Source organism: Ahrensia marina (assembly GCF_042140245.1).
Lineage (GTDB): Bacteria > Pseudomonadota > Alphaproteobacteria > Rhizobiales > MH13 > MH13.
In genome coordinates this window covers 339,649-396,983 of the sequence record NZ_CP159483.1, presented here as the reverse complement: position 1 = coordinate 396,983, position 57,335 = coordinate 339,649, and the positions used below count along the sequence as shown (strand labels likewise).

52 protein-coding genes and 2 tRNA genes (2 of these 54 only partly in view) are annotated in these 57,335 nt (G+C 57.2%); 24 read left to right on the top strand and 30 right to left on the bottom strand.

What is annotated here, in order from left to right:
- Positions 1–208 carry the 5' portion of a BA14K family protein gene (locus ABWH92_RS01915; RefSeq protein WP_375571649.1) on the bottom strand. The gene continues 122 nt to the left of window position 1, outside the view, so the window shows 208 of its 330 coding nt (coding positions 1–208); the start codon lies at positions 206–208; the stop codon falls past the left edge of the window.
- Between the two features lie 247 nt (positions 209–455).
- Positions 456–788: a BA14K family protein gene (locus tag ABWH92_RS01910; RefSeq protein ID WP_375571647.1), complete on the bottom strand. Its 333-nt coding sequence runs from the start codon at positions 786–788 to the stop codon at positions 456–458.
- A gap of 165 nt (positions 789–953) precedes the next feature.
- Here ABWH92_RS01910 and ABWH92_RS01905 point away from each other — a divergent pair, with 165 nt between their 5' ends.
- A complete protein-coding gene (locus tag ABWH92_RS01905; RefSeq protein WP_375571646.1) occupies positions 954–1,403 on the top strand; it encodes a MarR family winged helix-turn-helix transcriptional regulator in 450 nt (149 codons plus the stop codon).
- 46 nt (positions 1,404–1,449) lie between these two features.
- Positions 1,450–2,724, top strand: a complete 1,275-nt coding sequence (fabF, locus tag ABWH92_RS01900; protein WP_375571644.1) for a beta-ketoacyl-ACP synthase II — start codon at positions 1,450–1,452, stop codon at positions 2,722–2,724.
- Here fabF and ABWH92_RS01895 read toward each other — a convergent pair.
- From ABWH92_RS01895 to ABWH92_RS01885, 3 genes are read right to left on the bottom strand one after another with little or no spacing between them, the layout of a single operon-like run.
- Complete coding sequence (locus ABWH92_RS01895; protein ID WP_375571642.1) at positions 2,721–3,416, bottom strand: ATP-binding cassette domain-containing protein; 696 nt, start codon at positions 3,414–3,416, stop codon at positions 2,721–2,723. The two genes, fabF and ABWH92_RS01895, sit on opposite strands and share 4 nt — an antisense overlap.
- 11 nt (positions 3,417–3,427) lie before the next feature.
- Positions 3,428–4,603 carry an ABC transporter permease DevC gene (gene devC, locus ABWH92_RS01890; protein ID WP_375571640.1) on the bottom strand — a complete coding sequence of 392 codons (1,176 nt, stop codon included), beginning with the start codon at positions 4,601–4,603 and terminating at the stop codon, positions 3,428–3,430.
- On the bottom strand, positions 4,600–5,862 hold the full coding sequence (locus ABWH92_RS01885; protein ID WP_375571639.1) for an HlyD family efflux transporter periplasmic adaptor subunit: 1,263 nt from the start codon (positions 5,860–5,862) through the stop codon (positions 4,600–4,602). Before ABWH92_RS01885 ends, devC begins: the two co-directional genes overlap by 4 nt.
- Positions 5,863–6,088: 226 nt before the next feature.
- Here ABWH92_RS01885 and ABWH92_RS01880 point away from each other — a divergent pair, with 226 nt between their 5' ends.
- On the top strand, positions 6,089–6,805 hold the full coding sequence (locus ABWH92_RS01880; protein ID WP_375571637.1) for a hypothetical protein: 717 nt from the start codon (positions 6,089–6,091) through the stop codon (positions 6,803–6,805).
- Here ABWH92_RS01880 and ABWH92_RS01875 read toward each other — a convergent pair.
- From ABWH92_RS01875 to ABWH92_RS01865, 3 genes are all read right to left on the bottom strand, one after another.
- Positions 6,784–7,827 carry a helix-turn-helix domain-containing protein gene (locus ABWH92_RS01875; protein ID WP_375571636.1) on the bottom strand — a complete coding sequence of 348 codons (1,044 nt, stop codon included), beginning with the start codon at positions 7,825–7,827 and terminating at the stop codon, positions 6,784–6,786. The genes ABWH92_RS01880 and ABWH92_RS01875 overlap by 22 nt on opposite strands.
- A gap of 7 nt (positions 7,828–7,834) precedes the next feature.
- Positions 7,835–8,407: an ActR/PrrA/RegA family redox response regulator transcription factor gene (locus ABWH92_RS01870; protein WP_375571635.1), complete on the bottom strand. Its 573-nt coding sequence runs from the start codon at positions 8,405–8,407 to the stop codon at positions 7,835–7,837.
- A 160-nt stretch (positions 8,408–8,567) separates the two neighbouring features.
- Positions 8,568–9,941: an ActS/PrrB/RegB family redox-sensitive histidine kinase gene (locus ABWH92_RS01865; protein WP_375571633.1), complete on the bottom strand. Its 1,374-nt coding sequence runs from the start codon at positions 9,939–9,941 to the stop codon at positions 8,568–8,570.
- 531 nt (positions 9,942–10,472) lie between these two features.
- On the opposite strand from ABWH92_RS01865, the gene ABWH92_RS01860 reads away from it, so the two are divergent.
- The 3 genes from ABWH92_RS01860 (at position 10,473) to ABWH92_RS01850 (ending at position 13,294) form a co-directional block, all read left to right on the top strand.
- Entirely contained in the window at positions 10,473–11,831 is a 1,359-nt protein-coding gene (locus tag ABWH92_RS01860; RefSeq protein ID WP_375571631.1) for a polyhydroxyalkanoate depolymerase, read from the top strand.
- A gap of 135 nt (positions 11,832–11,966) precedes the next feature.
- Positions 11,967–12,440: a DUF2852 domain-containing protein gene (locus ABWH92_RS01855; protein ID WP_375571629.1), complete on the top strand. Its 474-nt coding sequence runs from the start codon at positions 11,967–11,969 to the stop codon at positions 12,438–12,440.
- A 266-nt stretch (positions 12,441–12,706) separates the two neighbouring features.
- Complete coding sequence (locus tag ABWH92_RS01850; RefSeq protein ID WP_375571627.1) at positions 12,707–13,294, top strand: class IV adenylate cyclase; 588 nt, start codon at positions 12,707–12,709, stop codon at positions 13,292–13,294.
- Positions 13,295–13,370: 76 nt separating this feature from the next.
- Here the strand turns inward: ABWH92_RS01850 and ABWH92_RS01845 are convergent, their stop codons facing one another.
- Positions 13,371–13,826 (bottom strand): VOC family protein, encoded by a 456-nt coding sequence (locus tag ABWH92_RS01845; RefSeq protein WP_375571625.1) that lies wholly within the window; start codon positions 13,824–13,826, stop codon positions 13,371–13,373.
- 65 nt (positions 13,827–13,891) lie between these two features.
- Between ABWH92_RS01845 and ABWH92_RS01840 the strand changes: the two genes are divergently transcribed.
- Positions 13,892–14,662, top strand: coding sequence for a M48 family metallopeptidase (locus ABWH92_RS01840; protein ID WP_375571623.1), 771 nt, complete (start codon positions 13,892–13,894; stop codon positions 14,660–14,662).
- Positions 14,663–14,722: 60 nt separating this feature from the next.
- On the opposite strand, the gene ABWH92_RS01835 is transcribed toward ABWH92_RS01840, so the two are convergent.
- Together ABWH92_RS01835 and ABWH92_RS01830 are read right to left on the bottom strand one after the other, a co-directional pair.
- Complete coding sequence (locus ABWH92_RS01835; RefSeq protein WP_375571621.1) at positions 14,723–15,283, bottom strand: hypothetical protein; 561 nt, start codon at positions 15,281–15,283, stop codon at positions 14,723–14,725.
- 24 nt (positions 15,284–15,307) lie between these two features.
- Entirely contained in the window at positions 15,308–17,506 is a 2,199-nt protein-coding gene (locus ABWH92_RS01830; protein WP_375571619.1) for a transglycosylase domain-containing protein, read from the bottom strand.
- A 255-nt stretch (positions 17,507–17,761) separates the two neighbouring features.
- Here ABWH92_RS01830 and ABWH92_RS01825 point away from each other — a divergent pair, with 255 nt between their 5' ends.
- Complete coding sequence (locus ABWH92_RS01825; RefSeq protein ID WP_375571617.1) at positions 17,762–18,877, top strand: acyltransferase family protein; 1,116 nt, start codon at positions 17,762–17,764, stop codon at positions 18,875–18,877.
- A 62-nt stretch (positions 18,878–18,939) separates the two neighbouring features.
- Positions 18,940–21,843 carry a DNA polymerase I gene (gene polA, locus ABWH92_RS01820; protein WP_375571615.1) on the top strand — a complete coding sequence of 968 codons (2,904 nt, stop codon included), beginning with the start codon at positions 18,940–18,942 and terminating at the stop codon, positions 21,841–21,843.
- A 79-nt stretch (positions 21,844–21,922) separates the two neighbouring features.
- Here polA and ABWH92_RS01815 read toward each other — a convergent pair whose 3' ends face one another.
- Entirely contained in the window at positions 21,923–23,446 is a 1,524-nt protein-coding gene (locus ABWH92_RS01815) for a gamma-glutamyltransferase (RefSeq protein ID WP_375571613.1), read from the bottom strand.
- 27 nt (positions 23,447–23,473) lie between these two features.
- On the bottom strand, positions 23,474–25,087 hold the full coding sequence (locus ABWH92_RS01810) for a phosphoenolpyruvate carboxykinase (protein WP_375571612.1): 1,614 nt from the start codon (positions 25,085–25,087) through the stop codon (positions 23,474–23,476).
- A gap of 609 nt (positions 25,088–25,696) precedes the next feature.
- Between ABWH92_RS01810 and ABWH92_RS01805 the strand changes: the two genes are divergently transcribed.
- The 5 genes from ABWH92_RS01805 to ABWH92_RS01785 all read left to right on the top strand — a co-directional run bounded on the left by ABWH92_RS01805 (position 25,697) and on the right by ABWH92_RS01785 (position 29,632).
- The gene (locus tag ABWH92_RS01805; protein ID WP_375571610.1) at positions 25,697–26,434 is read left to right on the top strand and encodes a response regulator transcription factor; all 738 of its coding nucleotides are present in this window, start codon (positions 25,697–25,699) and stop codon (positions 26,432–26,434) included.
- Positions 26,435–26,488: 54 nt separating this feature from the next.
- Positions 26,489–28,309, top strand: coding sequence for a stimulus-sensing domain-containing protein (locus ABWH92_RS01800; protein ID WP_375571608.1), 1,821 nt, complete (start codon positions 26,489–26,491; stop codon positions 28,307–28,309).
- 24 nt (positions 28,310–28,333) lie between these two features.
- Positions 28,334–28,801 carry an HPr kinase/phosphorylase gene (locus tag ABWH92_RS01795; RefSeq protein ID WP_375571607.1) on the top strand — a complete coding sequence of 156 codons (468 nt, stop codon included), beginning with the start codon at positions 28,334–28,336 and terminating at the stop codon, positions 28,799–28,801.
- A gap of 118 nt (positions 28,802–28,919) precedes the next feature.
- On the top strand, positions 28,920–29,321 hold the full coding sequence (locus ABWH92_RS01790; RefSeq protein WP_375571605.1) for a PTS sugar transporter subunit IIA: 402 nt from the start codon (positions 28,920–28,922) through the stop codon (positions 29,319–29,321).
- On the top strand, positions 29,318–29,632 hold the full coding sequence (locus tag ABWH92_RS01785) for an HPr family phosphocarrier protein (protein WP_375571603.1): 315 nt from the start codon (positions 29,318–29,320) through the stop codon (positions 29,630–29,632). The genes ABWH92_RS01790 and ABWH92_RS01785 overlap by 4 nt, the downstream gene beginning before the upstream one ends.
- Positions 29,633–29,662: 30 nt before the next feature.
- On the opposite strand, the gene ABWH92_RS01780 is transcribed toward ABWH92_RS01785, so the two are convergent.
- The 7 genes from ABWH92_RS01780 to aroA form a co-directional block, all read right to left on the bottom strand.
- Positions 29,663–30,625 carry an ornithine cyclodeaminase family protein gene (locus ABWH92_RS01780; protein ID WP_375571601.1) on the bottom strand — a complete coding sequence of 321 codons (963 nt, stop codon included), beginning with the start codon at positions 30,623–30,625 and terminating at the stop codon, positions 29,663–29,665.
- Between the two features lie 39 nt (positions 30,626–30,664).
- The gene (locus tag ABWH92_RS01775) at positions 30,665–31,027 is read right to left on the bottom strand and encodes a LapA family protein (protein WP_375571600.1); all 363 of its coding nucleotides are present in this window, start codon (positions 31,025–31,027) and stop codon (positions 30,665–30,667) included.
- Positions 31,027–31,320 carry an integration host factor subunit beta gene (locus tag ABWH92_RS01770; protein ID WP_375571598.1) on the bottom strand — a complete coding sequence of 98 codons (294 nt, stop codon included), beginning with the start codon at positions 31,318–31,320 and terminating at the stop codon, positions 31,027–31,029. Before ABWH92_RS01770 ends, ABWH92_RS01775 begins: the two co-directional genes overlap by 1 nt.
- A 52-nt stretch (positions 31,321–31,372) precedes the next feature.
- Positions 31,373–32,341: a S49 family peptidase gene (locus ABWH92_RS01765; RefSeq protein WP_375571596.1), complete on the bottom strand. Its 969-nt coding sequence runs from the start codon at positions 32,339–32,341 to the stop codon at positions 31,373–31,375.
- Between the two features lie 157 nt (positions 32,342–32,498).
- On the bottom strand, positions 32,499–34,229 hold the full coding sequence (rpsA, locus tag ABWH92_RS01760) for a 30S ribosomal protein S1 (RefSeq protein ID WP_375571594.1): 1,731 nt from the start codon (positions 34,227–34,229) through the stop codon (positions 32,499–32,501).
- Between the two features lie 197 nt (positions 34,230–34,426).
- On the bottom strand, positions 34,427–35,065 hold the full coding sequence (gene cmk / locus ABWH92_RS01755) for a (d)CMP kinase (protein ID WP_375571592.1): 639 nt from the start codon (positions 35,063–35,065) through the stop codon (positions 34,427–34,429).
- Complete coding sequence (aroA, locus tag ABWH92_RS01750) at positions 35,058–36,413, bottom strand: 3-phosphoshikimate 1-carboxyvinyltransferase (RefSeq protein WP_375571591.1); 1,356 nt, start codon at positions 36,411–36,413, stop codon at positions 35,058–35,060. Before aroA ends, cmk begins: the two co-directional genes overlap by 8 nt.
- 197 nt (positions 36,414–36,610) lie before the next feature.
- On the opposite strand from aroA, the gene ABWH92_RS01745 reads away from it, so the two are divergent.
- The 4 genes from ABWH92_RS01745 (at position 36,611) to ABWH92_RS01730 (ending at position 40,836) form a co-directional block, all read left to right on the top strand.
- Complete coding sequence (locus ABWH92_RS01745; RefSeq protein WP_375571589.1) at positions 36,611–37,054, top strand: TIGR02300 family protein; 444 nt, start codon at positions 36,611–36,613, stop codon at positions 37,052–37,054.
- Between the two features lie 127 nt (positions 37,055–37,181).
- Positions 37,182–37,257: transfer RNA gene (locus tag ABWH92_RS01740), tRNA-Ala, on the top strand.
- Between the two features lie 264 nt (positions 37,258–37,521).
- Positions 37,522–40,158 carry an EAL domain-containing protein gene (locus ABWH92_RS01735; protein WP_375571587.1) on the top strand — a complete coding sequence of 879 codons (2,637 nt, stop codon included), beginning with the start codon at positions 37,522–37,524 and terminating at the stop codon, positions 40,156–40,158.
- A 36-nt stretch (positions 40,159–40,194) separates the two neighbouring features.
- Positions 40,195–40,836 (top strand): nucleoside/nucleotide kinase family protein, encoded by a 642-nt coding sequence (locus tag ABWH92_RS01730; RefSeq protein WP_375571585.1) that lies wholly within the window; start codon positions 40,195–40,197, stop codon positions 40,834–40,836.
- Here the strand turns inward: ABWH92_RS01730 and ABWH92_RS01725 are convergent.
- The 8 genes from ABWH92_RS01725 to ABWH92_RS01690 form a co-directional block, all read right to left on the bottom strand.
- A complete protein-coding gene (locus tag ABWH92_RS01725) occupies positions 40,833–43,712 on the bottom strand; it encodes an EAL domain-containing protein (protein ID WP_375571583.1) in 2,880 nt (959 codons plus the stop codon). The genes ABWH92_RS01730 and ABWH92_RS01725 overlap by 4 nt on opposite strands.
- A gap of 160 nt (positions 43,713–43,872) precedes the next feature.
- Positions 43,873–44,337 (bottom strand): PTS IIA-like nitrogen regulatory protein PtsN, encoded by a 465-nt coding sequence (ptsN, locus tag ABWH92_RS01720; RefSeq protein WP_375571581.1) that lies wholly within the window; start codon positions 44,335–44,337, stop codon positions 43,873–43,875.
- Positions 44,338–44,433: 96 nt separating this feature from the next.
- Entirely contained in the window at positions 44,434–45,000 is a 567-nt protein-coding gene (gene hpf / locus ABWH92_RS01715; protein WP_375574158.1) for a ribosome hibernation-promoting factor, HPF/YfiA family, read from the bottom strand.
- Positions 45,001–45,171: 171 nt separating this feature from the next.
- A complete protein-coding gene (rpoN, locus tag ABWH92_RS01710; RefSeq protein WP_375571580.1) occupies positions 45,172–46,665 on the bottom strand; it encodes an RNA polymerase factor sigma-54 in 1,494 nt (497 codons plus the stop codon).
- 94 nt (positions 46,666–46,759) lie between these two features.
- Positions 46,760–47,758, bottom strand: coding sequence for an LPS export ABC transporter ATP-binding protein (gene lptB, locus ABWH92_RS01705; RefSeq protein WP_375571578.1), 999 nt, complete (start codon positions 47,756–47,758; stop codon positions 46,760–46,762).
- 6 nt (positions 47,759–47,764) lie between these two features.
- Positions 47,765–48,325, bottom strand: a complete 561-nt coding sequence (locus ABWH92_RS01700; RefSeq protein ID WP_375571576.1) for an LptA/OstA family protein — start codon at positions 48,323–48,325, stop codon at positions 47,765–47,767.
- A gap of 2 nt (positions 48,326–48,327) precedes the next feature.
- Positions 48,328–48,990, bottom strand: a complete 663-nt coding sequence (locus ABWH92_RS01695) for a hypothetical protein (protein ID WP_375571575.1) — start codon at positions 48,988–48,990, stop codon at positions 48,328–48,330.
- Positions 48,962–49,579, bottom strand: coding sequence for a ribonuclease D (locus ABWH92_RS01690; protein ID WP_375571573.1), 618 nt, complete (start codon positions 49,577–49,579; stop codon positions 48,962–48,964). Before ABWH92_RS01690 ends, ABWH92_RS01695 begins: the two co-directional genes overlap by 29 nt.
- Positions 49,580–49,889: 310 nt before the next feature.
- Between ABWH92_RS01690 and ABWH92_RS01685 the strand changes: the two genes are divergently transcribed.
- The 4 genes from ABWH92_RS01685 to ABWH92_RS01670 all read left to right on the top strand — a co-directional run bounded on the left by ABWH92_RS01685 (position 49,890) and on the right by ABWH92_RS01670 (position 54,761).
- Positions 49,890–50,834: a hypothetical protein gene (locus ABWH92_RS01685; RefSeq protein WP_375571571.1), complete on the top strand. Its 945-nt coding sequence runs from the start codon at positions 49,890–49,892 to the stop codon at positions 50,832–50,834.
- Positions 50,831–52,171 carry a lipopolysaccharide biosynthesis protein gene (locus ABWH92_RS01680; protein WP_375571569.1) on the top strand — a complete coding sequence of 447 codons (1,341 nt, stop codon included), beginning with the start codon at positions 50,831–50,833 and terminating at the stop codon, positions 52,169–52,171. The genes ABWH92_RS01685 and ABWH92_RS01680 overlap by 4 nt, the downstream gene beginning before the upstream one ends.
- A gap of 16 nt (positions 52,172–52,187) precedes the next feature.
- Positions 52,188–53,378, top strand: coding sequence for a GNAT family N-acetyltransferase (locus ABWH92_RS01675; RefSeq protein WP_375571567.1), 1,191 nt, complete (start codon positions 52,188–52,190; stop codon positions 53,376–53,378).
- Positions 53,379–53,645: 267 nt separating this feature from the next.
- On the top strand, positions 53,646–54,761 hold the full coding sequence (locus ABWH92_RS01670; protein WP_375571565.1) for a GNAT family N-acetyltransferase: 1,116 nt from the start codon (positions 53,646–53,648) through the stop codon (positions 54,759–54,761).
- A gap of 46 nt (positions 54,762–54,807) precedes the next feature.
- On the opposite strand, the gene ABWH92_RS01665 is transcribed toward ABWH92_RS01670, so the two are convergent.
- Positions 54,808–54,894, bottom strand: a tRNA-Leu gene (locus ABWH92_RS01665).
- 169 nt (positions 54,895–55,063) lie between these two features.
- On the opposite strand from ABWH92_RS01665, the gene ABWH92_RS01660 reads away from it, so the two are divergent.
- Complete coding sequence (locus tag ABWH92_RS01660) at positions 55,064–56,053, top strand: complex I NDUFA9 subunit family protein (RefSeq protein ID WP_375571563.1); 990 nt, start codon at positions 55,064–55,066, stop codon at positions 56,051–56,053.
- A gap of 86 nt (positions 56,054–56,139) precedes the next feature.
- Here the strand turns inward: ABWH92_RS01660 and ABWH92_RS01655 are convergent, their stop codons facing one another.
- The gene (locus tag ABWH92_RS01655; protein WP_375571561.1) at positions 56,140–56,946 is read right to left on the bottom strand and encodes an undecaprenyl-diphosphate phosphatase; all 807 of its coding nucleotides are present in this window, start codon (positions 56,944–56,946) and stop codon (positions 56,140–56,142) included.
- A 210-nt stretch (positions 56,947–57,156) separates the two neighbouring features.
- Between ABWH92_RS01655 and ABWH92_RS01650 the strand changes: the two genes are divergently transcribed.
- Positions 57,157–57,335, top strand: partial view of a glutathione S-transferase family protein gene (locus ABWH92_RS01650; RefSeq protein ID WP_375571559.1) — the 5' portion only. It continues 508 nt past the right edge of the window; 179 of the gene's 687 nt are visible here — the first part of the coding sequence; it begins with the start codon at positions 57,157–57,159; its stop codon lies off the right edge, out of view.

Below are 57,335 nucleotides of genomic sequence, written 5' to 3'. Positions count from 1 at the left end.
GCACGACAACTGGCTGCTGATGATAGACAACGCGTGGCTGATGGGCCTGTGTAAGTGCCGAGCCGACAATCGTGCCAGCAACAAATCCGATGCCACCGGCAACATATTCATTGGCCTGAGCGGTGTTTGTTGTGGTGGCTGTTGCACCGGCAACGGTGGCAATAGAAACAGCAGCAGCAACGAGAGCTTTTTTGGGAGCGAAGGTCATTGGGTTATCCTCTTGTTTTCTCACCCGGCCGGTTGGGGTTGGTTGGTCTTGGTGGCCGCGTTTCGATGATTGGAGAATGCCCGGTTGCTCGCCTATCAGCTGTGCTGACCGTCACACTTGGTGCATTTGCGAGAAAAACCCTTTTGACGTGCCAAGCGAGCATGACCGGACGCGCACTACCGGACCCACAAAGAAAAACCCCGCCGGTGATGTCATCGGCGGGGTTTTGGGAGGGATTGGGGGAAGCTTACTGGCAGAAGCGATACTGACCAGAAACGTGCAACCAATAACCTGTCTGCGGGTTGAACGAACGGTAGCGCTGCGAGCAGGAAGCATACCAGGCTGGTGTCCAAGCGGCTGGGCGACCGTGCACAACAACAGGCTGTTGGTGAACAACCACGGTCTGTGGCTGGTGTGCTTGGGTCAGCGCTGAGCCGAGAATGGTGCCTGCAACAAAACCGATACCGCCGGCGACATACTCGTTGGCTTGTGCGGTGTTGGTGGTGGCAGCTGTTGTGCCAGCAAGGGTGGCGATGGAAAGAGCGGCAGCGATAAGAGCTTTTTTGGGAGCGAAGGTCATTGGGTTATCCTTTGGTTTGTGAAACCAGGGCCTTGGGGTTGGAAGCGTTGTGCCCGTGTTTCGATGATTGGAGGATGCCAGCACTGGAGCCAGGCAACTGTGCCCGGCGTCACACAATCGCTGATCGCCTAATCCAGGCCAGAATGGCTTTACAAATCTTTTTTCATGTATATGCACACAAACATGGATGAGATCGATCCCAATCTCTTTCGCAGCCAATGTGTGCTGACCAAGTCGCGCCGCGCGGCACGCTCGGTGTCGCGCCACTTCGCGCAATTGATCAAACCGCATGGCGTGACCCCATCGCAGGCATCTCTGCTTTTTGCGCTTTATGGCAGTGAGACGACCTCCGTTTCAGAGCTGGCTGATGGCATGGGCATTGAACGCTCTGCACTCACCCGCAATCTGCGCCTTCTGGAAAAGGCCGGTCATGTGGAAGCGCAAGTTGGTGGACGTGGCGGCGCCAAGGCCTACCGGCTGTCGCAGACCGGGCACGCGACGCTGATGGAAATGGTTCCGCTCTGGCATGAGGCGCAAGATGCCCTGCGCGAGAAACTCGGCGAGGGCCAGTGGAAACAGATGCAGGCCACGCTGGCCTTGCTTGCCGATCTTTAGCCCTTTTTTTGACCAATTATGTGCATATGCACGAAAGGAAAACGCAATGATGGAAGATGTCAGAGACCCGATTGTCGTTACCGGGATGGGCCTGGTCACACCGCTTGGATGCGGGCGTGATGCGGTTTGGCAACGCCTGTGCGAAGGACGCTCCGGCATTTCTGCGGTCGATCGATTCGAGACCTCTGACTTGGCAACGCGCATAGCAGGCACGGTGCCGAGCATCGAGACCGATGAAGCCGGTCTTGATCCCGATGCGGTGGTGACCTCCAAGGACCGCAAGAAGATTGACCTGTTTACGCTCTATGCTCTGGCTGCTGCTCAAGAAGCACTCGACCAGGCCGGTTGGCGCCCACAAGACCAAGTGCAGAAAGACCGCACAGCCACATTGATTGGCACCGGTATTGGTGGCTTTCCGGTGGTCACGCAGGCGGTGCGCACGCTGGATGAGCGTGGTCCACGGCGTTTGTCACCGTTCGTGGTGCCACAGTTTTTGGGCAACCTTGCCGCTGGCAACGTGTCGATCCGGTATGGCTTTCGCGGACCCATCGGCGCACCAATCACGGCGTGCGCGGCGGGGCTGCAAGGCATTGGTGATGGTATGCGCCTCATCGAAACTGGCGAGGCTGATGTCGTGCTGGCTGGCGGTACCGAAGCCTGCGTTGATCGCCTCGCGCTTGCCGGGTTCAACGCCGCCCGGGCGCTATCAACCGAGAACGATGCGCCAGAGACAGCATCGCGTCCCTATGATCGTTCGCGGTCAGGGTTTGTGCTCTCTGAAGGGGCTGGGTTGATGGTGTTGGAACGTGAATCTCACGCCCTGGCCCGTGGTGCCACACCCCTGGTGGTGCTGGAAGGCTATGGCACGAGCGCCGATGCCTATCATCTAACCGCTGGACCGGAAGATGGCTCCGGCGCTGCACTGGCTATTGAAAGGGCCCTGCAGGCAGCCAAATCCGGCACCAACTCCATCGATTATATCAATGGCCATGCCACATCGACGCCTGTGGGCGATGCTGGCGAAGTCGCAGCCTTGCGATCCATCTTCGGCGATACGCTGCCCAAAATTCCTATCTCTTCGACCAAATCAGCCACGGGCCATTTGCTCGGCGCGGCGGGTGCTGTGGAGGCAATCTTCACCGCCCTGGCAGTGATAAAGGGCACCATTCCTGCGACGCTGAATTTTTCTCAAGCTGATGAAGGCGCGGAGGATCTGGATTTCGTGCCTGATCTCGGGCGCAGCGCCGACCTTTCCCGCGCCTTGTGTAACGCGTTTGGCTTTGGCGGCGTCAATGCAGCTTTGGTGGTCTCTGCGGTCTAAACCGGAGCAGTGTCTGAGACTATGCGGCCATCCTCGAGCGTCACGATCCGATCAGCCAGATCAAGAATGCGGTTGTCATGGGTTACCATCAGTGTGGTGGTGCCCCGCTGCTGGCCGAGCGCCTGAAGCATCTCCACCACTGTCTGACCGCTTTGTTTGTCCAGCGCTGCCGTTGGCTCGTCGGCGAACACAATCTGAGGGCCGGACACCAAGGCTCGGGCGATGGCGACCCGTTGCTTTTGCCCACCGGACAGATTGCCTGGCAAATAGGTGCGCCGGTCGGCAAGCCCAACAAGGTCAAGCATGTGGTCGGCAGCACGTCGCTGCACCTCATTATCGCCCTTGCCGTGGACCTGAAGGCCCATCAGGACATTTTGTTGTGCGGTTAAACTGTCGTGCAGATTGTGCGCCTGAAAGATGAAACCGAGCTTGCGGCGCAGCATCACTTGTCGTTGCTCACTGGCACCATTAAGCTCTTCGCCGAGCAGGGTGACCGAGCCCTCCTGCACATCGCGCAAACAGCCCATCAATGTCAGCACCGTGGTTTTGCCCGAACCTGATGGCCCCATGAGAATTGTCAGCGAGCCACGCTTCACCGAAAGCGAAACATCAAACACCGCTTGTTTGCGCGCATCACCACTGCCGAACCAATGGTTGAGGTCACGCACAACAATGGGCAACTCATGGACCATCACGTCGCGCCTTAAAACAGGTCAGCGGGGTCAGCCGCTGCCAGCCGACGCGTCGCAATGGCGCCGGACAGGGTGCAGGCAAAGATCGTTCCGATGAGCACGCCAAGAGCGCGCGGCATGTCCATTTCAATCGGCAAGCCGGTTGCGGCAGACATGCCAACATAGATGCCCAAGGAGATGAGGACGCCGGGGATGAAACCCAGCACTGCCATGATCACGGCCTCTTCAAACACCAATTCCAAAAAGAACCGTTGCCGATAGCCCATGGCCTTGAACGTTGCGTATTCACGCAAATGATCAGCAACGTCGGTGGAGAGCACTTGATAGACAATCACCACGCCAACAATCGCGCCCATCACAACGCCGAACCCAAAAATAAGACCGGTTGGGCGTTCAGTCGTTTGATAGGAGACATCCGAGGCAATGGCCTCGCTAAGCGGGCGTACGATCACGGCATCACTGGCGATGACGGTTTCGATGCTGTCAGCAAGTTCAGCAAGGTTGTGGCCTGGCTCAGCCCGCACCAGAATATGCGACGGCGTGCCTGCGCTACGTTGAGGAAAAAGGCGCAAGAAGGTCTGATCGGACACGAGCAGATTGCCATCGGCAGAAAAGCCAGCCCCGATGGAAAAGGTGCCGATCACATCAACAGCAACTCCGCTCAGTTCGGCTTCGAGCGGATTGGCAAAGGTTGGCAGCTCCGCCTCTTCAAAGCTGACACCGCGGCTCAATCGATCAAGAAGAGCGGTGTTGGGGAGCCGCAAAGCTGCCAAGTCGTCGGCATAGCTTGTACGAACCAAGTTTCGCGCTTCCGGCGGCACACCGTAGACCTGCAAAGCGGTTGTCCCGCCATCCTCGCGCACCCAGTCTCTTATACCAAGATAAAGCGGCGCCGCTTCAGCAACACCTGGCACGGAAAGCGCCTGAAACATGCGCTGCCGAGCCAGCGGCGAACCATCGGCCAGCGTGTTAGCATCGCTGGAGGAGATCAAAATATCGGCCTGGATTGGCTGATAGGAGAGATTGATAGTCTGGTTCAAGCCGCCCGAGATACCAAGCTGAACAAAAACAAGAACATTAGCAAACGCCACGCCTGCAAGCGCAACCGTCAAGCGGCTCTTGCTGTGGGTGAGTTGCAGCCAACCGATTGGAATGCGCCCCAAGAGACGGGAAAGAAGGGCGGTCATGTCCCGCTGCCATCCTCAGTTTCAACGCGTGCCACAACTTCTAGACCGCTCAGGGCAGCCGCGCGCTCCGTCGACGGTGCATCGAGGGCTACTGTCACAGTGATCACCCGTGCATCGGTGTTCGCAGCCGGATCATCGGCCACAAGCGTCTGCCGGCCGACCTCCAACCCAATGCGCGTCACATCGCCAGTCAATGGTTCACTGCCCAGTGCTTCGGTTGAAAGCTGCACGCTCTGGCCGGGTGCAACGCGTCCGATGTCGGCCTGATAAACCTCTAGCTCCGCGACCATGTGCGCGGTATCGGCCAAGGTGGCCACGCCCTCGTCTCCGGGGCGCTCGCCAAGGCGGGTGTTGATAGAGAGGATCACCCCGTTGGTGGGCGCCACGATACGCGCTTGCCGCAAGTCGCCCTCGGCTCGTGCAAGATCGGCCTCAGCAGCTCGAAGATTTTGCTCCGCCAGTCGAATGTCGGCTTGCGCAACACCGCCGCCATTTTCAAACCGCGAAAGTGTGGCCGTCATCCTCTCCAGCTCCCGCTCTGCTGTGGCGACGGATGCTTGCTCGCTATCAAGCGTTGCCTGCGAACTGATGCCACGCTCAAACAGCTGTTGCGTGCGTTCAAGGGTGGCTTCTGCAAGGTCCAGCGCCGATTGCGCCCGGTCGCGATTTGCGAGCGCTTCTAAACGGCTTGCCTCAACGGAGTCTTGGGTCTGCTCCAGTGCCGCTTGGCGTACGTCAACCGCGACCCGCGCACTGGCAAGCGCCGATGTCAGCTGATCTTCATTGTCGAGCGTTGCAACCAGGTCACCGACCGATACCATCTGACCTTCTTCAACCAGGATGGAAGCCACACGCGCATCGCCGGCCCCGAAAGGGGGCGCAAGCGTGATAATATCGCCCTCGGGCAACAATCGACCCAGCGCGACCACATCATTGGGGCTGACATCAACCGCACCTTGCTCAAGCCGTTCCAGAAGAACCGGAGAGACGGCAATCGGATCTGATGTTCCGCCACCAATTTCGAGCCCCGTCCAAGCAAAAATCGCGCGCACCGTAGGCGGCTGGAAATAAAGGGCTGCGGTGCCAGACGCGGCGATGATGAGCATCAAAACCGGCACGCGCCACAAGTGGCGTATCCAGGCAAGTGGATGGCGACGGCCTGGTGCTGCTTCGGCCTTGCCGCTGTCTTCCAGCGGAAGCGGTACAACCTTTGGTGCTTCAGGGGATGTTTCGCGATGTGTTGGATCGGGTGCAGACATGCACACGGCCTCCAGCCAGGAGAAAAGCAGGGTCTAGAATGCATGCTCTACGCCCTGTGCGCGAGGCTGAATGTGAAACTTTGGTTAGGTTTCCAAGGTTCGCAATCGCGATGAAGAACGTGCGCAATCACGTTTTCGGGCGCGCGTCGGCACGCGTTGATGCGTCTTCATGGCCCGCACCAGCCGGTAACCCGGTTTCAAACCATCCTATAAGGAGCACCACACCATGCGCCCATGGTTGTTCAAATCCATTTATCCCGCCCTGCTTGTTGTTATGGCTCTACTCATGGTGAGCCAACTGGTTCATGCTCAGACCATCAATGATCACGATGGGCAGACCCAAGTTCTGTACCGGTCACCAACCCATGAGCTTGGCATCCACAGGCTGCACGCCCATCAATTGGAAGCGCGCGCACGTCATCGCGCGGAGATGCTAGCTTTAGAGCGCGCTGCTGAAGAGCTGCGCATACGCGCTTATGATGCAGCGATCCACTCGCCCGGCGAGGCGAGCCTTACATGGCCGGAGGACACGCTTGGGGTTGTTCATATCAATCGTCCGCGTGAGATGACGTTGCTTCAATTGCGCGGATTGGCAGGCGCAGGCACAGCGCTTTTGCGCCTCAACGATGGCTGTGTCTCAGTTCCGTTGCGTTTCGTCGCAGGTGATTTTGGCGGGCAACAGATCAACGCTCGACGGGCACCGCCTGTCCGCATTGCCATTCGAAGCCAACAGGTGGTTGAGATGCTCTTGAACGGTGATGACGTCGTCAGCGGTGATTACACGGTGAGCAGCGCGACAAGCAGTGGCCGCGATAAAGCTGATGCCGAGTTGGTCTTGTTGGACGGGCTTACCATTGACCATGGATTCGTGATCAATCCAGGCCGGTCAGTCATCGACGATATCTTTGGCGTTCAAGGTCTCTATATTCCCTGCGAGCTTTGACACGCGTTGCGAAACTGTGACGGCGTCTGTCCGCTGACGCGCCGAAACTCCGTGTTGAAATTCGATTTGCTGACAAACCCGCTGGAAAGCATGATCTCGGTCACCGGTAGATCGGTGTCGCGCAGCATTGCTTGAGCGTTGCGAATGCGGAAGCCGTTGATCATGCGAGAAAAGTTTTCGCTGGTACAGCGGTTCACCGCGTTGGACACATCGCGTGCTGAAACGCCCAGGCGCCGGGCGACGCGGGCCAAAGAGAGATCACTGTCGGTGTAGAGGCGCTTGTCTTCAAGCAGTGTGCAGAGCGATTGAAAGAGCTGCCGGTCATCGTCGCTTGGCTCCAGCTTTGCTGCGGTGTCACCTGGTCTGTGCGGTGTTGGGCGATTGATGAGCAACGGGATGCCGACCAATGCGACAATGATCACGAAAGCTGACAACACCCCTGCCGCGCCGTTGAGAAACTGAACGAAGAGGGTTTCGGTGGCAAATATCATTGTGGCCACAATGGCAAAGTCTCCGGCAATCATAAGCGCCAACAGAACCGATGTTGCGAAAATGCCGATGCGCAGTCGCGAAACATAGGCTGGGGCAAGGATTGCAAATGCCTCGGCATCTAGACGCGAAAGACGTGTCAGCTTCACCAGATAGACACTGGTCACTATGAGCAAAATGATGTCGGCCGACAGCGGTAGGGGAAACAGCATTGCCAGTTGAGCTGCCAACACCAGCGCACCATTGCGCACGAGTGCAGCATCTTCAGCTTTGACAGTGTCATGGGTCAGGGACGAAAAGCCCAGATAGGCCAGAGGCGCTATCATTAAAGCTACATGCGGTTGAAACAACCCAGCCCAGTTCACGCCGTAGGAAAGACGCAAACCAAGAAGCAGGCCGACGATCCCAATCATCACAAGAAAGCCGCATAGATATGCCCGCGTGGACAGCGGCAAGCGGACATTGAACCCCAAAATCCCAGCAGCAAGTCCTGCCAGGACGCTGACCAGCCAGACAATGGGGATCGTGATCAAAGGAAAGCTAGCGCGGGGCGCGTTTGGCCAAGATGCGTTGCAATGTACGGCGGTGCATGTTGAGGCGACGCGCCGTCTCCGACACATTGCGGTCGCACATCTCATAAACCCGCTGAATGTGTTCCCAACGCACACGATCAGCCGACATAGGGTTCTCGGGAAGACCCATATCGCCATCTTCGGTTTGCAACAGGGCTTTTTCCACCATGTCGGCGTCAGCAGGCTTGGCGAGGTAGTCCGTCGCGCCCATCTTCACAGCGCTCACCGCCGTGGCGATGTTGCCATAACCTGTAAGAACAACCGCGCGCGCTTCTGGGCGTGCTTCGCGCAACGCTGAAACAACATCCAACCCGTTGCCATCTTCCAAGCGCATATCAACAACAGCAAAGGCTGGTGCTGATTTACGCACTTCCATCAAGCCTTCGGCAACTGATCCGGCCAAGCGAACCTCAAAGCCCCGTGTTTCCATCGCCCGTCCAAGCCGGGTGAGGAAAGGTTTGTCATCATCGACAAGCAACAGCGTTCGCTCGGTGGCAAGGCCATCATCTAGCGGTGCGGTTGTCTCGGTTGAAAGGTCCATCAAACTTGCTTCTCGGGTCACGGAATTGGCCTATTGCTACCATAATGCCGCTGAAGCTACGTGCCAAATGGTTCACCAGTTCAGCGTACCCTAGATATAGGCAACCTTGGCATAAGGAAAAGGGATTGCTTATTGGTCCCTATGGACAATGCTTTGATGGTTAAGCGCTCTCCTCCACGGAGAGCTTGGGCGTAAGGTCAATCTGCTCTCGAGCAAAGCTGACAATGACACTTGCGCCTTTCAGTGTTCCGATGCCGTTGCCGACCTTCACCTCAGCCCCGCTGCGTTCCAGCAGCGTTTTGGCGATGAAGAAGCCTAACCCCAGCCCACCGCCAAGCCCTCCGGTCACATCGTCACCACGTAAGGACCCCGTAAGGCTGCCCAGCGCTGGAAGGTCTTCCGCTGAAGTGTCTCCACGCCCGCGCCGGCGGGAAACGTAAGGCTCGCCCAACCGCGCCATAACAACGGCTGGAAAACCTGGGCCATCATCTTCGATCCTGATGGTCACAGCGTTGGCGTCCCACGTGCCTTTGACGCAAACCTCTTGGCTGGCAAAATCGATGGCGTTCTCAATCAGATTGCCAATCCCATAGCTGAGCGCCGGGTTGGCACGCATCATGGGGGAGGGGCCATCACCTTGCGTTGTCACGGTGATCGGAACGGAGAAGTCGCGGTGCGGTGCGACCAGATCGTCAAGGATCGCATCCAGGGTTTTGGTGGAGATCACGGTATCTGGGTTGACGCCCAGCGAGGAGAGCTTGCCCAAAATCGTGCGACAGCGTTCAGCCTGTGCTTGGATCAGTGCGATGTCTTCGCCAAGCGGCGTTGCCGGATCGATTTCGCGGCTGATCTCTTTGGCCACCACGGTAATCGTGCCAAGTGGTGTGCCCAACTCGTGCGCCGCTGCCGCTGCCATTCCATCCAACTCTGAAAGGTGCTGTTCGCGCTCCAAGGCAAGTTCCGCCGCCGCCAAGGCATTGGCGAGGTTCCGGCTCTCATGGGCAACGTTCCAGGCATAGGTACAGATGAAGCCGATAGCGACGAGCAGCGCCGCCCATACACCGAGCCTATAAACCAGCGGGAAGGCAGGTGGCTGTCCGGCTGCCCAGGGCAGCGGCATGTGCCAAAGGGCAAGCGCGGAGATGAGCAGCGACACCAAAAGACCCAATGCCACGGTTGTCGGAAGGCGCAGGATCGTCGCTGAGATCAGGACGGGTGCCAAAAGAAGCACGGCAAACGGATTGCCAAGACCGCCAGTGAGATAAAGCAGCGAGGCGAGCTGGACCTGATCGAAGGCCAGAATAAACGCTGCGCGCCGGTCGCTGATGCGCGTTGAACGTGGATAGCCCCACCAAAGATAAAGGTTGAGCAGCGCCGACAGTCCGATCACGCCCAGACACGCCACAATCGGCAAAGGGTAGCCAAACCCGAAAGCCACCGCGCAAACCGCCACAAGTTGTCCCGCAATGGCCAGCCAGCGCAGGCGGACCAGCGTATCAAGTCTGACCCGTTGGGCGGATACATTTGTTAGCATATGCGAAAGCCTTGTGTGCACCGCAGCATTGTGTCAAGCTGCGTTTGAAGAACCCTTACGCGTAAAGTTGCAGGAGAAACCACCTTCTCTTGATCCACCCTTTTAGGGCACACTGCTTACGCATCGTGCCTCTTCACCAAGGATCCCCCCGCTTCAGGCTCATACAACTTCAATCATCTTTGCGCGCCGCCGCGCAAGCAGGCGGCCTGTCGCATCGGTTTGGACTGTTTGCGACTTTCAACAGGTAAGGTTTGTAGGTCTTTCGAGGGGTTTTGGGGAAAGGATTGAGACGAAGGTCGCATGGCGGGTAAGCCGTCAAGTGCCAGGTAATGATGCGCGCTGTGGCTGGAAACGTATGCAGTGCGCGTCATCGAGTGGATTAAGGTGTCATAAAGATTAACGGCGCAAGCTGATGACAGTTTGATCTTGGGACATGTTGAGCCTGAATGCGCACCCGGTGCGTGAACACGACAAGGTTTGGGTTGGGCTTATGGCCTGGCTGACAACAGTGAGTAAGATTGGGGACGCAAAGTGGCTGCTTACACGATGTATGAATGGACGCACGCGGCGCTCGCGCCAGCACGTGCAACCGCTGACCTAACCAAACTGGCATTTTCCAACCCTCTCAACCCGTTGGCGGCAACGCCCTTTGGCAAGCAAATGGCGGCGGGCGCCGAAGTGTTTGAGCGCATGACGCGCCGCTACGGCAAACCGGCCTTTGGCATTGAAAACACGCTTGTTGGTGGCACGCGCTGCGCCATCACCGAAGAGTTTTTGTGGGAGCGCCCCTTTTGCAAACTGCTGCATTTTAAGCGCCATTTGCCTGCTGAGCGCTCCTACAACGATCCCAAAGTTTTGCTCGTTGCGCCCATGTCCGGCCACTATGCGACGCTGCTTCGCGGCACGGTGGAAGCCTTCCTGCCACGCCACGATGTTTACATCACCGATTGGGTGGATGCCCGCGACGTGCCATTGGCCGCCGGCAACTTCGACCTCGACGATTACATCGATTATGTGCGCTCCATGTTGCAGCGCTTAGGTCCAGAGACCCATGTGGTGGCCGTTTGCCAGCCAGGCGTTCCTGTGCTTTCCGCCGTTTCGCTGATGGAAGAGGATGACGATCCGGCGATCCCAACCTCAATGACGCTGATGGGCGCCCCTATCGATTCGCGCATCGCCCCAACTGAGGTGAACGCGTTTGCCAATGGCAAGGAACTCGGCTGGTTCCGTCGCAACCTCATCAAAAATGTGCCGTTTCCCAACGCCGGGTTTATGCGCCCCGTCTATCCAGGCTTTCTCCAGCTTTCCGGCTTCATGGGCATGAACCTCAATCGGCACATTGATGCCCACAAAGAGTTCTTCAATCACCTGGTCGACGGCGATGGTGACGGCGCTGAAAAGCATCGCGAGTTCTACGACGAGTATCTGGCCGTTATGGACCTCACCGCAGAGTTCTATCTGCAAACCATCGACACGGTGTTCTTGAAACACTCGCTGCCGCTGGGCACGATGATGCATCGTGATCGTTTGGTCGATCCTTCGAAGATTACGCGGTGCGCGTTGCTCACCGTTGAGGGCGAGAAGGACGACATCACCGGGCGCGGTCAAACCAAAGCAGCGCTCGACCTCTGTTCTGGTTTGGATGACGATTTGAAAGCCCATTATGAGCAGCCGCGCGTTGGCCATTATGGCGTGTTCAATGGCTCGCGATTCCGCTCTGAAATTCAGCCGCGCATGACGGATTTCATGCTCTCAGCAGAGTGGCGCCGCAATGGCTCCAAAGGTCGTAAGCCTGCCAAATCCAAGCCGTCGATGCCCGCTTCTCCAGTGCCTGCGCCTGCCAACGACACCGCGCCACCGGTGGATGCTTTTGGTCGTGCCAAGGCTTAGCTTAACCAAGTAAAGCCTTGAAAGAATTAGAGAAAGGCGCCGTTTTGGCGTCTTTTTTTGTATCTCATCTTGAAAGCTGATTGAGGCCCCACCACGTCTTGTTCACAGCAACACGAGAGAAGGATAGACACACACATGATGACCCAATCAGCCCATTACACCGGCCGCCGCCAAAGCTGGCTTCGCCCGGCTTGGACACCGGCAACCATCGGTTTGATGGTGCTCGGTTTCATCATTGCGTGGCCGCTGGGGCTTGCCATGCTCGCCTACATCATTTGGGGCGATCGCCTGGACGACGTGAAACATGATTTTCGCCGCAGCTTTGGTCGCTTCAAACGGGAGATGGATATGAAAGGTTTCAACACCGCCGATCGTGGCACAGGCAACGTTGCCTTCGATGAGTTTCGTAAGGCCGAGATCGAGCGGCTGGAAGCCGAACGCCGTAAGCTTGACGAGATGGTCGACGAGTTTGACGCGCACCTGCGCAACCTGCGCCGCGCCAAAGACCAGGCCGAGTTCGACGAGTTCTTGAAGTCGCGCCACAATCACAATGGTGACCATCCGGTCAGTGACAATGGGACTGGCCCGAACCCTGCTCCGGCAACCTAGGGTCTAAAGCTTAGAGCGAACCCCAACCCGCTCAAGGTTCCAAGAAGCCGCTTCAGAAATGGAGCGGCTTTTTTGTGCTTGGTTGGAGGCTTTCCGGTTTCATAGTAGCGTGACAGTCAAAACGCTCACTTCGGGTCTGCCGGGAACGGGAGACTTGGTTGCCTCCTCAAGGCCTCACTCTTTAAAGTTTCGCTCCTTTGGAGAAGTCTGCTGGTTGCAACTTGCGCACACCGGCATGAGTGGGGTCGCTTTGCGTAGGAGTGCATATGTCTCAGGAAGCCAAAAGTCTTGAAACCAAGGGTATGCTCGCAGACCCGGGTGATCATTTTCGCGGTCGATTTGAAGTCGAACGAAAGTTCAACGTGCCAGACATTGAAATGGTGCGCCACAAGCTCAAGGCGGAGAGCGCGGTACCTTTCGCTGTTGGAAATGAGGAAACGGATGTTTTTTTGGATCTGCCGGATGGACGGCTTGAGAACAACAGTCAGTTCCAAATCCTGAGGCATATGCGGCCATCTGAACGGGTTCTCTGGATTTCCAAAGGCCCCGAAAAGGACGCGTGTGTAGCGATGGACCTCGCCGACTTCGACAAGGCACTCTCCGTTCTCAAGTCACTTGGGTTCATCGAGACTTCGCAGCTAAGTAAGAAGCGCGATATCTACTTTTATGGCGGCCTGCATCTGACTTTAGACAAAGTCGAAGGCCTTGGCTCATTCGTCGAGATTGCTGCAATGACGGACGACCGAGCCAAGCTTGCCAATCTTGGGCTTCGCATCCAGAGCGTGATTTGCGAACTTGAGCTGGATGACTTTCCAGAAGAGCACAGGTCGTATCGCCAAATGCTATTCGGTTAATTGGTTGAACCAACCTGGGCCGAAGTGGGATTTGGCCAGGTGCAAAGAACACCTATGGTGACCTCCACTCTACCTATCACTCAAAGCTTTTCGCGAACACCATCTCATCATTCTTAAAGCTCTTGAACTCCAAGGCGTTGCCCGCCGGGTCTTTGATGAAGAACGTGCCCTGCTCGCCCGGCTTTCCTTCAAAACGTACATAGGGCTCGATGATGTAGTCGGTGCCCTGCGCGGTCAGTTTGGTGTGCAGCGCGTCCCAATCATCCCAGTCCATCAGCACGCCGAAGTGGCGTACCGGCACAGCTTTGCCGTCAACACCGTTTTGCGCCGCTTCACCCACCTCTTCAGGCGCCAGATGAGCCACGATCTGATGGCCAAACAGGTTGAAATCCACCCAATCCTCAGTGGACCGCCCTTCTGGGCAGCCAAGCAATTCGCCATAGAAGCCGCGCGCAGCGGTAAGATCATCAACGGGGAACGCCAGGTGAAACCTGGGGCGTTTGGGCGTATCAGTCGTCATGGTAGCAGTCATGATGGGATGTCCCTTTCGATTCGTTTGCTCTGTCGTGATGCAAGCTGGAGTGCTGTTCAAGCCTTATGTTCAAACCACTGCTGACCACGCTCGAAGCTGGGCGTACGCGCATATCATCTGTGCTGCCGAGCTTGGAGATGCCAACCACGGTGGAGGTGCGCGGCGAGCCACGCCCTTTGCGTGTGCGCGTGCATGCCAAAGCGCGGCGCATGATCTTACGGTTTGATGTGCGCACGGGTGAGGGCAAGCTGACCGTGCCGCGCGGAACGCCACCCAGCGCCGCGCTCACCTTTTTATCGCAGAGCCGTGGGTGGATTGATCGCCACGCGCCAGAGCTTCCCAGCGCCGGAGAGGCACCTCATCTGGAGGTTTTGCCCTTTCATGGAGAGGATTTGCGCATAGTCCCGACTGGCAGACTACGCGGTACAGTCTCCCGTGGTTCGGAATGCGAGCTTCTGGTGCCAGGTGCGCCACATCGCATCATGCCAAGGCTTGCGCAGTTTCTAAAAACTGAAGCAGAACAAACGCTTACACCGCTTGTGATGGAGCTTTCAGGTCAATTGGGCAAGCGCCCATCGGCCATTCGTTATCGCGATCCGCGTTCGCAATGGGGCTCATGTTCGTCGTCGCGGGTCATCACGCTCTCCTGGCGTGTCATGATGGCTTCACCGCAGGCTCAACACTATTTGGTGGCCCATGAGGTGGCGCATCTTGTGGAGATGAACCATTCCCAGCGCTTCTGGAAGGTGGTTGCGAGCCTCGATCCGGATTGGCGAGCGGGCCAAAAGGCGCTCAAAGCCGCTGAAAAACGTTTGATGGCAATCCGCTTCGGATAGAGGTTTGGTTTTCTCGCGTTTTCGGACGCAAAACCGCTGCCCACTTTTGCTGCAAACGCTTTATGAAGGCGGTGGTTGCGCGCGCGAGCCAGCGCGCGCACCGACAATGATGACCGCAATCACGCTCATCAGCAGCGCAAAAACCACGCAAAACACGAACACACCCGTCGAGAACCAATCCTGCCGGTCAACATAAGCAACATCGCGCGACACCCGCACAGTAACACTCTGCCCGATAGGGTAAGCTTCGCGCAGCGCAGTTTGCGCATCCAAGCGATTGGCAAAGGGGCCCTCTGGTGGCTCCACACCGTAAAGGGCAAGCAAGCGGCCGGAGCGCTCATGCACCAGGCGCACGCGCACATCCACCACATCGCCGCGCTCATAACCTCGTGGCGGCCCGTCGCGCGGTTGAACAATGTCGGCCACCTGCACCAAAGCCTCTGAGCGCTGGGCAAACAGCGTCCAGATCGGTGGCGCGGCCAGAAACCAGGCGGCGAGCGCAATACTCAGCGGTACGAAAATGCCGACAAGGATGAAAAACACCGTGCCGGGCTTGGCGCCTGCGCGGACGAGCAGGAAACCAAGAAGGCCGACAATGGCAAGAAGAATGAGCCCAAACATGGGGCAAGGCTTAAGCGGTACGTGCTAGAAAATCGACCCCAGAAAACGCGTCAGTGGGTTCGACCCGCCACCAGGTGGTTGCGTCGGCAACACGATGGCAGATGGATCATCGCGGCGTGCGGGCATACCTTGGCCAACCCCAACGCCCGGTATCGGTTGATTGCCGATGATCGCCGCAGGGTTGAGCTGTGCAAGGCTCGCCGCATCGGTGCCGGGCAGCATTGCAATCGGCACGCCGACATGGGCGTCGGTCATGTAGGCCTGCCACACCTCGGCGGGCAGTCCACCGCCGGTCACCCCATCCATCGGTGAGTTGTCATCATGGCCGAGCCAAACGCCCGTTGTGAGATTGGCCGTGTAGCCGACAAACCAGGCATCGCGCAGCCCCTGTGTGGTCCCGGTTTTGCCTGCGCCCGTCCAGCCTTCCAGCGCCGCGCGGCGACCGGTGCCAATGATCAGCGTGCGCGAGAGCATCGCGTTCATCGCGCGACCATGAGAGGGGTCGATCACGCGCCCAAAGCCTGATGCATCGCGCGCGTAAAGCACGTTGCCGGCTTCATCGCGCACCCGAAGGACCACATGCGGTGCCACTGCATAGCCGCCATTGGCAAAGGGCGCGTAGGCTGCCGTCAGCTCCAAAGGCGAGACTTCTGATGTGCCAAGTGCGATGGACGCGTTGCGCTCCATTTCCGATTGGATGCCAAGGCGCTGCGCGGTGTTGATCACCCGCTGGGGGCCCACCTCATGGGCAAGCTGAGCGGCAATTGTGTTGAGCGATAGCGCCAGTGCGTCGGCCAGTGTTACCGGCCCGCGATACTCGCGTGAATAGTTTTCCGGCGACCAATCACCAAACTGAACCGGCACATCGTTGCGCATGGTGGCGGGGGCGAGCCCCTGTTCTAGCGCCGCCAGATAAACAAACGGCTTGAAGGCAGAGCCAGGCTGGCGGAACGCATCGGTGGCCCGGTTGAACTGGCTTTGTTGATAGTCGCGTCCGCCGACCAGCGCGCGCACCGCGCCCGTACCGTCGAGCGAAACGATCGCGCCTTGCAAATCGCCATCGTTTTGATCGGCCAAGGCGGTACGCAAAGCAAGCTCAGCACGCGCCTGAAGGTAGGGATCAATGCTGGTCTCAACGGTGATGTCGCCTTCGATAAGCGGCAAAATCCGGTCCAGCTCGTCCATCACATAGTCAGCTACATAATTGGCAGCACCGCGTCGCGCACGGTCCATTGTGGCGGCCGGATTGTTGCGTGCGAGCGTCATTTCTTCTTGGGTGATGAAGCCCTCTTCCACCATCGCTTGCAGCACTGTGGCCGCGCGCGCTTCAGCCCCTTCAGGGTTGCGGGTTGGAGCCCAGCGAGACGGCGCACGCAAAAGGCCAGCGAGAATGGCGGATTCAGCCAAAGTCACCTGGCTGGCTGGCTTGCCGAAATAGCGCTGTGCCGCCGCATCCACACCATAGGCACCCGCACCGAGATAAACCCGGTTCAGGTAGAGCTCCATGATTTCATCTTTGGAGTAGGTCGCCTCCAGCCACACCGCGAGAATGAGTTCCTGGATTTTCCGGCTGATCGTACGATCGGCGGTCAAAAACAGGTTTTTGGCCAGTTGCTGGGTCAGCGTTGAGCCGCCCTGCACGAACCGCCCTGCTTGAGCGTTCACCACCATCGCGCGGGTTAGGCCAATTGGATCAAGCCCGAAATGGCTGCGGAACCGGCGGTCCTCGATCGCAATCACAGCATTGGGCAAATAGGCCGGCAGCTGCTCCAAACGGATTTGTTCACCACCGGTGTCACCACGGTTGGCCAGAAGCTGGCCATCATTGGCGATAATGCGCACATTGGGCGGACGCTCCGGCACACGCCACTCAGAGGCAGGCGGCAGTTGCATAGCATGATAGGCGATGACACCGGCAAGGCCGATAACGCCCCAGATCGAGAGCACAAAGCCCCAGTAGAGCGAGCGGCCAAGAAACCGGCTGAACCAGCCGCGCCCTGATCCGCCACCACGACCCCCCTGCCCACCTCGCCTTCTGCGCTTGGCCTTGGTACGGCGCTGCGCGGGTGGACGGCGGGTCGGCTCGCTTTGCGGACCGCGACTTGTGCGTGGCCCAGAACGTGGCTCACTGCCGGAGGGTCCACGCGCAGGTCCATCAAAGCTCGGCTCAATGCGCTGATGGCCGGCAGGTGGTCTACGAGTTGGGCGTCGCGTGCGCGCCATGGAGGCCTCAATTGGTTAATGCAGCGGGCGTCAAAGAGGAAACGGATTGCCTCACCAAGAAGCGCCTTTGGCGTTAAGACCACGTAAAGACTTGGAAATGGAGATCGCGTCACTTTGACGTTACGGAGGGCTTAACCCTAACCGGTACAATTCGTCGAAAACGCGGCTCAAACTTGGTAGTATCTAGCGGGGAATACGTACGGGCAGACACATTTTCGACCCAAAGAACCTGGGTCCAAGCGAAAGACACGCGCAATGCGACTGACCGGTGCAACCGCCAACGCTCAACCTTCAGCAGTGCAACCTGCTCTTTTCACAACGCCTGAAGGGCGCGTGGACTGGGTGGATGTCGCCAAAGGCGTCTGCATTCTCTTTGTCGTGATGATGCATTCCACGTTGGGTGTGGAAGAGCTGACCGGCCAACACAGCTGGATGGGCACCATCGTGACATGGGCGCAGCCTTTCCGCATGCCCGATTTCTTCTTCATTGCTGGTCTGTTCCTTGTGCGCACGATTGATGCGCCTTGGCAGCGTTATCTCGACCGCAAGATCGTTCACTTTGCTTACTTCTACCTGCTCTGGATGGTCATCCAGTGCGCGATAAAGTGTGGCCTGTTCGCTGGCACACCTGAAACCATTCTGCCCAACATGATCGAAGCGATCTACCAGCCATACGGTACGCTGTGGTTCATCTACATGTTGCCGATCTTTTTCCTGGTGGTGCGCCTGACCAAAGACTTGCCGGTCTGGCTGATGCTTGGCATTGGCGCAGCGCTTGAGATTGCGCCCATCGGTACCGGCTATCTGCTCATCGATGAGTTCGCCGCACGCTTTGTCTACTTCTATGCAGGTTACGCGCTGGCTGGCTACGCCTTTGCTTTGGCCGACCGTGCAACATCTCGCCCGCTATTGGGCATCGCTGCCTTGCTCGCCTGGGGCGTGATCAACGCTTTTGCCGTGTTCACCGATGTGCAGGTCTTTGGCGGGACTTACTCTATCGCTCAGTTGCCTTTCTTGTCATTGGCGCTTGGTGCGATGGGCGCATTGGCGGTGATCGTGACGGCAGCCCTCATCACCCGCACACTGGTGGGCCGCAGCTTCTCTTACATGGGTGCTCGCTCCATCGTGGTCTATTTGGCCTTCTTCTTCCCCATGGTCGTGGTGCGTGAACTTGGCGTGCGCCTGGGCCTCTTCCCTGACACGGGAATGCTCGCCCTGGTGACCACACTGGCCGCGGTGATCGCGCCACTTATCCTCTACTGGATCATTCAGAAGATCGGCTTTGGCCGCTTCCTGTTCGAGCGTCCGGCTTGGGCGCATATTGATCGCCCGGTGCGCGCAAAACGCGTGACCATTGCCCCGGCTGAATAACGGTTCAAAGACTGATTTCTGATCTGGCTTGGATGGCGCGTTCCTCTTAAGGTCGCGCCACCATGACCGACACGAAAAACCGCCCGCTCAGCTCCGACGACCATCTCATGTTGGTCGATGGCTCCACTTACATTTTCCGCGCTTACCACGCGCTGCCACCGCTTACCCGCAAGTCCGACGGCTTGCCGGTGGGCGCGGTGTCGGGTTTCTGCAACATGCTGTGGAAGCTGTTGGCGGAACCCGATCCGGAGCTACTGGGCTCGCCGCCGACGCATTTTGCGGTGATCTTCGACCATTCCTCCTACTCGTTCCGCAACGATATCTATCCTGACTACAAGGCCCACCGGCCTGAGCCGCCGGAAGATCTGCGTCCACAATTCCCGATTATCCGAGACGCCACCCGTGCCTTCAACGTCGCGTGCATTGAGCAGGAAGGCTATGAAGCCGACGATCTGATCGCCACCTACACCACCCAGGCGGTGGAGGCCGGCGCGCATGTGTCGATCATTTCCTCCGACAAGGATCTGATGCAGCTGCTCACCATGCCCAATGTGGTGCTGGTGGACACCATGAAGGACAAGCGCACCGGCCCCGACGGAGTGGTGGAGAAGTTTGGCGTGCCGCCGGAAAAGATGATCGACCTTCAGTCGCTTGCCGGTGACTCAGTCGACAACGTGCCCGGTGTGCCCGGCATCGGCGTAAAGACTGCTGCCCAACTGCTGGAAGAGTTTGGCGATCTGGAAACACTGCTCGCCCAGGCCGAGACCATCAAGCAAAACAAGCGGCGTGAAAACCTGATCGAGTTTGCCGACCAGGCCCGTGTCTCCAAAAAGCTCGTCACACTGAAGCCTGATGTGCCGGTGAAAGAGCCGCTAGAAACCACTCTGGTCCGCGACCTGGATGGCGAGCAACTGATTGGCTTCCTGAAAGCTATGGAGTTCACCACGCTCACCCGTCGCGTGGCGACCAAGACCGAAACATCCACTGACGACGTGCAAAGCGCTTCGGTGTCCACCCATGGGTTTGAGGGCGCCAAAGTCGAAGAACGCGTCAAAGCCGAAGGTGAGATGACGCCCGCTGCGCTGGCTGAGAAACGCGCCAATGAGGCCGCCTCCGTCACGATCGATCCATCGAAGTACGAAGCGGTGTTCGATCCAGCCAAGCTGGAGGCCTTGTTCGATGAGGCGCGATGGTCCGGCATTTTGGCCTTTGACACCGAGACCACCTCGCTTGACCCGATGCGCGCGGAGCTTGTCGGCTTCTCCTTCGCGCTGGAGCCTGGCCGCGCCTATTATGTGCCGCTGATCCACACCTCTGGCGATGATCTACTGGGCGCAGGCCATGATGACCGGCAAATGCCTGCTGATAAAGCGCTGGCGCTTCTGAAAGCTGTTCTGGAAGATCCCGCGATCCTGAAGATCGGCCAGAACATGAAGTACGACATCTCGATCATGGCGAACCACGACATTGCCGTCGCGCCGTTCGATGACACAATGCTGCTTTCCTATGTGGCGGGCGCTGGTACCGGTGGTCACGGCATGGATGAGCTGTCGTCCAAATGGCTGGGCCACACGCCGATCCCTTACAAGGAGGTCGCAGGCTCCGGCAAGTCGATGATCACCTTCGACAAGGTGCCCATCGACAAGGCCACCGAGTACGCCGCCGAGGATGCCGACATCACACTGTTGCTGTGGCGAGCACTGAAACCCCAGCTTATTCCCCACAAAGCCACCACCGTTTACGAGACGCTGGAACGCCCACTGGTGCCTGTGCTGGCGCGCATGGAGCGCAATGGCATCAAGGTTGATCGACAGATGCTGTCGCGCCTGTCAGGTGACTTTGCGCAGGGCATGGCCGGGCTAGAAGCTGAGATCGCCGAGCTTGCCGGCGAAGACTTCAATGTCGGTTCGCCCAAGCAGTTGGGCGATATTCTCTTCGGCAAGATGGGCTTGCCAGGGGGCAAGAAAACTAAGACGGGTGCTTGGGCAACACCCGCTTCGGCGCTTGAGGACTTGGCCGCTGAAGGCCATGAGTTGCCTCGCAAGGTGCTCGACTGGCGCCAACTGCAAAAGCTTCGCTCCACCTACACCGAGGCGTTAGCGCAGGCGATCAACCCCGATACGGGCCGCGTGCACACAAGCTTTGCTTTGGCTGCAACCACGACGGGGCGACTTTCTTCCTCCGATCCGAACCTGCAGAACATTCCAGTGCGCACCGAAGCGGGCCGGAAAATCCGCAAGGCGTTTATCGCTGAAGATGGCTGCAAACTTGTCTCTGCCGACTACAGCCAGATCGAGCTGCGCGTGCTTGCCCATGTGGCGGATATCGACCAGTTGAAGCAGGCCTTTGCTGACGGGCTCGACATCCACGCTATGACGGCATCAGAAATGTTCAATGTGCCGATTGAGGGCATGGACCCCATCGTCCGCCGTCAGGCCAAGGCGATCAATTTCGGCATCATTTACGGGATTTCCGCGTTCGGTCTCGCCAACCAGCTGGGCATCGGGCGCTCCGAGGCGGGTGATTACATCAAGACCTATTTTGAGCGCTTCCCTGGCATCAAACAGTATATGGATGACACAAAGGCGTTCTGCCGCGACCATGGCTATGTGGAGACCATCTTTGGTCGCCGGGCGCACTATCCCGATATCAAGGCGAGCAACCCTGCGATGCGCGCTTTCAATGAGCGCGCGGCGATTAACGCGCCGATCCAAGGGTCAGCGGCAGACATCATTCGCCGCGCGATGATCCGCATGGAACCGGCGCTGGCTGAGGCAAAGCTGAACGCCAAGATGCTGCTTCAGGTGCACGATGAACTCATCTTTGAGGTGCCTGAAAGCGAGGTGGACGCCACTTTGCCGGTCATCGAAAAGGTGATGATCGATGCATCCAACCCGGCTCTAAAACTATCCGTGCCGCTGGAAGTGGACGCCCGCGCTGCCGACAATTGGGATGACGCGCATTAGGTGGCTCGCGTCCTGGAATGACGCCAAGGACTCGTAACGTCATCCGAGGGCGCGTCCCGAGGGTCTAGGCTGGGCGCCACTAAACGCGCACAAAAACCCCATCCCGGCGTTCATCGCCAGCGCCTTCCAGCGACACCCGCCCATCGGCATTTACGCGTTGTTCCACGCCATGAGTGCCACCAAAGAACATGGACGATTCATCCCAAATGCGGTGATCCTCAAAGGCGCGTTGCAGTGGTTCCGGATCGTCTCCCGGCTCACCATCCAAATGGCCCTCTTCCACATGCGAGCGCGGGGCGCGGATAGCTTCTTCCAGCGGCTCGCCATGCACGCCCCAACGCAAAAGGACCTGTGCCATCGCTGATCGGATACGGTTAGAACCACCGGAGCCCAGCGCCAGCAAGCCACCCTTGTCATCGGCAACCAAGGTTGGCGCCATCATGGACGAAAGACGCTGGTCTGGCTCCCAGGACCCCGGACCATCAGCGAGCAGGTCATCCTCGCCAAGCATGTTGTTGAGCATGAACCCGCAGCCAGGCACGATGGCACCGTTGCCCTCGCCATTGGACACGGTGATCGCCACGGCGCGGCCGTCCTTGTCGACCACTGAGACATGAGTCGTGCCGCGAGATGCCACCGATGCGGCCTCACCCACCATCATCCGATCATCAAAGCCCACGGGTTTACCAAGCTTGCGCCAGCGCGTGTCGACGGAATCCAGGGCTCTGGCAAAGGCCAGCGGGTCGTAGCGATCACCGGCGTCATAGGTGGCCAAGACAGCGGCGATCAGGCCACCGCCTGCGGACGGTGCTGGATTGGTATAGAGTCTTCTTGTTTGGCCTGCTGCGCTCCGGTCTTCACCGCCCGACCGCTTCGTGGGCAACTCCTGGACTGGCATCATCCTTATCAGCGGTTCACGCCAAATGGCCTCGTAGGTCGAAACATCCCTGGCGCTCAAATGCCCGCCGCTGGCCGCATCCGCCATCAGATGCGCGATCTCGCCTTGGGTGGCGAGGCGCACGCCCTCACGGGCAACGGCGTCCAAAGCATCGGCAAGCGCAGGATTGCGGAACACATCACCCGCGCTGAGCAACGCCCCATCTCGTGTGTGCAACGCTTTGGCGTCTGCGGATGCAGTTAGGATCGGCGCGACGATAGTGGCGAGCTTCGCCTGATATGCCGTGACTGTCACACCTTCTTTGGCGGACGTGATAGCGAACTCAGCGAGCCGTACCATAGGCAGCGTGCCATAGCGTTCATGCAGCGCGAACAAGCCTGGCAAAAACCCAGGCGTCGCCACGGAGCCTGGCCCGATGTGAAAGGTCTGCGTGACACCGCCAAAATCAGCATCCACCTCGCGCAAGCCATCATAGCGTTTGCCGCTGGCTTGCTTTGGCGTTTGCACGAAGAAGTCGAGACAGGTTGGCTTGCTGCCATCCGACACCATAGCGAAGCCGCCGCCAGCCGGTGAGGCGAGCACTGGCTCGCACACGCACGCCGTGAGCATCGCGGCGATGGAAGCATCCACCGCCGTGCCACCATCAGCCAAAACTTCCGCGCCTGCCTGGGCTGTCAGTCTATGCCCAGCGGCGATGCCACCCATCAACGTCATAAATGGCGGTATAGCGGTTTATTCAGCGGCCTCAAGAAATCCCGGCGCAGCGTCCAGCACCGATTGTCCGACATGAGGCGCAAAGGCTTCGAAGTTAGCCGCGAACATGGCTGCCAGTTTTGTGGCCTGGGCATCATAAGCGTCCTTGTCGGCCCACGTTTCGCGTGGATGCAGGAGTGACCTATCCACGCCCGGCACTTCCGTTGGGACCAACAGTCCGAAGTGGGGGTCAGCTTCGAAGCTTGCGTTCTTAAGGTGTCCATCAAGCGCGGCATGCAAAAGCGCCCGTGTCTCTTTGATCGGCATGCGTTTGCCGGTCCCATAGGCGCCGCCGGTCCAGCCGGTGTTGACCAGCCAGCAATCCACCGCGTGCTCGCCGATCAGCTTGCGCAACAGATCACCATAGACACTTGGATGGCGCGGCATGAACGGCGCACCAAAACAAGTGGAAAACGTTGCTTCGGGCTCAGTCACACCCATTTCGGTGCCCGCCACCTTGGCAGTGTAACCGGAGAGGAAATGATACATCGCCTGTTCAGGCGTCATTTTGGCCAGCGGCGGCAACACGCCAAAGGCATCGGCGGTGAGCATAATGATGTTGGTGGGCTGCCCTGCGCGGCCAGACAGCAGCGCGTTGGGAATGTAGTCGATGGGGTAGGCGCAGCGCGTGTTCTGGGTGCGCGATCCATCGTCAAAGTCTGGAACACGGGTGTCCAGATCAAGAACGACGTTCTCCAGCACCGTGCCGAAGCGCTTGGTGGTCGCGTAGATCTCCGGCTCGGCCTCTTGAGACAGGTTGATCGTCTTGGCGTAGCAGCCGCCTTCAAAATTGAAGACGCCATCAGCACCCCAGCCATGCTCATCATCGCCGATCAGTGTGCGCTCTGGATCGGCGGAGAGCGTGGTTTTGCCTGTTCCCGAAAGCCCGAAGAAAATGGCAACGCGGCCCTCGTCGTCCACATTCGCAGAGCAGTGCATCGGCATCACATCTTCTGCGGGCAGAAGGAAGTTAAGCATGGAGAAGACGGACTTCTTCATCTCGCCGGCATAATGCGTGCCGCCGATCAGCACGATCTTACGTGTGAAATCACAGGCGATCACGGTTTCTGACCTGCATCCATGACGCGCCGGATCAGCCTTGAAAGACGGCAGATCGATGATCGTCATTTCCGGCACGAAACGGGCGAGCAACTCGCGCTCGGGTCGCAAAAGCATGGTGCGGATGAAAAGCGAGTGCCACGCTTTCTCAGTGATCACGCGAGTCGGCAATTGATAGCGCGGATCAGTGCCACCGTGCAGATCTTGGACAAAGAGATCGCGCCCTCTGGCGTGCGCCAAAAAATCTGCGTGCAGCGCATCAAAGGCTTCGGGCGTCATCGCGCCATTACCGTCCCACCAGACGGTATCCTCGGTGGTCGCATCACGAACGATGAACTTATCTTTCGGCGAACGTCCTGTGTGTTGACCGGTATCAGCCCGCAAGGCGCCACCAGCAACCAGTTGTGCTTCATCTCTGGCGATGGCCTGTTCGTAAAGCGCGGGCGGTGTGAGGTTCCAATACACCTCACCCAGGTCTTTCAACCCGGCGGTGTTAAGTCCAACATCTGCGTTCCAATGCCCGTGTTGTGCCACGTCAAGCGTTCCTTAGGTTTGCGCTAGGGCGCCGAAAATCTCCCATTTTTCGGCTTTCCCACCCCCGGATTGAAACCATGCTGCGGTGCACGCCAACCGGCAGGTGGCGGACGCCTTAAGGGGTGAGATCACAGTGAACAACAGCGGCGCAGCGCGAATTGATCAACATCATGAACATTCCAAGACAAAAGCGTTTCCGATGCCCAAACGTTCGGCACGGACGACCAGGAGGCACCTGAAATGCTAGTAGGATCAGCGCAAAATCTTGGACGGCTGGAAGGGTTGCTAGAAGCCCTCTTGGGTGATCGTAGACAGCGCTTGCGAACAGGATCGCACGCGCTTGCCATAATTTACGCGCAATCAAAATGACAACCGACAGTCAAGCATCCGGGCTGGGGCTTAGCCGGTGTGCGTTTGCCAGGAAAGCGATCGCGCGCGACCCGACGCCGATACCATTGCGGGCGGCGCCGATGATCAGCCGCGTTTTCACCATGTCGAAAGCGCACAAGACCAATTGTGGCAAATCATGCTACAGCCGAACCATGAAAGAGCTTCGCTTTGCAAACCGATCGTATGTCGCTTGCCCGACAGTCCCCCAAAGGAGCAACCATGCCGACCATTGCGCTGGTTGATGATGACCGCAACATCCTAACCTCCGTGGCCATTGCACTGGAGGCTGAAGGCTATCGCGTGGAGACCTATACCGATGGGGCTTCAGCGCTGGATGGCATGCAAATGGCCCCGCCAGACCTGGCTATCTTCGATATCAAGATGCCACGTATGGATGGCATGGAGCTGCTGCGTCGGTTCCGTCAGATTTCTGATCTGCCCGTTATCTTTCTCACCTCCAAAGACGATGAGATCGATGAACTTTTCGGCCTGAAAATGGGCGCCGATGATTTCATCAAGAAGCCGTTTTCACAGCGTGTTTTGGTGGAGCGCGTTCGCGCTCTGTTGCGCCGTGTGCAAGCGCGCGCTGGTGGTGGCAATGGCACAGCAGGCGCGGCTGCCCCTGAGGTCAAATCAGATGGCGAAGAAACCGGCCAAGTCCTCAAGCGCGGTGACTTGGTGATGGATGAAGATCGGCACGCCTGCAATTGGAAAGACAAGCCGGTTACGCTCACTGTCACCGAGTTCTTGATCCTGCAGTCTTTGGCCCATCGCCCAGGCATCGTGAAAAGCCGCAATGCGCTGATGGATGCGGCTTATGATGATCAGGTGTATGTTGATGATCGCACCATCGATAGCCACATCAAGCGCCTGCGTAAGAAATTCAAGCAAGTCGATGACAGCTTCGATATGATCGAAACGCTTTATGGCGTCGGCTACAAATTCAAAGAAAGCTAAGCGCTCAGCGAGTTTGGCATGGGGCTTGGCGTTGGGTGAGCAAGTTAGGGCTGGATGGTAGACCGCAGCGACGACCACATAAGGTTCGCTGATAGCGAGGTGAGATCGGACACAGCGTCCGATCTGCGTACCAGCCCGCTGGGCCGATTTTGGCGTGCCTGGCGGGTGCGTCGCGCGCGCCGTCGTGGCTTCACACGCTTTACCGTTTTCTCTTCGCTCACCCGCCGCATTGTCATCTTGAACCTGGTTGGTCTGGTGGCGTTGGTCAGCGGCATTCTTTACCTCAATCAGTTCCGCGAGGGCTTGATTGATGCCCGGGTGCAAAGTCTTCTGGTGCAAGGGCAGATCATTGCAGGCGCAATTGTCGCGTCCGCCAATGTCGACAACGACAACACCATCGTTATTGATCCAGAACGTTTGCTGGAATTGCAGGCGGGCGAAAGCTTGTCGGTGTTTGACGATCCCCTGGAGAGTCTGGAGTTCCCGGTAAACCCAGAACGCGTGGCACCCATTCTCAGGCGTTTGATCACGCCTACGGGCACCCGCGCACGCATCTATGATCCTGAAGGCAGCCTGATTATTGACAGTCAGGCTCTCTATGCGCGCGGCGCTATTTTGCGGTTTGATTTGCCGACTGCCACCGGCAATGAGCCTGGATGGTGGGACAAGATCTGGCAGCGCGGCCAGTTGTTTCTGCGGCGTTTCGATATGCCACGATATGAAGAAATTGGCGGTGCCAACGGTATGGTCTTGCCCGAAGTGCGTTCGGCTATGGCGGGCGAACCGGCAAGCATTGTGCGCGTTAACGACCGTGGCGAGCTGGTGGTTTCTGTTTCTGTGCCGATCCAGCGCTTCCGTGCCAATCTCGGCGCGTTGCTGCTCTCCACCCAGGGCGGTGACATCGATGCAATCATCTTCAACGAACGCATGTCGATCCTACGAGTGTTCTTGGTAGCCGCAGGTGTGATGGTGGTTCTCTCGCTCTTGCTGGCCAGCACCATCGCAGGACCCGTGCGCAAGCTGTCGGATGCTGCTGATAGGGTGCGTTATTCGGTCAAAGCGCGTGAAACACTGCCAAGTTTTCAAGGTAGGCGTGATGAAATCGGTCACTTGGCCACCACGCTGCGCCGGATGACCGATGCGCTTTACAACCGTATGGATGCCATTGAGAGCTTTGCCGCTGACGTCAGTCATGAGCTGAAAAACCCGCTCACATCGCTGCGCAGTGCGGTCGAAACCTTGCCACGCGTGACGCGAGAAGAAAGCCGCCAACGCCTGCTTGAGGTGATTGAACATGATGTGATGCGCCTCGATCGTCTGATCTCCGATATCTCCGACGCATCGCGTTTGGACGCTGAGCTTGCCCGCGAGGATGCAGCCCCCATTGACCTGAAACCGCTGATGGAGGCGGTGGTGGGCGTTCAGCGCGAGCTGGGCGCAAAAGAGGGTGTCTCGGTGAAGCTGGCTTTCGTACAGTCCGGTGATCAAGGTTTCATGCTCAATGGCCATGAATCACGCCTCGGCCAGGTCTTCACGAACTTGCTCGACAATGCGCGCTCGTTCTCACCAGAGGGCGGAACCATCCAGGTGCGCGTGCGCCGGGATGAGGATATGCTGGTTATCGAGATTGAGGATGAGGGCCCAGGCCTGCGCCCCGATATGCTGGAACGTGTTTTTGAGCGTTTCTACACCGACCGTGCTGAGCAATCCGGCTATGGCAACAATTCCGGGCTCGGCTTGTCAATCTCGCGGCAGATCATCGAAGTGCATGAGGGCACTATCGAGGCAAGCAATCGACCTGGGCCAGACGAGGATACACCTGGCGGTGCCCGCTTCACTGTAGAGCTGCCTGCCAGCACCGACAACTCTGCCTAAGCTACTGAACCGAGGTTATCCGGCATGAGCGCCAATCCGATCCATGCCAACGCCTTGGTGCTGGATGGTGTTGGTGTTGTGATCCGTGGCACCTCAGGGTCTGGCAAGTCTCGTCTCACCTATGCCCTCTTGGAGGCCGCGGGTTGCCGGCCCTCAAACGAAGCGGGGGCCAGAACAACGGCCGATACGGCGCTGATTGGTGATGACTACATCACGCTTGACGCCGATGAGCAGCTTCTAGCCTCGCCGGCACCCAATCTGCCGGGGCGTATCGAGGTGCGTGGCATCGGCATCCTTGGCCTGCCTTGGCGCGAAAAGGTGCCGCTGGCCCTTCTCGTTGATCTGGTGCCGGTGAGCGATATTGAACGCCTTCCAGATGCCCGCACAACGACCCTTGTAAACCAAACACTCGGTCACGTTGCGGTGCCGATCGGTGACCTCGCACACCAGATGCTTCTGGTGCGTACGGCGGCTACCTTGCTGCGCAGTTAGCAGGGGCGCACAATGCACCGAAATCCCTCCCAATGCCCCTTGCCATCGCCACAAAACGGGTGAAGGATGCGCGGCACCTTAGGGGCGAGATGCTCCTCACCGATGCTTTAAGGGCCTCATGATCGGTCTTCTCCTTGTTACCCACGGCAACCTGGCGCTGGAGTTCAAATCCGCGCTTGAGCATGTCGTTGGACCGCAAACTCAGCTTGAAACCATCTGCATTGGCGCAGACGATGATATGGAAGCGCGCCGTAGCGATATCGTTCAAGCCGCTGCACGTGCTGACACGGGTGATGGTGTGATCGTGCTGACCGATATGTTCGGCGGTACACCGTCTAACCTCGCCATCTCCATCATGGATGACTCCAAGGTGGAGGTGTTGGCTGGGGTTAATCTGCCCATGTTGGTTAAGCTTGCAAGCATTCGCGGTGACATGGCGATGGCTGATGCCGTGGCCCATGCCAGCGAGGCAGGCCGCAAGTACATTTCTGTCGCCAGCCAGATTTTGGACGCCGGATGAGCGAAACAGCAGCCGCCCAAACCGCAACGTCTGCTGGCTCTGCGAGCCCACGTAATGTGCTGATCCGCAACAAACGAGGCCTGCATGCGCGCGCCTCGGCAAAGTTTGTCCAATTGGCTGAAAGCTTTGATGCTGAGATCACCGTGACCAAGGGCGAACAATCGGTGGGTGGAACCTCGATCATGGGGCTCATGATGTTGGCCGCCGCGCCTGGCTGCGAGATCACAGTCGATGCGACGGGCCCACAGGCTGACGAGGCACTCGATGCTGTCTGCGCGCTGGTCGATGATGGGTTTGGCGAAGAAGACTAAGATCTCGACGCCGTTCAAGCACCTGAGCTGCTAAGCACGCGCAAAAACATGGGCGGCAACCGCCAGATCTTCAGCTGCTGTGCCGACCGATTTAAACAGCGTGATTTGGTCATAGAACCTGCGGCCCGCCCGCTCTCCGCGACAAAGATCGAACAAATCGCCAGCCACATCGTCAGCGCTGAACCGTCCCTCAGCCATCGGGATCACAAGGTCGCCAGCCTCGCTCAACGCGCCATCGCGGGTGTCACAAAAAACACGAGCCTTCGAAACGGCGTGGCTGTCGCTTTCGCGCATGGTCGGTTTGAATGCGCCCACCAGATCAACATGCTGTCCCGCCGAAAGCCACTGACCTTGCACCAGCGGCGCCTCGCTCATCGTCGCGCAGGAAATGATGTCCGCGCCGCGTATGGCCCCTTCCAGGTCATCGGTCACAGACACGCGCGCAGGCAGATCAGACAGTCGCGATGCCACCTTCTCCGCGCGCTCCATTGCCCGGTTCCAGATCAGCACATGGTCGATGGGGCGCACCGCGCTATGGGCACGGACGAGATAGGGCGACAGAGCACCAGCGCCCACCATCAAGAGCTTGGAGGAATCCGCCCGCGACAGATAGGCCGAGGCCAGTGCGGAGGCAGCTGCCGTACGCCATAAGGTCAACGCTTGACCATCGAGCAGCGCCAACGGCACACCACTTTCGCCTGACAAAAGCAGATAAGCGCCGACCACACTTGGCAAGCTGCGCAGCTTGTTGTCAGGCACAACAGAAACGATTTTAACGCCTGTGTAGCCTTTGGCAGAACTGCCTTGGCTGGCGAAGTCGGTCCAAGCGGGCATGATGAGCAGCGTTGAATCAGGCGCATCACCAGGGCGTTCAATTGTGTGGTGGTGGCGCATAGGAGCGACTGGCGGATGGCGAAAGGTCTCGCGCAGAGTTTCCACCAGATCGCGAAAATCTGCGACTTCGGCAATGTCAGCGGCTGTGATGATCCGCATGGTCAGCCGCCTCTTACGTCACTGAGGTTGAAGGCAGGTCTAGCGAAGCGAGGCGGGGCTCGGCAAAGCACGCGCGCCAGACAGCTTGTTCAACTGCTCTTTTTGCACGTCGCGCTCGCGCGCGAGCTTTGTGGCTTCCATCTTCTTTTGCCGCGCTTCCTTGCGATAGGCCCCTTGGGTGAACCAGGTCGCGATACCGCCAATCAGAACGCCTAAGATGAGAGCGCCAAAAAGCGCCACGAACAGTGGCACCGAAACAGCAAACCACGGCGCATCGGTCGCGACAGGATCAAGCGAAATCTGAACAACCTGCCGATTGGCAACGCCGAAAACGATCAGCACCACCGCGAGCGGTAGAACAATCAAAACGGTCCAAAGGCGGTGGGCAACTTTACCCAGCATCAAGCGCCCTCATCGCCGGGGTTGAGGCGCTGGCGCATTTCCTTGCCGGTCTTGAAAAACGGAACGGCTTTGGCATCGACTTGCACCTGCTCGCCAGTGCGCGGATTGCGACCGACACGGGCGGGACGATTTTTGACCGAAAAAGCACCGAAGCCACGCAACTCTACCCTGTCACCACGCGCCAAGGCATCTGATATGGTGTCGAGAATAGCGGCAACAACATTTTCAATATCGCGCTGATAGAGGTGAGGATTGCGTTCCGTTATCCGCTGGATAAGCTCCGATTTGATCATTCCGTACCTCTAGAGATGCCCTGTAAGTCCCGGTAGACCCGGATTTTTGCCGTTAACGACCGTGCCAAAGCGACAGGATGCCGTCAAGCAGCATTGCATCGCGTAGCGCCTCGCGCATGCCATCGGCATCCAGTGTGACCTGTCCGCCTTGGCCGAACGCAAGCCGTGCTATGGCTGTTGGTCCTGCCAGTGACATCGGGCGTTCCGGCCGACGGTTCAGCACATCCATCTCTGTATCAAGACTGTGGGTTTCCGTCAGATAGGCCATCGCAGCATCCTCGCCGCCGATGGCATCGACCAGACCCATTTCAACGCCGCGTGACCCTGTGAAAACCGTGCCTTCAAAACCGCGGATCACGGCACCGTCAAGGCCGCGACGCTCTTCGATTTGATCAACAAACCAATCATAGTTTGAAGCAATCAGTTGCTCCAACTCGGCCAACGCTTCCTCGCTAGGAGGTGAAAAGATTGACGGTTGGGCTTTCAGCTCGCCGGAGCGCACTTCGTACATATCGACGCCCACGGTATCGAGCAGCTCAGAAACATCGGGAAACTGTGCCAAAACGCCGATAGAGCCAACAATCGATCCGTTGCGCGCAACGATATGTTCGCTGGCGCTTGCCGCCAGATAAGCCGCCGAAGTTCCAATGCCTTCAATAACCGCCACCAAAGGCTTGGTTTCACCAAGGGCGCGTAGCTGCGTGTAGACCGTCTCGCCCGCGACAGCGACACCGCCAGGTGAGTTGATCTCAAGGATGACGGCCTTCACATCATCGTCTTCTTCAAGGTCCTCCAAAAGAGCAATGAAGGGATCATCAAAGTCGATAAAACCGTCTAGCTCGACGCGCGCCACATGCTCTCCACGACCAACCAAGCGATCAGCTACGCCGGTGAACTGGGCCAGCAGACCAACGATCACGCCAACAAACAAAAGCACCGCCAGCGCACGCCAAACACTGCGTGAGCGGCGAAGCTTGCGGCGTTCCACGAGCGACTGTGCGTTCATACTGTCCATGCTCATCGAAGGCGGGCTCCGTTTGCTACGTCGACTGGGTTGAGAGAAGTATTAGGCGTTGGCTAGCAGCTTGCCGTGACAGCAACAAGGCCGCAGGACGCCGCAACCAAAAAAGCCGGACCCAAGGGCCCGGCTTTGCAATCTATGCGAGAGAAGCAGACCCTTAAGAGTCTTTTTTCTCGTCGTCGTCGCTCTGGCCGCTCTGGAGCGCAGCGCCGAGAATGTCGCCGAGTGATGCACCGGAGTCTGACGACCCGTACTGTGCCACGGCTTCTTTCTCTTCGGCGATCTCCAGCGCTTTGACCGAAACAGACACCTTGTGCGTCTTGCGATCAAACTGGGTGACGCGCGCATCGAAGCGATCGCCAACCGAGAAGCGCTCAGGGCGCTGATCATCACGGTCGCGGGCAAGGTCAGAACGGCGCACGAAAGCAGTCAGATCGGTATCAACGATCTTCACTTCCACGCCATTGTCCTGAACCACCGTCACCTCACAGGTCACCACAGCGCCGCGGCGCACGGTGTCTGAAGCCGCATCGAACGGATCATCACCGAGCTGCTTGATGCCAAGCGAGATGCGTTCTTTGTCGGTGTCGACGTCCAGAACCTGGGCACGGATCATCTGGCCGCGCTCATACTCTTCAATCACGTCTTCACCCGGACGGTTCCAGTCGAGATCCGACAGGTGAACCATGCCGTCAATGTCGCCTTCCAGGCCAACAAACAGACCGAACTCGGTTTTGTTCTTCACTTCGCCTTCAACAACCGAACCGGCTGGGAACATATCTGCGAAGTGATCCCATGGGTTGGAAAGGGTCTGTTTCAGACCAAGCGAAATGCGGCGCTTGTTGGGGTCCACTTCCAGGATCATCACATCCACTTCCTGGCTGGTGGAGACCAACTTGGAGGGGTGCACGTTTTTCTTGGTCCAGGACATTTCTGAAACGTGGATCAGGCCTTCAATGCCTGGTTCCAACTCAACGAATGCACCGTAGTCGGTGACGTTGGTGACGCGGCCGGTCATACGCGCGCCGGCAGGGTATTTGGCTTCAATACCATCCCATGGATCAGCTTCCAGCTGCTTCATGCCCAGCGAGATGCGGTGAGTCTCGTGGTTGATGCGCACGATCTGGACTTTGACAGTCTGACCGATGGAAAGAACCTCCGAAGGATGGTTCACGCGGCGCCATGCAATATCGGTGACGTGCAAGAGACCATCGATGCCGCCAAGGTCGACAAAAGCGCCGTACTCGGTGATGTTCTTTACGATGCCGTCGATCACCTGACCCTCGGCAAGGTTTTGCACCAGCTCCTGGCGCTGTTCGGCACGGCTCTCTTCGAGCACCACGCGGCGCGAGACAACGATGTTGCCGCGACGCTTGTCCATTTTCAGAATCTGGAACGGCTGCGGTGTGTTCATCAGCGGCTGGATGTCACGAACTGGGCGGATATCAACCTGCGAACGAGGCAGGAAGGCTACGGCGCCATCCAGATCAACGGTGTAACCACCCTTGACCACATTGAAGATTTGGCCAGTAACTTTCTCATTGGCGTTGAACGCCACTTCCAGCTTGTCCCAGCTCTCTTCGCGGCGGGCTTTGTCGCGCGAGAGAACAGCTTCACCCATCGCGTTCTCAACACGCTCCAGGTAAACTTCCACTTCATCGCCGACGGAAATGCCGCCTTCTTTGGCGCCTGCGCCAAATTCTTTCAAAGGCACGCGGCCTTCGGTTTTCAGGCCCACATCGATAACGGCGAGATCTTTCTCAATGCCGATCACTGTGCCTTTGACAACGGAACCCTCAAGGACGTCGTTGCCATCAAAGCTCTCCTCAAGAAGAGCTGCAAAATCTTCGCTCTCGAACGCGGCTGCGCTCGTGTCTGTCATAGCCATGTATGTCTTTTCTTTCCTGCGCCCGGTCAGCCCAGTGGCCGACAATGGTTGGTGTTGGTCAAAGCCATCAACGCTTGCCAAAGCCCATAGTAGGAAGGGCAGCTGCACGATGCGTGCTGGAAGAGCGAAAGGCTTCAACCGGCAGGGGCGCGGTGTGTGCAGGGCGTAACGTGTTAGGCCAGTTCTGTTCGATTGGCTTAGGCGTGCAGCTTAGATGCCACAAAAGCCCGCGCGGCCTCGAACGCCGCGTCTATACCCAAGTTTGTGGTATCGAGCAACAGGGCATCGTTAGCCTGCGCTAGTGGGGCGTTGCTGCGACCGGCATCGCGGGCATCGCGCTTGGCAAGATCGGCGCTGATCGCTTCCAACGAAGCTGAAGGGTCTTTCTGGACCGCTTGGGCGTGTCGCCGCTTGGCGCGTGCTTCCAAACTTGCGGTGATGAAAAGCTTGGCCTGTGCACCAGGGCAAACCACTGTGCCGATGTCTCGGCCATCCAGCACAGCACCGGGCTCGACGTTTGCAAAGCTGCGCTGAGCTTCCAACAAGGCAGCACGCAGGGGTGGGTGCACAGCCACTTTTGAGGCCGCTTCACCCACATGGTGTTGGGCGAGTACGTCAGGGTCGAGCGCAGTGAGATCAAGCTTTTTGGCAACTGCCTCGCAAGCAGATGGGTCATCCAGATCGCCGCCGCTCTGCAGCATCGCCAATCCAACCGCGCGATAGAGCAACCCGGTATCCAGATGCTGGAGTTTGAAATGCTGCGCCAACAGTTTGGAAATCGTGCCTTTGCCGGACGCGGCAGGTCCATCCACGGCGATCACAACCGCATCAGGCATGGTTGGAGAGCCTGGTGAAAGAGGCGCCGAGGCCGCTCATTAGCCCTCCGAAAGCTGGGAAGCTGGTCGCAATGACACGACCATCATCCACTGTCACAGGTTGTTGTGAGGCAAGACCCATCACCAAGAAGGCCATAGCGATACGGTGATCCAAATGGGTGATCACTGTGCCGCCGCCAGGCACAGCCCCTGGTGTACCGGTTACGGTGAGCCAGTCTTCGCCGTTCTCACTATGCACGCCATTGGTGGTCAGCCCATCGACGACTGCGGCCAATCGATCAGACTCCTTCACTCGAAGCTCGTGAAGCCCTGGCATGTGCGTCTCACCCTCAGCGAACGAGGCAGCAACCGCCAGCACCGGATATTCATCAATCATGGACGGCGCACGCTCTGCTGGAACCGTGATACCTTTCAGCTGTGACGATCTTGCGGTGATATCGGCCAGCTCTTCTCCGCCTTCAGTGCGGCGGTTGGTGATGGTGAGGTCCGCACCCATCTCCTGCAGCGTCGCGATGAGACCTGTGCGTGTTGGGTTCAGCATCACATCTTTGATCACCACCTCAGCATTGGGTGCGATCAAAGCTGCCACCAGAGGAAAGGCAGCGGATGAGGGGTCAGCCGGGATGGTCACGTCCTGCGCTTGCAGAACTTTGCCGCCCTCAACAGTGATGGTCCGTGATCCATCCTCATTCTCAACCACTGTGAGATCGCCGCCAAAGCCTTTGATCATGCGTTCTGAATGATCGCGCGTGGGGATCGGCTCAATGACCGTGGTTGTGCCTTGGGTGGAAAGCGCTGCCAACAGCACCGCCGATTTCACCTGAGCCGAGGGCATTGGCACCGTGTAGGTAACGGGTAGGGGTGTATCGTTGCCACGGATGGTCAGCGGCAAAAGCCCGCCATCGCGGGCCAAAACCTGCGCGCCCATCTCCTCCAACGGATCAAGCACACGCTTCATTGGGCGTTTGCGTAAAGACCCATCGCCGGTGAAGGTGGAAGCGAACGGGTAGGTTGCGGCCATACCCATAATGAGCCGCACCCCCGTACCGGCATTGCCGCAATCAATCACTTCACTTGGCTCAAGCAGGGCGCCAACGCCGACGCCGTCAACGTGCCAAGTGCCATCCTCATCCCGCGCGATCTTGGCGCCGTACTGACGCATGGCATCAGCGGTTGCCAATACATCCTCGCCTTCAAGCAATCCAAAGATGCGCGTGGTGCCGCGCGCCAAGGTGCCTAGAATTAGGGCTCGATGGGACATCGACTTGTCACCGGGTACACGTACGGTGCCGCTGAGCGTTTTGGTGTGGTGAGAACGAAGGGGTTGGGGGCCGCTGGATGCGTCCATGAAAAGGCCTCGACTGTGCCGGGTTGGAGGTAGGCGCGAGGCCTTATGACAAGCCTAACCGGTCGGTGCAATTGCCCAGCGACAATTGACCATCCACTTTTCGGCTTTGACTTGACGCGTAAACCGTGTCTATCACGCCGTTTCCAAAGCGTGGGGCGCGGCGCCCCGATTGCACGAACATACGATGAGGTTCTGGCGTGGCCAAACAACAGCTGGGCACAAAGCGCATCTGCCCCGAAACGGGCAAGAAGTTCTATGATCTTGGACGTGATCCGGTGGTTTCGCCTTACACCGGCATTTCCTATCCGGTTTCTGCCTTCGATTTGACGGTAAAGAAAACGACCAAACCGGACGAGGAACCCCAAGAAACGGACAAGGACGAGGCGGAGACCGCTGAGGTTGAAGCCGAGGACACCGGTGACGTTGAAGTGGTGTCACTGGAAGACGCTGAACCAAAAGGTTCGTTGGACGATGATGATGAGGATGACGACAACGCCGACGTTATCCCCGACATCGACACAACCGATATTGACGGCGATGATGCCGTGAATGCTGATGATGACACGTTCCTGGAAGATGATGACGAGGACTCAGATCCTGCCGTTGCCGTCGTCGCCGGACGTGACGACGACGACACATAGGGCCTAACGATGATGGCCGGGTGGTTCAACGGTTCGTGAAGCGGTTGACCGTCCGAAAAGCCTGACGTAAAGACGCCGAACGCCCGCGCGCCAATCGTTTTATCGAACATGCCGCGCGGACCCTAATGGGGCCATAGCTCAGCTGGGAGAGCGCTTCGCTGGCAGCGAAGAGGTCAGGGGTTCGATTTCCCTTGGCTCCACCAAGGTTTTTCACAAAAGCTGATATGGAAACGTTGGCGCTAGCAAGCGCTGAGAGGGCCGTTTCATCTTACGCCCGATACGTTAAGCAATACAACTAAAAGTGTTAGTAGAGCAAATTACATTCTTTGCTTGCGCTAAATCTTAGCCAGCGCAAGAAGATACGCTTTCTTAGCCTTTTCTTGTTGCTATTGGGCCAATAGGCGGCGTTTTCTCAAGTCCTGCAGGTCTTTTGAGCAATGCTGCCTTTTGATGTCAAAGGTGGTCCAGTGGCACACATACATCTCCGACCGGGTTTGATCGCAGCATGCCTCGCGCTGGCTGTGGTTATTGGGGTTGGTTACTTTGCTGATCACCAAAACCAAGCGCTTTATCGCGAGCAGGCTAGGGCGGAAGTGTCCGAGCATCTGGGGGCTGTGCGTGCTGCGCTTGAAAGCAACATCATCAGCAACATTCAGCTGGTCCGTGGACTTGTCGCCGTGATCGCATCGGATCCTGACATTGACCAAGCTAAGTTTGAACGGATCGCCTCAGAACTGATTGGCGAGCACTCCCAGTTGCGCAGCATTGCCGCAGCCCCTGATCTGGTGATCAGGATGATCTACCCGATGATTGGAAATGAACAGGCCCTTGGCCTTGATTACTTGCGTCACCCCACCCAACGCGAAGCAGCGTTGGCGTCCATGCAAGCCAGGCATATGGTTTTGGCTGGGCCGATCGACCTTGTCCAAGGCGGGCAGGGTTTTATTGGTCGTTTCCCAGTTTTTGTTGAAGGTGGGCCGGCTGGTGATCGGGCCTGGGGCTTGATCTCTGCGGTCATTGATGTTGACCAGCTTTACACCGACAGTGGTCTCATGCGCGACGACTTACCGATCCAGTTGGTCCTGATGGGGCGCGACGCGGACCTCTCCGATGATACGGTTTTCTTCGGCGATGGCATGGTCCTCAAACAAGAGCCTGTAGAGGCGGAAGTGTCGCTGCCAAATGGCGGTTGGCGCATCGCAGCGATCCCGCGCGATGGGTGGCCAGAAATCCCGTCTAACGCTCTTCAGTTCCGTGCCGCCCTTGCCGCTGCAATGCTGATGGTGATGCTGCCAATTGTTTTTGCAGGCTATCTCTACGATCAGCACCGCGCCCATATCCGCAAACTGGCGGTCCGCGAAGGAGAGATGCGGATCCTCTCCCGCCGTCTCAAACTAGCACTTGAGACGTCGAAAATCGGTGTCTGGGAGCTGAACATCGATACAGGTCACCTGAAGTGGGACCAGCGCATGCGCGAGCTTTACGGCATACCTGACGATGTGACCCCGGACGCCGTGGAGCATTGGAAGGACAAGCTGCACCCAGATGACCGCGACCAAGCTGTTGAAGAGTTCGACGAAGCGATCGCGGCCGGAGGTATGTACAATTCGGTTTTTCGCGTCATGCAGGCCGATGGCACAACGCGTTGGATACGCACCATTGGCGCCTCCCATCTCGATCCATCTGGTCACACGCTCGTTTTGGGCGTCAACTGGGATGTGTCCGATGATGTGCAGCTTAAGACGCGGTTGATTGAGGCCAACCAAAGCGCAGAAACCCGAAACCGAGAGCTCGAAGACGCGCGTCAACAGATGGAGCACAACTCGCTCCATGACAGTTTGACCGGGTTACCCAACCGTCGTTTTCTCGATGAAAGAGTGCTCAAAGACGATGCCGAGACAGCTCCATCAGCTTTGATCCACATAGATCTGGATCGGTTCAAGCATATCAATGATACGCTTGGGCACGCTGCCGGGGATGCCATGCTCACTCACGCGGCCAACGTGCTGCGAGAGAACTGCCGCGAAAATGATTTGGTGGCCAGGGTTGGGGGCGATGAGTTCATCATCGCGGTTATGACATCCACCAAAAATGACGCTTTGTCGGCCTTGGCCGGGCGCATCGTTGAGCAGATGCGCCAGCCAGTACCCTATGAGAACCACAAATGTCGGTTCGGCGCGAGCGTCGGCATCGCCGTCAACACCAGCGACGATGCGGTGCCGGCCAAGCAACTGTTGATCAACGCCGACATTGCTCTCTATAGAGCCAAGAACCAGGGTCGCAATCGCTTTGAGTTTTTCGATGCAACGTTGAAAGCCGAAATCCTCTCCAACAAGAAGTTGGCCGATGAGATTTTGAGCGGCTTGGAGCGCAGCGAGTTCCTGCCTTACTTCCAACCGCAGTTTGATGCGCAAACACTTGATATTATTGGTGTGGAAGCCCTTGCTCGTTGGCAGCATCCCAAGCGTGGCTTGCTGGCCCCAGACTCGTTCTTGTGCACTGCAGAGGAGCTAAATGTTGTTCCGCTTATTGATCGCGCGATCTTAGAGCAAACCCTTTGGCAGTCAGCCCGTTGGGAAGCCAATGGCATCACCATACCCAAAAAATCGGTCAATGTGTCTGCAGGCCAATTGCAAGACCCAGAACTGATTGATCGACTTGATGGCCTTCCGATCAAGACAGGCGAATTGTCGTTCGAGCTGTTGGAATTGATCTTTCTTGATGACCAAGACGAGATCGTCGCCAGCAACATTGAGCGCCTGACCGCTATGGGTATCGATATCGAAATCGACGATTTCGGCACTGGCTACGCATCAATCATCAGCCTTCTGCAGCTCAAGCCAGCACGATTGAAGATCGAGCGTCGACTGATCGCGCCCATCACATCATCGACGAGCCAACGGCAGCTTGTGGCCTCCATCATCGAGATTGGAAAGTCGCTGGGTATCAAAGTCGTCGCCGAAGGTGTGGAGACAAGGGATCACGTATCGATCCTGAGCGAGCTAGGCTGCGACACCTTGCAGGGCTATGCGCTCGGCAAGCCGATGCCCTCAGATGTATTCATCGATTTTGTGCGTGAGAACCGTTGGCGCGCCGCGGCATAGGTTGAGATCACAGCTGGTTGATGTCAGACATCAAACATGACTGCACATATAACGCATCTTGACGATCTGCTGACCGCTCTAACAACAACCGAAGCCGAACCCAGGCGCCTGGTTGCCATTGTTGGACCTCCAGGCAGTGGAAAATCGACGATCAGCGAAGCGTTGTACGAACGACTCAACCAGGCCCAATCAGGTTCCTGTGCCATCGTTCCGATGGATGGTTTTCACTTCGATGATGATGTTCTGCGCGACCGCGGTCGATTGGCACGCAAAGGAGCCCCGGACACATTTGACGTTGGCGGACTGATCGCCTTGCACAAGCGTCTTGCAGCCAATGAAGAGCCAGAGATCGCCGTGCCTCTGTTTGATCGTACGCGTGAGCTTTCGCGAGCAGGCGCCAGAGTCATTGATCGCTCGGTGCAGACAATCTTGGTCGAAGGCAACTATTTGCTGCTGAACCAGGCACCTTGGGACCAACTGCTGCCATTCTATGATTTAGCCATCCAGATTGATGTGGATGAAGACGAGCTTAAGTCACGCCTTGAAGAACGCTGGCGCATCCACGGGTTTTCGGCTGAAGAGGGGCAACGCCGCGTCGCTGAAAACGATTTACCCAATGCTCGCTTTGTGGTTGCCCAATCGCGACCAGCTGACCTCGTTTACAAGGCCGCCGATTAGGCCGAACGCCGCAACAGCGCATCCATAACAGCATCTCGATGCTGGCGCTGACGTTCCTGGGGATTTAGCTGCCGCAGCATACCCAATGCTTCGATTCGAGCTGCTTCCACCGCCGCTTGGTTGGCTGGCTGTGCTTTGCTGAAGTACCAGCCCTGCACGCAATGACAACCAAGCTGGCGAACAAGCTTAAGCTCATCCTCGGTCTCTACGCCTTCAGCGGTGACTTTCAAATCCATGCCTTTACCAAGGCTTACAATACCGCGCAGCAATTTGCGCTTCTCCACGCATTGGTTGGCGCCCGAAACGAAGGTTCGGTCGATTTTCAGCGTGTCAAAAGGCAATTGATTGAGGTAGCCAAGCGAGGAGTAGCCGGTGCCAAAGTCATCCAGTGCCAGCTGAATGCCGCGCTCGTTCAAGCGGGTCAAAATGCCATTCAGACGATCGATGCTCTCGGCGGCAAACACGCTCTCGGTCAACTCAATGCACAGCAGGCTTGGGTCCAGCTTGGATTTTTCCAGTGCGCTATCGACAACCTGTTCAAGATCACCGTGCCACACCTGCGCTGCAGATACATTCACCGATACGGAGCGGGCGGGCTGTCCCTCATCAATCCATGACTGCGCTTCTTGGCAGGCTGAGTGCAGGACAAAGGATCCGAGATCAGCAATCAGGTGAGAGCTTTCCGCGATCGCGATGAACTCGCTTGGCGGCACAAAACCACCATCCGGCTTGGGCAGCCTTAGCAGCGCTTCAAAGCCGCCCACTTTGCCGTTCTGGACATCGGTTATGGGCTGATAATGCACTTCAAAACGGGCCTCATCGAGCGCTGAGCGCACCTCAGAAGCCATAGTTAGGCGGGCGCTGAGCGCTTCGCTGTAATGCTCATTGTAGTAGGTCGCGCGCCCACGTCCGCGTTCTTTGGAGGCGTAAAGCGCAAGATCGGCAAAACGCAACAACTCATCAGGGTCACCGGAGTGATCCGGCATCAGGGCAACACCAACACTTGCGTTGGTTTGCACTGTTCCCAGCGACAAAGCAGCCGGTTGCGCCAAAGCTTCTATGATGCGCGCGCAAAGACTGTCTAGCGTTTGTTGGCTGATATCGCCTTCGACAATGACGGCAAACTCATCGCCGCCCAAGCGGGCAACGAAACTGTCCTTGCGCACTACATTGGAGAGGCGTTGGCCAACAATACCAAGAAGTTGGTCACCGGCTTCATGTCCAAGCGTGTCATTAACCTCTTTGAAGTGATCAAGGTCGAGGAGAACAAGTGCCGCCTTGTCCTTGTGCCGACGTGAGGCATCACTGACTCGCTTCAACTCACGGGTGAACAAGGTGCGATTGGCCAGACCAGTCAAGTTGTCAAAGTAAGCCAGTTGCTCCAGCTCGCGGGCTGCCGCCCGTTCTTTGGAGACATCCTGCATGGTCCCGAACAGCGCAATGGCGTTGCCATCCGCGTCGCACTCAAGGGTGGAGCGCAGATAAAGATCAATCACGCTGCCATCGCCGCATTGAACACGGAACGTGTCGCTCTGGCGTTGCCCCGTGGAGACCACACGCTCACTAAGCGCTACCAGTCGTTCGCGGCTGCCATCAATGTAGCACCGACGCACGCTCTCCATTGTCGGTTGGAAGTCTGCGGGATCGAACCGCATCAATTCAAATGCGCGCTCATCCCATTCCACAGTGCCGGTGTCCAAACAACAACGCCATGTGGCGAGCTTGCCCAAACGCTGGGCCTCTACTAGGTCACGCGACTTGCCTTCAATCACGGCATAGCTTTGCATCAACGCGCGATCTGCCTCGGCTTCGGCAGTGTCATCCTTGATAACCCCAACAACCCCGACAACCTCGCCACTGGGCCCGAACTCAGCTTCCATGTGGACAAGCATGTCGATGATTTCGCCGTTGGGCTTGCGATATTTCGAGCGCGCTACGGTTGGCTCGCCTGTTTCCCAGGTTCGTTTGAAGGCAGTGTGCTGAAGATTGTCTTCAATCGATGTGCCCTCGTCGATCACATCGCCTTGCTGGATCATCGAGAGCGGCACAAAGCCTTCTTTGCGCTCCATATCGTACATGTCGAGCAACTCTTGCGACAACCACAAGGGGTCAGCCTCGGGGTTGATCGCGCGCCAATGACCCATCTTAGCGATCTTGAACGACCGCGACAGCAGGGCAGCACGCTCGTCCAACGCAGCACCCATATTGGCAACAGCTTTCGCCGCGTCGCGGGCTAAAGGCCGGAAAATCATGAAGGCCGCGAATGCAACCAAAGCCAACGAAATCAAAACCCACATGCCATGTGTACGCATGGCATTGGACATTTTTGCGTCGGCTGCCTGAGCGTAGAGGTCAACAGCCCGATCAAGTCGTGTCAGCAGGCCATTTTCAGCGTTCATTCGCTGGAACGTGACAGCTTCGTACAGCCCGTCTGGGTCCTCCACGAAAGCTGAATAGGTCCGGATGAAACCCCTCATCATTCCATCCAAGCCGCTGCCAGAGGGAGAATAATGATGCTGAAGAGCAGGGGTCAGGCTCGCAGGTGCAGTTCGGCCATCGGCGCCATTGGTCAGGTACATGTGCGCCTGTTCCATACGCTCGATGGCTGAGCGCATCTCGCGCAAGGCACGGTCACGACGATAATCAAGCGTTTCATTGCGAACACGCTCGGTCAGCAATGCAACTCTTTGAGAAAGAATGCGTTGCGTACCGGCAGTACTGATAATCTCACCGGTTTGGCGATTGACATCGAGAATTTGATGCGTCTGTTGGGCGCCAATGACAATTGAACTTCCAATAAGGCACATAGCCAACAAGTATCGCAGCGTATAGCGCCAACGCAGTTTGCTTTCGATATGTGTGCGATCTTCAGTCATACAGTCGCCCTGACCAAGCCTTTGAGGCTTTCAGAGATACTATGACCTGTTCATCTAAGAAAAAGTGAAGCGTCCTAAGACACTAAGGCACTAGAGAAGCTTTTTTATTAGCAGGGTAAATAAAACATTGCGCTCTGAGAGACTTCAAAGTGTCAAACCGCTAAGCAGCGTCAGACTGCGCATCACCAGTGAGCACGGCATAAATGCCGGTCGCGTGGTCGGTTGAACGGATCTTCTCCGCCAGAACCTCATCGCGCAGCACACGTGCTATGCGCGCCAAGGCTTTAAGATGGTCCGCACCAGACCCCTCAGGTGCAAGCAAAAGAAACAGCAGATCGACCGGTTGCTCGTCGAGCGCCTCAAAATCCAGAGGGTTGTGAGCGCGCGCAAAGAGACCAACCACACGGTCAAGCTCGGGCAGTTTGCCGTGCGGAATGGCCACACCATGCCCAACGCCGGTGGAGCCCAGGCGCTCTCGTTCCAAAAGGGTTGTGAAGATGTCGCGCTCGGGCAGGCCCGTCAGCTCGGCCGCCTTGGCGGCCAGCATCTGAAGGGCCTGTTTTTTCGACGTTGCTTTGAGCGAGGCGATCACACCGTCCGGTGCAACCAGGTCGCTTAGGTCCATACCCATAGTGGCTCCATCCACGCCAACCCAACCGATCACAGGATCGCTGAAGGGTACACGGCGCGTGAGAAAAACGTTTCAGGGCGTCGCGTTACCCTACGCGGCGGGATCAATCCAGCCTATATTTCCATCACTACGCCGATAAACCACGTTGATGTGGCCGGTTGCCGCGTTCTTGAACATCACCACTGGTGCGCCGGAGAAATCAAGATCAAGGACCGCACTTGCCACGGTTAATGTCTTCAATTGCGCCTCGGTTTCCGCAACGACTGTCGGGGCAAAGTCGTCTGCCGGCTCCTCATCTTCATCTGGGCTGGCGAAGGTTACATAGTTGGCTGCGGCAAATGCTTCGCGTTCGGATTTGTCTTGATGATGATCTTTGAGGCGCCGCTTGTAACGCCGTAGACGCTTTTCCAAGCGCGCCGAAGCTTGGTCTGCGCTCTGGTGTGGATCGACCGACAGGCCCGTGGATTGCAGGACGGCACCCGAATCAAGATGGATGGAACAATCGGTACGAAAACCAGAGCCTTCACGCTCCATCGTGACATGGCCTGAATAGCCGCCAGAAAAATACTTCGCTACGGCATCGGAAAGCTTGTCTTCCACGTGCCCGCGCAGGGCCGTGCCGATATCCATATTTTTTCCGGTGATTCGCAGGCTCATGGCCATTCTCCTTCTTCGAAAGGCTCGCTTAGCGCGCCTTTTCGTGGGTGTTTGTGGAAACAGGCTGACACGCGATGCGTGCTTCGCCAAGTCCCCATAAGGTGTGCTGGCGCCAGGGTACAATCTGGGCCACCAGATGTGTTGAGGGACATCAAAGGAAGACAGGCCCGGTTACGCAGGCATTGCAGCCCGTTTTTCTCGCCGCCGTTGCACTGAAGAGGCAATGCGCATCGACTCGCGATACTTCGCCACAGTGCGCCGGGCGATATCAATGCCATCGTCTTTCAGCGCTTGAACAAGTTGATCATCGGAGAGGATCTTTTTGGGGTCCTCTGCATCGATCAATTTTTTGATCCGCTGACGCACCGCTTCGGCAGCGTGGGCATCGCCACCATCGGCCGATTGAATGGCGGCAGTGAAAAAGTATTTCAGCTCAAACACCCCACGTGGCGTGGCAATGTATTTGTTGGAGGTCACCCGGCTGACCGTCGACTCATGCATCTCAATCTCGTCGGCCACTTGGCGCAGCGTCAGGGGTTTGAGATGATCGACACCGTGAGCGAAAAAGCCATCTTGTTGGCGCACAATCTCCTTGCCGACCTTGATCATCGTGCGCGCGCGCTGATCAAGGCTTTTGACAAGCCAACTTGCCGATTGCAGCTGTTCTGAGAGGTAGCTTTTTTCATCAACCGACAATGTCGCACGGTCGATCTGGGCATAGTAGGTTCGGTTCACCAGAACGCGCGGCATGGTTTCAGGGTTGAGTTCAATACCCCAGGTGCCACCCTGTTCCTCGCGCACAAAGATATCGGGGATCACGGTTTCAACGGGTGCGCTCGAAAAGCCTCTGCCAGGTTTGGGATCCAGTGCCCGGATTTCTCCCAACATCTCGGTAAGATCATCCATGTCCACGCCACATCGGCGTTTAAGCCCGGCAAAGTCACGCTTGGCGGCAAGCTCTAGATGATCAATTAGTGCCTGCATCGCTGGGTCAAAGCGGTTCTTGTCGCGCAATTGAAGCGCCAAGCACTCAGAAAGGGAACGCGCGCCTACCCCAATGGGATCGAAGGTTTGGATCGTGGTCAGGACAGTTTCAACGCGCTCAAGGCCTGCTCCCAGACGTTCAGCGAAATCCTCAAGCGCGCCCTGTACATAGCCATTCTCATCAATGGCATCGATGAGCATGGTCGCGATCAATCGATCATCTGACGCGGTGATGGCCATCGTCATCTGTTCGCTGAGATGTTCGTGCAGCGATATCTCGCGGGTTACAAAGGCATCAAAATCGGGCCGCTCGTCCAAACCGGCCCCGTTGATACTACCAAGGCCTGCTGTTGCTGGACCGGTGGGCGTATCTTCAGGAAAAACGTTTTCCGGCGCGGTATCCAGATTGTCCGCGACCGATTGCGTGCTGGTCTCCAACTGATCCGATGTCCAGTCCGGGCGTTCATCATCGCTGGAGGGCGAAGGGCCATCATCGCTTTGTACGATGTCCAGGCTATTGTCATCTGGGTCATCGCGCTCGAGCAATGGGTTTTGGACTAACTCGCGTTCAACGAAGGCTGACAGCTCCAACGAGGACAGCTGCAACAGCTTGATCGCCTGCATCAACTGCGGGGTGATTTGCAGTGACTGGCTTTGGCGCAGGACAAGTTTCGGCGACATTCCCATGCGCCGATGTAAACTGCTTCGCGCCAACCAAGCAAGCTGCATGCCAACGAGGATTTTGAAGAGGTTGATAAGGCCTTAGCGTCGACGCCTAGAGCGAGAAGCTTTCACCCAGATAAAGCCGCCGTGCCTCTGCGTTGGAAACGATCGCATCCGGCGTGCCCTCAGTCAGCACGGTGCCGGAGTGAATGATTGTCGCGCGATCAATAAGGCTCAGCGTTTCGCGCACATTGTGATCGGTGATCAAAACGCCGATCCCGCGCGTGGTGAGATGACGCACCAGGGCGCGGATATCATTGACGGCGATAGGGTCAACACCTGCAAATGGCTCATCGAGCAAGATGAAGGCCGGTCGCGAGGCTAAGGCCCGGGCGATCTCACAGCGCCTGCGTTCACCGCCTGACAAAGCAATGGAGGGCGTGTTGCGCAGCGCTTTGATTTGAAACTCATCGAGTAGCGACTCAAGATCAGACTGACGCTTGTCGGCATCCGGCTCGACAAGCTCAAGCACCGCCATGATGTTCTCTTCAACCGTCATGCCGCGGAAGATGGACGCCTCCTGCGGCAGATAGCCGATGCCAAGGCGCGCGCGCTGATACATGGGCAGCTTGGTGATCTCATTGCCATCCAGATGGATTTGTCCTGCATCAGGAAGTACCAGACCGGTGATCATGTAGAAGATCGTGGTCTTGCCTGCACCATTGGGGCCAAGCAGGCCAACGGCCTCCCCCCGCTTCACAGTGAGGCCAGCATCGCGTACCACCACACGGCCTTTGTAGGCCTTGCGCAGACCTTGGACGACCAGAGCATCACCGATCACCGGATGGTCGTAGACATCATAAGGTTCAAACGGCAAAGGGTCCTCGTCGACCAAATCGGTCCCGTTAGCACCCCCATTTTTGTGTCCGTTGGCACCGCCATTCGCCGTCGGTGTCGCAGTCTGCGAGATCAGTCTGTCAAAGTCGTGGCCAAGCCTGTCCAGCGGGTCTCGCGGCTGTAAGATCCCCCAGCGCACCAGCATAGCCGACGGATCTGGAAATCTATCAAGCGTGCGACCAAGCTTGGCCAGAGATGTATTGATGAAGCGCATGAAAGTTTACTGAGCTCCACCGGGCACAAACACACCTGTCACCCGACCAGAGCCTGATGAGGTGGACGGCGCTGCATCCAGCCGACTCTCTCGGGAGTTAAGATCAACCACCAGTTGTTGGCCACGCACGAGGTTTTCGCCCTGCTGGAGGATCACACTGCCAGTTAGCGTGATAATCTCTGTAATGAAGTCAAAGCGCGCTTCCTCGCCAGCGGCGTACTGATCTTCAGAGCGTATCTCCACCGCACCAAATGCTTCCAAAAGGCGAAGCCCCTGGTTGCTGGTCGGTCCAATGGCGCCCTCGCCACCTGATTGGTAGTGCACCCGCAGTTCGCGTGTGCTCAATGTGGCTGTGCCCTGCACCACTTCAACATTGCCGCGAAAGATCGCCACGTTCTGCGCGTCAAGCACTTCAAGATTATCCGCTTCAATTTCAATGGGATCATCAGCCTCCTGCGAGAAACCACTCAAACCGTCCGCCAGCGTTTGTGCGCTCGCAATCGATGCGCCCAGCGCAAAGAACGCCAGGGGCACCCAAGACAACCATCTCATCGGTAGTACGCGCATGCTTATGTCCCATCCCGTGCTGGTGTGAACACCATACGCACACCATCGGTAAACAGGAGCCGTTCACCGCCGTCAAATCCTTGAACACCGCCCGCATCCAGAGTGACCTCGTCATTGGCGATGCGTACCGGCTCTTGCGAGCGCAATGTGCCGTTTTCAAGATCAACTTCGCTGACGCCCAGATAGGCCTGCCCGCCGGAAGAGAGGCGCAGTTCGACCCCGCCCTCTTCGAACACCAGTTTCTGACTGCCGCTATCAAAGCGTGCTTGCGGTGCCACGATGAAAGCCTGCTCATCATCATCGATGGTAATTTCGCCTTCCAACTGCCGCATGATGATCACCGGATCCACGGAAAGAGATTGGAAGGCTTCGGCGGCGCGCAGCTCATACGGGCGGCCTTCTTCATCCTCACCACGCAAAACCGGAGCATCCATGGCAATGCCTTCATCGGTGACGGTAACATCAGCAATATCAAGGTCAGGCACCGTCGCGGTTGAGTACCACCAACCGAGTAGGACCACGACAACGCTAACCACGCCAGCAGCGGGCACGATGAAGCGCAGCGCACGGACCCTTCCGGAGTGGCGCCGCGCAGCGGTGAATGCATCGGCACGGCTCGCTGGCGCCGTGACGCGATCACGAGTGGGCGAAGATATCGCTGTCACCCCAACCCAACAAATCAAGTTTGGCGCGTGTGGGAAGGAAACCGAAAGCAGCTTCTGCAAGCTCGCGGCGCTGTTCGCGGTCAAGCATATCATCAAGCTTGGCTTTGAGCGCATGCAGATGCAGGACATCGGAGGCTGCGTAGGCTTGCTGCGCTTCGGTGAGAGTGTCGGCACCCCAATCGCTCGATTGCTGCTGTTTGGACATGTCCACGCCCAGAAGCTCCTTTGAAATCGACTTCAATCCATGCTGGTCGGTGTAAGTCCGCGTCAGCCGAGAGGCGATTTTGGTGCAGAAAACAGGCGTTGTCATGACGCCAAAAGACTTGAACAGTAGCGCAACGTCAAAGCGCGCAAAATGAAAGATCTTGGTCCGTGCCGGATCAGCCAACAGCGCTTCCAAATTGGGTGCCGAGGTCTGTCCTTTCGCGATTTGGACAACATCGGCCGTGCCATCGCCAGGCGATAGCTGGACCACGCAAAGCCTGTCGCGATGAGGGTGAAGGCCCATGGCTTCGGTATCGATGGCGACATGATCGCCGTAAGCGTCAAGCGAGGGCAGGTCGCCCATATGCAATCGGATGGTTGTCATTGTGTTGTCCGGCGAGAAGTGTGCGTGGCCGCGTGCATAGCAAGCGCAGGTTAATGGGTCCAATAGGCATTGTGGCGCTGCTTAATACAGCCGCCATAGATGGCTGCTTTAAAGTAGTTTTTGGTCTGCGAGGGCAGAGAGTTCGATGTCGGTGTTTTGATGGATCCAGTCCACGGGCTGTTAACGCTCTCGTTACGCTACCGGACGATCGCTCGGTCTACGTAACCATTTCAAAGCACAAATCCGCGACAAGTGTGCGCAACAAGCTCATCAAAACACGAGCGAACGCTCAAACAGGCGGATCACAACCATGCGCGACACTGTCTTCACCAACTTCGACGAACAGAAAGCAACACTCTGGGGAGAGCATATTCTCCCGCTCAAACACAATCTGCACGAACGCTCGACCTTCACAAATGATGGCTTGGCGACGTTGCTTGACAGTATCCCAGAAGACCGGATCGCCATCAATACGATGGGTCCGAAGGGTGATGATGTCTCAACATGGTCTTACTGCCAGCGTGGCGATCTAAGCGGCGAACAACTCATCGAGGCAGTTGGGCAAGGGCGTATTTGGATCAATCTCACCAAAATCAATGAGACGGCTGAAGAGTTTGGCGATCTGCTTGACGAGATGTTTGCGTCCATCGGCGTTCACGTTCGCGACTTGAACGTCTACCGCAACAGCATGGGTCTGCTGATCTCATCCCCGAATGCGCAGGTCTTTTATCACGCTGACGTGCCAGGCCAGTCGCTGTGGCAGATCCGCGGTGAAAAGCGCATCTACATCTATCCCAACCGACCACCTTTCTTGCACGCCTCTGACCTTGAAGGCATCATCCGTGGTGTGACTGAGGAAGAGATCGGCTACGAACCCTGGTTCGATGAGCACGCGAGTGTCTTCGATCTCAAGCCTGGCGATATGCTGCATTGGCCGCTCAATGGGCCGCATCGGGTGGAAAACAAAGACTGTCTCAACGTTTCCTTGACGACGGAACACTGGACCCCTGAAATCCGTCGTCACTTTGCTGTGCACTACGGTAACAGCGTTCTGCGATCCTTTGGTTGGACTCCAAAATCAACCGATCTTTATGGCCCGAATGCCTGGGCTAAGTTCGGTTTGACTGCGTTTTGGCGTCTTTCCGGGATGCAAAAACGTCAGAGTTTCAAGCGCAAGGTGCGTTTCAAGCTTGATATGTCTGCTCCTGGTCTCCTGGTTCCATTGCATGCGAACAATGGGATGGCTCAAGCGTGACCCAAGCCTACGCCCCATCGCAGGTCATGACGCGCTTTCCTGCCTTTATGCGGCCATTCATTGGCCAAGGACCAATGGTAATTGGTGTGCGTATAGTGGCCGCGGGGCTTGCGTTTGTCGCACAAGTTTTGGCCTCACGCCTGATCGGCGCCGAAGACTTTGGTCGCTACGCGTTAGCGCTCGTTTGGCTTCTTATCCTCGGTCACTTTGCGACCTTGGGCACGAACCAGCTCGTTTGCCGGTACCTTTCTTCCTACACCGTCAAAGGTGAGACCGACCGTGCGTTGGGTCTGCTGTACTTTGTGATCACGCTTTCAGGCGGTACAAGTCTCCTTGTCGCAGCAACGGGTTTGGTCGCCGTCCATAGTGGCTTTTTCGATTTGCCAGACGTGACGGTGACACTTGCAACGATGGTGCTGCTTTTCATGCCGCTCCTCACACTGCAAGATTACCTTGAGGCGATCTCACGAGGTTTGGACAAGCCGCTTCGAGGCATCGCGCCGTCTTATCTTACGCGACATGTAGCCGTCATCATCGGCATTGCGTTGGTTGTTGTTCTTGGACTTGATGCCAACGCGGTTGTCCTACTCAGCTTCACCCTGACGGGGCTTGTTGTGACGCTGGTGCTTCAGGCAAGCCTTCTCCACCGCTCCTTGCGACGTGCTTTGGGCAAAACCAGTCCAGTTTATCATCGGACGTCATGGTTCTGGACCGCCTTGCCAATGGCTGGCATCGACTTGACCAAGCTGCTGTTCAAAAACGGCGATGTTCTTATCCTTGGGCTTTTTGTGGCGCCAGAACTTGTTGCGACTTATTTTGCCGCAACGCGTATTTCACAGATCCTCGATTATGTTCCTTACAGCGTAACGGCGACTACCGCTCAGAAGTACGCAGCCCATCACGCACGCGGCGATCGTTTCCGGTTGCAGCGTCTGATTGCCAAGGCATCGTTGGCCAATGTTGTGCTTTCAGCCATTATCGCGCTGGCTATCGGGCTTGCTGCCCCCTGGCTCTTGTCGCTTTTTGGACCGAGCTATGGCGAAGGCGCACAAATTGTTGTGATTCTGGCTTGCGGCCTTGTGGCATCTGCGTTGTTCGGCCCCGGAGAAGATGTCCTCAACATGTTGGGGCAGGAACGCGTCTGCTCGTTTGTTCATATAGTCGTGCTTCTGGTGGCACTGGCGCTTTATCTCATTTTTGTACCCATGTTCGGCATCGTTGCAGCAGCCTGCATTACAAGCTTAGCGCTGGTTCTGCGTGACATGCTGCTCGCTTTTTTTGCTTACCGTAATCTCGGCCTCTTGCTGCCTGTCGGCTTCGGGTTCGCATCACATTGAGTTGGGAAAACTCGGCATGAGTCTCGACACCAACACGGTGGCGTTTGACCATCAGACCGTCAGCTCAATCGAAAACCCGATTATGCATCGCGTTGAGGTTGACTGCGAGCCTTTGGCTGCATTGGTCGATCACGCGGGCAAGGACTGGCGTGACCTATTGCACCGTAGCCTGGTGGAAAACCCGTTCTTGCATCCCGCATTGGTCAAAGCTGGCATAGATAACCGCTTGAACGGACGAGGGAACAACGCCGTTGTTGTGTCCGTCAACGGTCGGATAGAGGGCTTGTTTCCATCCAGGCCGGCTCATATTCGCGGCATCAGCATCCCTGCTGCCGTCGCCACTGAGCTCAACCTTTATCACTTTAACGGTGCGCCACTTGTTTCACGCGACAAGGCTTCAGAGGTGTTGCGAGCATGGCTCAGCGCTTTTGGCACAAAAGGCGCCTCTGCCGCGTGGGTGATGCGCAACATCAACTTGGAGGGAGAGTTCGCAGCTTTGGTGGTCAGCCTAGCTGGCGAAGCCGGTTACGGCTTTCATGTCATCCCTCGACACAGACGTCGTCGACTAACCCGTGAATTTGATGGGTTTGATGAACACATCAAGGCGGTTTTTTCCAAGAATAGAATTCAAGGCTTACGTCGCAACATACGTCGTCTCTCAGAAGTGGGTGATGTACGCTTTGAGCGAGCCGTTGAGAAAGACTTGGTCGCACAACGAGTAGAAGAATTCTTGCATTTGGAAGCAAGTGGTTGGAAGGGCGAAGCTGAAACAGCATTTTTGAACAACCCATCAACCGCTGCATACGCAAGAGCCGCCTATGCGACCGATGGCGATAAGGGTTTTGTCTCGACCAATGCGTTGCTTCTTGATGAGGTACCCATCGCTTTGAGTATCAACCTTCAAGCTGGCGATGTGCGCTTCACGCCCAAAAGCGCCTTCAACGAAGAGTATCGAAAATTTTCACCGGGCGTTGTTCTCCGATACCGCGTCATCGAAGCTTTTTATCAGGAGCAAACGTGCGAACTGATGGACTCAGCAACAACAGTGAGCGCCAATATTCACACCGAGATATGGAACAAAGAAGTCAGCCACGGGGATATCATCATTGCCAGATCGCCCTTGCAAGCAAATGCAATTGCTATGGCCTTCAGCGGTTTTGAGAACGCCAAGCCTTTCCTCAAACGTTTGCGCGACAAGATAACCTAGGATCCGCTTTTCGCCAGTAGTCGACCAACCGGCGCGTAAGTTAGCGTGGCCTCAAAGCCGACGGGCAGCGAGAGGTCATGTGGGCATGAATTGCTTTGGTCGGCGATCCGTTTCCACCTTTCCGATCATCGTCTTCGCTTTTCTAGAAAAAGCTGCGGAATGCATGCCTTCACACCTCTACTGCGAGCAGCGGTCTTAGTATTATCTTCAGCGCAATGTTGTCTCATAGGCGCCTAACGCAGGGCAGTTGTGTAAGGGGCATGGGATATGGATATCGCCTACGTTTCCATGAGGGATCTGGTTGAGCAGTCTGCTGAGGATTGGCGAGAACTCCTGACGCACCCCCTCACCGAAAATCCGTTTCTCCACCCATCATATGTGAAAGCGGGCCTCGATGCCGGGTTGGACGACTCCCAAAGCGCTGCTGTGAAGGTGTCACGCGCCAGCAAGCTGGCAGCTGTGTTTCCGTACTCCCCTCTGAAACTGAGCGGATTGAAAGTGCCTGGCGTATGGACCTCAGAACTCAATATCTATCATTTCAATGGTGCTCCGCTTATCGCGCAGGATCAGCCCGCAGATCTGATCAAAGCCTGGCTGGAAACAATGGGCAGCAAAGGTGTTCCTGGTGCCTGCGTGCTGCGTCATATAGATTTGAGCAGCGATGTAACCCGTCTCATTAAAGAGGTTGCACAAGCGACAGGTCGAAGGGTTCGCACGATTCATCGGTATGATCGCCCTTTCTTGACGCGCGCCCATGATGGTTTCGAAGACCATGTCAAAACGGTGCTCTCCAAGCGCCGCGTGAAAGACATCCGGCGCAATCTCCGCCGTCTTGGCGAAAAGGGTGAGGTGCGGCTTGAGCATGTTACGGATCAAGCTGCTGTTGCTGCGCGATTGGAAGACTTCCTGCAGATGGAGGCGGCCGGTTGGAAAGGCGAAGCGGGCACAGCATTTTTAAGCCAGGACAAGAGCGCCGGCTTCGCGCGTGCCGCGTTTGCAACGGACGGCCAGGAAGAGCTCATCTCAACCGACACGCTGCTTGTTGATGATGTGCCGATTGCCGTGAGCCTCAATATGCAATCCGGGACCACCCGTTTCACGCCAAAAGGCGCAATCGATGAGGCCTACCGTAGTGTCTCGCCCGGCGTTTTGCTGGAATACTTGGTGATCGAAGCGTTTTACGCCAACCAGGACTGCGACATCATGGATTCAGCCATCACAACCGACAGTCATGTCGTCGCTGGGCTTTGGAACGAAGACGTGCCCCATGGAGATGTCATTGTTGCAACGTCGAGTTGGAAAGCGAACGCTGTTGCGGCGATCCTCAATGGATTCGAGAACGCCAAACCGCTGGTGAAATGTCTGCGGGACAAGATCTCGTAAGCTGAACGGAATGTGATTGGGCAAAATGCTCAGAACAGAGCAATAGTGGTGCCCAGGAGAAGACTCGAACTTCCACGATCTTGCGATCACTGGCACCTGAAGCCAGCGCGTCTACCAATTCCGCCACCTGGGCAAGTGGGTAAGGTTGAGCGCGATGCATTACGGCTGGCGTGCGGTCCTGTCAACGGCCTGTGCAAAGAACCCACCATTCGGCGAAGGTGAGACCATTCACCGGCTTGCGCACACGTTGCTGTGCACGGTAGAGCAGCGCTAACGGACATCCACAAAGGACGAATGGCGTCATGGCTGATACCCCCGGCAATGCAGGGCTCAATGGCAAACTTGTCACCGTGTTTGGCGGCTCAGGCTTTCTCGGTCGTTACATCGTGCGTGAGCTTGCAAAAAAAGGCTACCGCGTGCGCGTTGCCGTACGAAGGCCTGATCTGGCTGGTCATACACAGCCCATGGGTGCTGTCGGGCAGGTACAGGCCATTCAAGCCAATTTGCGGTATGGTTGGTCCGTGGAGCGTGCAATTGAAGGCGTCGATGCTGTTGTGAACCTGGTCGGCATTTTGCACGAGTCCGGCAAGCAGTCCTTTGAGAAGGTACAAGCTGAAGGGCCAGGCCTCATTGCTCAGGCCTGCAAAAAAGCCGGTATCACCAATCTGGTGCATGTGTCGGCGATCAGCGCGGATGAAAACTCACCAGCCGAGTATGCACGTTCCAAAGCACAGGGTGAAAAGGCGGTTCACGCCGCGGTGCCTGACGCTATCATCATGCGTCCGTCCATTGTTTTCGGGCCAGAAGACGAGTTCTTCAACCGCTTTGCCAACATGGCGCGTATGTCGCCAATCTTGCCCGTGGTCGGACCCAAAACACAGTTCCAGCCGGTTTATGTCGGCGATGTCGCCGATGCTGTGGCGATGGCTGTCGATGGTGGAGCAAAACCCGGCGCGACGTACGAGCTGGGTGGACCAGAGGTGGATACCTTTGAGGGCCTCATGGAGCGCATGCTCAAAGTGATTGACCGCAAGCGCCCGATCATCGCCATGCCAACACGTGTGGCCGAGCTTCAGGCCAAAGTGTTTGAAGTTCTGCCCAATCCGATTTTGACCGTTGATCAGGTGAAAATGCTTGCCAACGACAATGTCGTTTCGCAGGACGCAAGCGATGAGGGGCGCACACTAACGGGTCTCGGGCTGAATCCAGCAGCTATTGACGCGATCATTCCAACTTACCTCTGGCGCTACCGTAAGCACGGTCAGTATGCTGCGCTTGGCGCTAAGCCCTGATGAATGATCAAACTTCGGATGCTCAAGTGATCCGTGGTCTGGCAGCACCTTGGTAGAGGCTCCAGTTCAGCGTGAGAGCGTTGGTTTCACCCTAGAAGCGCTAGCCCCAAAAAGCCGATCGATCCAACGATAATCCGCCACCAGGCGAAGAGGGCAAAGCCGTGCTGACTCACATAGTCAAGCACCCAGCGCACCACGATCACCGCCATGATGAAGGCTGCCACAAAGCCAACAGCCACCACCATCAATCCGTCGGTGGTAACGATGTCGCGGTTTTGAAAAAGATCGTAGACGAACGCCCCCGCCATCGTTGGCATGGCGAGGAAGAACGTGAACTCTGCTGCTGAGCGCTTGTCCGTGCCCATCAGAAGCGAACCCACAATAGTTGAGCCTGACCGCGACATGCCTGGGATCAGAGCCAGCACCTGAAAAAGTCCGATCTTCAGGCACATAGACAGGGGGTAGTCCATAATATCGGTGTATTTTGGCTGAAGCGTCATGCGGTCGACAAGCAGCAAGATGATACCGCCGATGATCAAGGTGGTGCAGATGAGGGCAGGGGTCTCAAAAAGCACAGTCTTGATGAGTTCGTGAAAAAGAACGCCCATCACGGCGGCAGGAAGGAAGGCCAAAACAATGCCTGCAACGAACCGGCGCGCCTTGGAGCTGGATGGCAAGTCAGCGGCTATCTTTAAAAGCTTGGCCATGTAGACCGAAAGGACGGCCAAGATAGCGCCGAGCTGAATGAGAACCTCGAAGATTTTACCTTCGTTCTCAAAGCCCAGAAAATGGCCAGCCAAAAGAATATGCCCTGTTGAAGACACTGGAATGAATTCAGTAAGCCCTTCCAACAGACCGAGGATAAGCGCGTTGAAAAAAGTCTCTAAGGTCATGGAAGGTCCGTTGTGGGGAGAGGTGCTAGGCCGTTGATAACGATGCCTAGCAGATGAGTGTAAAGATAAGTCTGCACGACTTGAGGCTGTCGCGGTCCGTGCCTATACGATGCACACCTGATTGAACAAGCGCCTTGGTTTGGCCATCAGACGTCGTCAGACCCGCCAAGCCTTTTCCGTCTTGCTCTTCCAATCAACCGTGACGGCTTCATGACCACGCTTTACCAATTGCCGCTTGATGCTTCCTCGCGCTTTGTTCGCCTTGTGTTGGCCGAATACGGGCAGGCAGTGCACCTGGAACAAGAAAAGATATGGGAGCGTCGCCGAGAGTTTCTGGCGCTCAATCCTGCCGCTTCTGTGCCGGTGTTGAAGACCGATGATGACTTGGT

Excerpts from the sequence above, each read along its gene's own strand:
- ABWH92_RS01910 (WP_375571647.1), bottom strand. The coding sequence starts at position 788 with ATGACCTTCGCTCCCAAAAAAGCTCTTATCGCTGCCGCTCTTTCCATC.
- ABWH92_RS01885 (WP_375571639.1), bottom strand. The coding sequence starts at position 5,862 with ATGTCTGCACCCGATCCAACACATCGCGAAACATCCCCTGAAGCACCA.
- ABWH92_RS01895 (WP_375571642.1), bottom strand. The coding sequence starts at position 3,416 with ATGGTCCATGAGTTGCCCATTGTTGTGCGTGACCTCAACCATTGGTTC.
- aroA (WP_375571591.1), bottom strand. The coding sequence starts at position 36,413 with ATGGACGCATCCAGCGGCCCCCAACCCCTTCGTTCTCACCACACCAAA.
- ABWH92_RS01780 (WP_375571601.1), bottom strand. The coding sequence starts at position 30,625 with ATGCGGATCATCACAGCCGCTGACATTGCCGAAGTCGCAGATTTTCGC.
- ABWH92_RS01725 (WP_375571583.1), bottom strand. The coding sequence starts at position 43,712 with ATGACTGAAGATCGCACACATATCGAAAGCAAACTGCGTTGGCGCTAT.
- ABWH92_RS01730 (WP_375571585.1), top strand. The coding sequence starts at position 40,195 with ATGACTGCACATATAACGCATCTTGACGATCTGCTGACCGCTCTAACA.
- ABWH92_RS01700 (WP_375571576.1), bottom strand. The coding sequence starts at position 48,325 with ATGCGCGTACTACCGATGAGATGGTTGTCTTGGGTGCCCCTGGCGTTC.
- ptsN (WP_375571581.1), bottom strand. The coding sequence starts at position 44,337 with ATGGACCTAAGCGACCTGGTTGCACCGGACGGTGTGATCGCCTCGCTC.
- ABWH92_RS01800 (WP_375571608.1), top strand. The coding sequence starts at position 26,489 with ATGGTAGACCGCAGCGACGACCACATAAGGTTCGCTGATAGCGAGGTG.
- ABWH92_RS01690 (WP_375571573.1), bottom strand. The coding sequence starts at position 49,579 with ATGACAACCATCCGATTGCATATGGGCGACCTGCCCTCGCTTGACGCT.
- ABWH92_RS01660 (WP_375571563.1), top strand. The coding sequence starts at position 55,064 with ATGGCTGATACCCCCGGCAATGCAGGGCTCAATGGCAAACTTGTCACC.
- ABWH92_RS01685 (WP_375571571.1), top strand. The coding sequence starts at position 49,890 with ATGCGCGACACTGTCTTCACCAACTTCGACGAACAGAAAGCAACACTC.
- ABWH92_RS01870 (WP_375571635.1), bottom strand. The coding sequence starts at position 8,407 with ATGGACCTTTCAACCGAGACAACCGCACCGCTAGATGATGGCCTTGCC.
- ABWH92_RS01825 (WP_375571617.1), top strand. The coding sequence starts at position 17,762 with ATGCGACTGACCGGTGCAACCGCCAACGCTCAACCTTCAGCAGTGCAA.
- rpsA (WP_375571594.1), bottom strand. The coding sequence starts at position 34,229 with ATGGCTATGACAGACACGAGCGCAGCCGCGTTCGAGAGCGAAGATTTT.
- ABWH92_RS01865 (WP_375571633.1), bottom strand. The coding sequence starts at position 9,941 with ATGCTAACAAATGTATCCGCCCAACGGGTCAGACTTGATACGCTGGTC.
- ABWH92_RS01845 (WP_375571625.1), bottom strand. The coding sequence starts at position 13,826 with ATGACTGCTACCATGACGACTGATACGCCCAAACGCCCCAGGTTTCAC.
- ABWH92_RS01770 (WP_375571598.1), bottom strand. The coding sequence starts at position 31,320 with ATGATCAAATCGGAGCTTATCCAGCGGATAACGGAACGCAATCCTCAC.
- fabF (WP_375571644.1), top strand. The coding sequence starts at position 1,450 with ATGATGGAAGATGTCAGAGACCCGATTGTCGTTACCGGGATGGGCCTG.
- cmk (WP_375571592.1), bottom strand. The coding sequence starts at position 35,065 with ATGCCTGATGCGGTTGTGATCGCCGTGGATGGACCTGCCGCGTCCGGC.
- lptB (WP_375571578.1), bottom strand. The coding sequence starts at position 47,758 with ATGCGCTTCATCAATACATCTCTGGCCAAGCTTGGTCGCACGCTTGAT.
- ABWH92_RS01655 (WP_375571561.1), bottom strand. The coding sequence starts at position 56,946 with ATGACCTTAGAGACTTTTTTCAACGCGCTTATCCTCGGTCTGTTGGAA.
- ABWH92_RS01815 (WP_375571613.1), bottom strand. The coding sequence starts at position 23,446 with ATGGGTGGCATCGCCGCTGGGCATAGACTGACAGCCCAGGCAGGCGCG.
- ABWH92_RS01675 (WP_375571567.1), top strand. The coding sequence starts at position 52,188 with ATGAGTCTCGACACCAACACGGTGGCGTTTGACCATCAGACCGTCAGC.
- ABWH92_RS01830 (WP_375571619.1), bottom strand. The coding sequence starts at position 17,506 with ATGGCGCGCACGCGACGCCCAACTCGTAGACCACCTGCCGGCCATCAG.
- ABWH92_RS01905 (WP_375571646.1), top strand. The coding sequence starts at position 954 with ATGTATATGCACACAAACATGGATGAGATCGATCCCAATCTCTTTCGC.
- ABWH92_RS01855 (WP_375571629.1), top strand. The coding sequence starts at position 11,967 with ATGATGACCCAATCAGCCCATTACACCGGCCGCCGCCAAAGCTGGCTT.
- ABWH92_RS01805 (WP_375571610.1), top strand. The coding sequence starts at position 25,697 with ATGCCGACCATTGCGCTGGTTGATGATGACCGCAACATCCTAACCTCC.
- ABWH92_RS01790 (WP_375571605.1), top strand. The coding sequence starts at position 28,920 with ATGATCGGTCTTCTCCTTGTTACCCACGGCAACCTGGCGCTGGAGTTC.
- hpf (WP_375574158.1), bottom strand. The coding sequence starts at position 45,000 with ATGAGCCTGCGAATCACCGGAAAAAATATGGATATCGGCACGGCCCTG.
- ABWH92_RS01775 (WP_375571600.1), bottom strand. The coding sequence starts at position 31,027 with ATGCTGGGTAAAGTTGCCCACCGCCTTTGGACCGTTTTGATTGTTCTA.
- rpoN (WP_375571580.1), bottom strand. The coding sequence starts at position 46,665 with ATGTCGCCGAAACTTGTCCTGCGCCAAAGCCAGTCACTGCAAATCACC.
- ABWH92_RS01795 (WP_375571607.1), top strand. The coding sequence starts at position 28,334 with ATGAGCGCCAATCCGATCCATGCCAACGCCTTGGTGCTGGATGGTGTT.
- ABWH92_RS01880 (WP_375571637.1), top strand. The coding sequence starts at position 6,089 with ATGCGCCCATGGTTGTTCAAATCCATTTATCCCGCCCTGCTTGTTGTT.
- polA (WP_375571615.1), top strand. The coding sequence starts at position 18,940 with ATGACCGACACGAAAAACCGCCCGCTCAGCTCCGACGACCATCTCATG.
- ABWH92_RS01765 (WP_375571596.1), bottom strand. The coding sequence starts at position 32,341 with ATGAGCATGGACAGTATGAACGCACAGTCGCTCGTGGAACGCCGCAAG.
- devC (WP_375571640.1), bottom strand. The coding sequence starts at position 4,603 with ATGACCGCCCTTCTTTCCCGTCTCTTGGGGCGCATTCCAATCGGTTGG.
- ABWH92_RS01840 (WP_375571623.1), top strand. The coding sequence starts at position 13,892 with ATGTTCAAACCACTGCTGACCACGCTCGAAGCTGGGCGTACGCGCATA.
- ABWH92_RS01835 (WP_375571621.1), bottom strand. The coding sequence starts at position 15,283 with ATGTTTGGGCTCATTCTTCTTGCCATTGTCGGCCTTCTTGGTTTCCTG.
- ABWH92_RS01670 (WP_375571565.1), top strand. The coding sequence starts at position 53,646 with ATGGATATCGCCTACGTTTCCATGAGGGATCTGGTTGAGCAGTCTGCT.
- ABWH92_RS01785 (WP_375571603.1), top strand. The coding sequence starts at position 29,318 with ATGAGCGAAACAGCAGCCGCCCAAACCGCAACGTCTGCTGGCTCTGCG.
- ABWH92_RS01850 (WP_375571627.1), top strand. The coding sequence starts at position 12,707 with ATGTCTCAGGAAGCCAAAAGTCTTGAAACCAAGGGTATGCTCGCAGAC.